47 protein-coding genes, 3 tRNA genes and 1 pseudogene (2 of these 51 only partly in view) are annotated in these 56,929 nt (G+C 67.4%); 24 read left to right on the forward strand and 27 right to left on the reverse strand.

The window, feature by feature from the left end:
* Nucleotides 1-123, reverse strand: the 5' end (the start) of a protein-coding gene (locus EGM71_RS06585) for a fimbrial biogenesis chaperone (protein ID WP_188488601.1). The gene continues 627 nt to the left of window position 1, outside the view; the window shows 123 of its 750 coding nt (coding positions 1-123); its start codon is at nt 121-123; the stop codon falls past the left edge of the window.
* Complete coding sequence (locus EGM71_RS06590) at nt 123-653, reverse strand: Csu type fimbrial protein (protein WP_188488603.1); 531 nt, start codon at nt 651-653, stop codon at nt 123-125. Before EGM71_RS06590 ends, EGM71_RS06585 begins: the two co-directional genes overlap by 1 nt.
* Nucleotides 654-883: 230 nt before the next feature.
* Here EGM71_RS06590 and map point away from each other — a divergent pair, with 230 nt between their 5' ends.
* Genes map through dapE form a run of 6 tightly spaced genes read left to right on the forward strand, consistent with a single transcriptional unit; the run spans nt 884 to nt 7,774 of the window.
* The gene (map, locus tag EGM71_RS06595; RefSeq protein WP_005412748.1) at nt 884-1,669 is read left to right on the forward strand and encodes a type I methionyl aminopeptidase; all 786 of its coding nucleotides are present in this window, start codon (nt 884-886) and stop codon (nt 1,667-1,669) included.
* 2 nt (nt 1,670-1,671) lie between these two features.
* Nucleotides 1,672-4,299 (forward strand): [protein-PII] uridylyltransferase, encoded by a 2,628-nt coding sequence (locus tag EGM71_RS06600; RefSeq protein WP_188488605.1) that lies wholly within the window; start codon nt 1,672-1,674, stop codon nt 4,297-4,299.
* Nucleotides 4,299-5,378: a 2,3,4,5-tetrahydropyridine-2,6-dicarboxylate N-succinyltransferase gene (gene dapD, locus EGM71_RS06605; RefSeq protein WP_188488607.1), complete on the forward strand. Its 1,080-nt coding sequence runs from the start codon at nt 4,299-4,301 to the stop codon at nt 5,376-5,378. Before EGM71_RS06600 ends, dapD begins: the two co-directional genes overlap by 1 nt.
* 2 nt (nt 5,379-5,380) lie before the next feature.
* Nucleotides 5,381-6,247 carry a hypothetical protein gene (locus tag EGM71_RS06610; RefSeq protein ID WP_188488609.1) on the forward strand — a complete coding sequence of 289 codons (867 nt, stop codon included), beginning with the start codon at nt 5,381-5,383 and terminating at the stop codon, nt 6,245-6,247.
* A gap of 31 nt (nt 6,248-6,278) precedes the next feature.
* On the forward strand, nt 6,279-6,650 hold the full coding sequence (locus EGM71_RS06615; RefSeq protein WP_188488611.1) for an arsenate reductase: 372 nt from the start codon (nt 6,279-6,281) through the stop codon (nt 6,648-6,650).
* A complete protein-coding gene (gene dapE / locus EGM71_RS06620; RefSeq protein ID WP_188488613.1) occupies nt 6,647-7,774 on the forward strand; it encodes a succinyl-diaminopimelate desuccinylase in 1,128 nt (375 codons plus the stop codon). Before EGM71_RS06615 ends, dapE begins: the two co-directional genes overlap by 4 nt.
* Nucleotides 7,775-7,846: 72 nt before the next feature.
* On the opposite strand, the gene EGM71_RS06625 is transcribed toward dapE, so the two are convergent.
* Nucleotides 7,847-8,725: a tetratricopeptide repeat protein gene (locus EGM71_RS06625; RefSeq protein WP_188488615.1), complete on the reverse strand. Its 879-nt coding sequence runs from the start codon at nt 8,723-8,725 to the stop codon at nt 7,847-7,849.
* 339 nt (nt 8,726-9,064) lie between these two features.
* On the opposite strand from EGM71_RS06625, the gene asnB reads away from it, so the two are divergent.
* On the forward strand, nt 9,065-10,756 hold the full coding sequence (gene asnB / locus EGM71_RS06630) for an asparagine synthase B (protein ID WP_188488617.1): 1,692 nt from the start codon (nt 9,065-9,067) through the stop codon (nt 10,754-10,756).
* A gap of 100 nt (nt 10,757-10,856) precedes the next feature.
* Entirely contained in the window at nt 10,857-12,245 is a 1,389-nt protein-coding gene (locus EGM71_RS06635; protein WP_188488619.1) for a cation:proton antiporter, read from the forward strand.
* Nucleotides 12,246-12,327: 82 nt separating this feature from the next.
* Here EGM71_RS06635 and EGM71_RS06640 read toward each other — a convergent pair whose 3' ends face one another.
* The gene (locus EGM71_RS06640; RefSeq protein WP_188488621.1) at nt 12,328-14,655 is read right to left on the reverse strand and encodes a penicillin acylase family protein; all 2,328 of its coding nucleotides are present in this window, start codon (nt 14,653-14,655) and stop codon (nt 12,328-12,330) included.
* 125 nt (nt 14,656-14,780) lie between these two features.
* Between EGM71_RS06640 and bfr the strand changes: the two genes are divergently transcribed.
* A complete protein-coding gene (bfr, locus tag EGM71_RS06645) occupies nt 14,781-15,269 on the forward strand; it encodes a bacterioferritin (protein ID WP_005415872.1) in 489 nt (162 codons plus the stop codon).
* Between the two features lie 379 nt (nt 15,270-15,648).
* On the opposite strand, the gene parC is transcribed toward bfr, so the two are convergent.
* Both parC and EGM71_RS06655 read right to left on the reverse strand, forming a co-directional pair.
* Complete coding sequence (gene parC, locus EGM71_RS06650; protein WP_188488623.1) at nt 15,649-17,892, reverse strand: DNA topoisomerase IV subunit A; 2,244 nt, start codon at nt 17,890-17,892, stop codon at nt 15,649-15,651.
* A 60-nt stretch (nt 17,893-17,952) separates the two neighbouring features.
* Nucleotides 17,953-18,834 carry a helix-turn-helix domain-containing protein gene (locus tag EGM71_RS06655; RefSeq protein WP_188488625.1) on the reverse strand — a complete coding sequence of 294 codons (882 nt, stop codon included), beginning with the start codon at nt 18,832-18,834 and terminating at the stop codon, nt 17,953-17,955.
* 172 nt (nt 18,835-19,006) lie between these two features.
* Between EGM71_RS06655 and emrR the strand changes: the two genes are divergently transcribed.
* Genes emrR through emrB form a run of 4 tightly spaced genes read left to right on the forward strand, consistent with a single transcriptional unit; the run spans nt 19,007 to nt 23,718 of the window.
* Nucleotides 19,007-19,450, forward strand: coding sequence for a multidrug efflux system transcriptional regulator EmrR (gene emrR / locus EGM71_RS06660; protein WP_005415875.1), 444 nt, complete (start codon nt 19,007-19,009; stop codon nt 19,448-19,450).
* Entirely contained in the window at nt 19,447-20,940 is a 1,494-nt protein-coding gene (emrC, locus tag EGM71_RS06665; RefSeq protein ID WP_188488627.1) for a multidrug efflux transporter outer membrane subunit EmrC, read from the forward strand. The genes emrR and emrC overlap by 4 nt, the downstream gene beginning before the upstream one ends.
* 11 nt (nt 20,941-20,951) lie before the next feature.
* Nucleotides 20,952-22,130 carry a multidrug efflux MFS transporter periplasmic adaptor subunit EmrA gene (emrA, locus tag EGM71_RS06670; RefSeq protein ID WP_188488629.1) on the forward strand — a complete coding sequence of 393 codons (1,179 nt, stop codon included), beginning with the start codon at nt 20,952-20,954 and terminating at the stop codon, nt 22,128-22,130.
* A 7-nt stretch (nt 22,131-22,137) separates the two neighbouring features.
* Complete coding sequence (gene emrB, locus EGM71_RS06675; protein WP_188488631.1) at nt 22,138-23,718, forward strand: multidrug efflux MFS transporter permease subunit EmrB; 1,581 nt, start codon at nt 22,138-22,140, stop codon at nt 23,716-23,718.
* A 307-nt stretch (nt 23,719-24,025) separates the two neighbouring features.
* Here the strand turns inward: emrB and EGM71_RS06680 are convergent.
* Both EGM71_RS06680 and EGM71_RS06685 read right to left on the reverse strand, forming a co-directional pair.
* Nucleotides 24,026-24,112, reverse strand: a tRNA-Leu gene (locus EGM71_RS06680).
* 50 nt (nt 24,113-24,162) lie between these two features.
* The gene (locus tag EGM71_RS06685) at nt 24,163-25,062 is read right to left on the reverse strand and encodes a LysR family transcriptional regulator (RefSeq protein ID WP_188488633.1); all 900 of its coding nucleotides are present in this window, start codon (nt 25,060-25,062) and stop codon (nt 24,163-24,165) included.
* A gap of 99 nt (nt 25,063-25,161) precedes the next feature.
* On the opposite strand from EGM71_RS06685, the gene EGM71_RS06690 reads away from it, so the two are divergent.
* On the forward strand, nt 25,162-25,908 hold the full coding sequence (locus EGM71_RS06690) for a sulfite exporter TauE/SafE family protein (protein ID WP_188488635.1): 747 nt from the start codon (nt 25,162-25,164) through the stop codon (nt 25,906-25,908).
* Between the two features lie 82 nt (nt 25,909-25,990).
* On the opposite strand, the gene EGM71_RS06695 is transcribed toward EGM71_RS06690, so the two are convergent.
* Together EGM71_RS06695 and EGM71_RS06700 are read right to left on the reverse strand one after the other, a co-directional pair.
* Nucleotides 25,991-26,077: transfer RNA gene (locus EGM71_RS06695), tRNA-Leu, on the reverse strand.
* Nucleotides 26,078-26,293: 216 nt separating this feature from the next.
* Nucleotides 26,294-26,378: transfer RNA gene (locus tag EGM71_RS06700), tRNA-Leu, on the reverse strand.
* Between the two features lie 128 nt (nt 26,379-26,506).
* Here EGM71_RS06700 and rnr point away from each other — a divergent pair.
* The 3 genes from rnr to rlmB all read left to right on the forward strand — a co-directional run bounded on the left by rnr (nt 26,507) and on the right by rlmB (nt 30,392).
* A complete protein-coding gene (gene rnr, locus EGM71_RS06705; protein WP_188488637.1) occupies nt 26,507-28,966 on the forward strand; it encodes a ribonuclease R in 2,460 nt (819 codons plus the stop codon).
* Nucleotides 28,967-29,060: 94 nt separating this feature from the next.
* A complete protein-coding gene (locus tag EGM71_RS06710; RefSeq protein WP_188488639.1) occupies nt 29,061-29,555 on the forward strand; it encodes a GFA family protein in 495 nt (164 codons plus the stop codon).
* A 93-nt stretch (nt 29,556-29,648) separates the two neighbouring features.
* Complete coding sequence (rlmB, locus tag EGM71_RS06715; protein ID WP_005408775.1) at nt 29,649-30,392, forward strand: 23S rRNA (guanosine(2251)-2'-O)-methyltransferase RlmB; 744 nt, start codon at nt 29,649-29,651, stop codon at nt 30,390-30,392.
* A gap of 76 nt (nt 30,393-30,468) precedes the next feature.
* Here the strand turns inward: rlmB and EGM71_RS06720 are convergent, their stop codons facing one another.
* The 3 genes from EGM71_RS06720 to EGM71_RS06730 are packed head-to-tail and all read right to left on the reverse strand — an operon-like array spanning nt 30,469 to nt 35,101.
* Nucleotides 30,469-31,908 (reverse strand): efflux transporter outer membrane subunit, encoded by a 1,440-nt coding sequence (locus EGM71_RS06720; RefSeq protein WP_188488641.1) that lies wholly within the window; start codon nt 31,906-31,908, stop codon nt 30,469-30,471.
* On the reverse strand, nt 31,905-33,863 hold the full coding sequence (locus EGM71_RS06725) for a MacB family efflux pump subunit (RefSeq protein ID WP_188488643.1): 1,959 nt from the start codon (nt 33,861-33,863) through the stop codon (nt 31,905-31,907). Before EGM71_RS06725 ends, EGM71_RS06720 begins: the two co-directional genes overlap by 4 nt.
* Nucleotides 33,860-35,101, reverse strand: a complete 1,242-nt coding sequence (locus EGM71_RS06730; RefSeq protein ID WP_188488645.1) for an efflux RND transporter periplasmic adaptor subunit — start codon at nt 35,099-35,101, stop codon at nt 33,860-33,862. Before EGM71_RS06730 ends, EGM71_RS06725 begins: the two co-directional genes overlap by 4 nt.
* 204 nt (nt 35,102-35,305) lie before the next feature.
* Between EGM71_RS06730 and EGM71_RS06735 the strand changes: the two genes are divergently transcribed.
* From EGM71_RS06735 to EGM71_RS06745, 3 genes are all read left to right on the forward strand, one after another.
* Nucleotides 35,306-36,034 (forward strand): response regulator, encoded by a 729-nt coding sequence (locus EGM71_RS06735; RefSeq protein WP_057498358.1) that lies wholly within the window; start codon nt 35,306-35,308, stop codon nt 36,032-36,034.
* A 6-nt stretch (nt 36,035-36,040) separates the two neighbouring features.
* Nucleotides 36,041-37,450 carry an ATP-binding protein gene (locus EGM71_RS06740; protein ID WP_188488647.1) on the forward strand — a complete coding sequence of 470 codons (1,410 nt, stop codon included), beginning with the start codon at nt 36,041-36,043 and terminating at the stop codon, nt 37,448-37,450.
* A 176-nt stretch (nt 37,451-37,626) separates the two neighbouring features.
* Nucleotides 37,627-40,653, forward strand: coding sequence for a ligand-binding sensor domain-containing diguanylate cyclase (locus EGM71_RS06745; RefSeq protein ID WP_188488649.1), 3,027 nt, complete (start codon nt 37,627-37,629; stop codon nt 40,651-40,653).
* 340 nt (nt 40,654-40,993) lie between these two features.
* On the opposite strand, the gene rnt is transcribed toward EGM71_RS06745, so the two are convergent.
* The 11 genes and pseudogenes from rnt to pstS (EGM71_RS06800) form a co-directional block, all read right to left on the reverse strand.
* Nucleotides 40,994-41,644, reverse strand: a complete 651-nt coding sequence (gene rnt, locus EGM71_RS06750; RefSeq protein WP_014036542.1) for a ribonuclease T — start codon at nt 41,642-41,644, stop codon at nt 40,994-40,996.
* Between the two features lie 138 nt (nt 41,645-41,782).
* Nucleotides 41,783-42,304, reverse strand: coding sequence for an HvfX family Cu-binding RiPP maturation protein (locus tag EGM71_RS06755; protein ID WP_188488651.1), 522 nt, complete (start codon nt 42,302-42,304; stop codon nt 41,783-41,785).
* A 25-nt stretch (nt 42,305-42,329) separates the two neighbouring features.
* Nucleotides 42,330-43,085: an HvfC family RiPP maturation protein gene (locus tag EGM71_RS06760; protein WP_188488653.1), complete on the reverse strand. Its 756-nt coding sequence runs from the start codon at nt 43,083-43,085 to the stop codon at nt 42,330-42,332.
* Nucleotides 43,078-43,953 carry an HvfB family MNIO-type RiPP peptide maturase gene (locus EGM71_RS06765; protein WP_188488655.1) on the reverse strand — a complete coding sequence of 292 codons (876 nt, stop codon included), beginning with the start codon at nt 43,951-43,953 and terminating at the stop codon, nt 43,078-43,080. The genes EGM71_RS06760 and EGM71_RS06765 overlap by 8 nt, the downstream gene beginning before the upstream one ends.
* Nucleotides 43,940-44,293, reverse strand: a complete 354-nt coding sequence (locus EGM71_RS06770) for a hypothetical protein (RefSeq protein ID WP_188488657.1) — start codon at nt 44,291-44,293, stop codon at nt 43,940-43,942. Before EGM71_RS06770 ends, EGM71_RS06765 begins: the two co-directional genes overlap by 14 nt.
* Nucleotides 44,294-44,530: 237 nt before the next feature.
* The gene (phoU, locus tag EGM71_RS06775) at nt 44,531-45,238 is read right to left on the reverse strand and encodes a phosphate signaling complex protein PhoU (RefSeq protein WP_014036547.1); all 708 of its coding nucleotides are present in this window, start codon (nt 45,236-45,238) and stop codon (nt 44,531-44,533) included.
* Between the two features lie 65 nt (nt 45,239-45,303).
* On the reverse strand, nt 45,304-46,134 hold the full coding sequence (gene pstB, locus EGM71_RS06780; RefSeq protein WP_005408788.1) for a phosphate ABC transporter ATP-binding protein PstB: 831 nt from the start codon (nt 46,132-46,134) through the stop codon (nt 45,304-45,306).
* Between the two features lie 19 nt (nt 46,135-46,153).
* Entirely contained in the window at nt 46,154-47,017 is an 864-nt protein-coding gene (pstA, locus tag EGM71_RS06785; protein WP_188488659.1) for a phosphate ABC transporter permease PstA, read from the reverse strand.
* Nucleotides 47,017-47,995: pseudogene (gene pstC, locus EGM71_RS06790) on the reverse strand (phosphate ABC transporter permease subunit PstC). Before pstC ends, pstA begins: the two are co-directional and overlap by 1 nt.
* 82 nt (nt 47,996-48,077) lie before the next feature.
* The gene (gene pstS / locus EGM71_RS06795; protein ID WP_188488661.1) at nt 48,078-49,172 is read right to left on the reverse strand and encodes a phosphate ABC transporter substrate-binding protein PstS; all 1,095 of its coding nucleotides are present in this window, start codon (nt 49,170-49,172) and stop codon (nt 48,078-48,080) included.
* Nucleotides 49,173-49,763: 591 nt separating this feature from the next.
* Nucleotides 49,764-50,780 (reverse strand): phosphate ABC transporter substrate-binding protein PstS, encoded by a 1,017-nt coding sequence (gene pstS, locus EGM71_RS06800; RefSeq protein ID WP_057504342.1) that lies wholly within the window; start codon nt 50,778-50,780, stop codon nt 49,764-49,766.
* 554 nt (nt 50,781-51,334) lie between these two features.
* Between pstS (EGM71_RS06800) and EGM71_RS06805 the strand changes: the two genes are divergently transcribed.
* A complete protein-coding gene (locus EGM71_RS06805; protein ID WP_014036551.1) occupies nt 51,335-52,567 on the forward strand; it encodes a porin in 1,233 nt (410 codons plus the stop codon).
* A 79-nt stretch (nt 52,568-52,646) separates the two neighbouring features.
* On the opposite strand, the gene nth is transcribed toward EGM71_RS06805, so the two are convergent.
* The 3 genes from nth to EGM71_RS06820 are packed head-to-tail and all read right to left on the reverse strand — an operon-like array spanning nt 52,647 to nt 54,479.
* Complete coding sequence (gene nth, locus EGM71_RS06810) at nt 52,647-53,339, reverse strand: endonuclease III (RefSeq protein WP_188488663.1); 693 nt, start codon at nt 53,337-53,339, stop codon at nt 52,647-52,649.
* On the reverse strand, nt 53,339-53,692 hold the full coding sequence (locus tag EGM71_RS06815) for a hypothetical protein (protein ID WP_188488665.1): 354 nt from the start codon (nt 53,690-53,692) through the stop codon (nt 53,339-53,341). Before EGM71_RS06815 ends, nth begins: the two co-directional genes overlap by 1 nt.
* Before the next feature lie 4 nt (nt 53,693-53,696).
* A complete protein-coding gene (locus EGM71_RS06820; RefSeq protein WP_188488667.1) occupies nt 53,697-54,479 on the reverse strand; it encodes an enoyl-CoA hydratase/isomerase family protein in 783 nt (260 codons plus the stop codon).
* Between the two features lie 167 nt (nt 54,480-54,646).
* Here EGM71_RS06820 and EGM71_RS06825 point away from each other — a divergent pair, with 167 nt between their 5' ends.
* The 3 genes from EGM71_RS06825 to EGM71_RS06835 all read left to right on the forward strand — a co-directional run.
* A complete protein-coding gene (locus EGM71_RS06825; protein ID WP_188488668.1) occupies nt 54,647-55,348 on the forward strand; it encodes an FKBP-type peptidyl-prolyl cis-trans isomerase N-terminal domain-containing protein in 702 nt (233 codons plus the stop codon).
* Nucleotides 55,349-55,491: 143 nt separating this feature from the next.
* Nucleotides 55,492-56,295 carry a CoA pyrophosphatase gene (locus EGM71_RS06830; RefSeq protein ID WP_188488670.1) on the forward strand — a complete coding sequence of 268 codons (804 nt, stop codon included), beginning with the start codon at nt 55,492-55,494 and terminating at the stop codon, nt 56,293-56,295.
* Nucleotides 56,292-56,929: the 5' portion of a sulfurtransferase gene (locus EGM71_RS06835; protein ID WP_188488672.1), read on the forward strand. Its footprint extends 265 nt past the window's final position; the window shows 638 of its 903 coding nt (coding positions 1-638); the start codon lies at nt 56,292-56,294; the stop codon falls past the right edge of the window. Before EGM71_RS06830 ends, EGM71_RS06835 begins: the two co-directional genes overlap by 4 nt.

A 56,929-nucleotide genomic window follows, 5' to 3' on the forward strand; every position in this document is an offset into this window, starting at 1 on the left:
GCTGGTCGGGGCGACCTGCAGGCTGGTGGCGCCGGCGGTGGCGGCGGCCAGCAGGTACAGGGCGAGCAGCGCCACGCCGGTGGCGCGCCACGGGCGGGGTCCGGCCATGCGGGCGTGCTCCATCAATAGGTGATCGTGGCGGTAACGGTATCCAGGTAGTTACCGGTGGCCGGGTTATTGGTGCTCAGGTTCAGGATCTGGCCGTAGACGATGTAGGGCACGGCCAGGCCGGTGCCGATGCCGGCCTGGGTATTGGTGCCGGACGTGGCGCCCCAGACCAGGGTATGCGCGGCGTCCTGGTAGAGCTGGTAGCCGACGTAGTTGTTGGCGGTCACCGCAGCATTGGTGTTCTTCATCCGCCGCGTGGTGACGTCATTGGCAGTGCTGGCATTGGCGCCCGCATTCAGCGAGATGGTGTAGGGCGTCAGTGCCGAGCACTGCGCGGTCACCGTGCCCTGGCCCAGCGTGGGCGTCGCGGTGGTCGAGGCGGCGGTGCCGAAGTCGACGTTGGTGGCGGCCGCCGCCGTGATGGTGCAGGCCTTGGTGACCACCAGGGTGACGTTGAAGGTGGTGGTGTCGGCGGCCAGCGCCGGGCTGGACAGCAGGAGCCCTGCCACGACCCAGGCTAGCGGGGATCGAACTGGGGATCGCATGGACAACCTCCCTGACCCGAAGGTCCGTTGAACAAGGCGAAGACGGCACGTTCGGCGCCGCTTTGACGACAGTGGGTCCAGCTTAGGAGGCGTAAGTGTCTGTAATCCGTGATAAATAGGCAGGCGAAAGAGTGGAGGCCATCACGCTTTCACTTTCCTTGCCGGAACCGTGCATGGCCCGGATCGCCAGTTGGGTGGCGTTCGTTCAGATTGCGGCCGGATCGGCGATAATGGGTGCCATGAGCGTGAATCTGAAAACCCCGCAGGAAATCGAGATGATGCGCATCGCCGGCCGCCTGGCCAGCGAAGTGCTCGACATCGTCACCCCCCACGTCAAGCCCGGTGTCACCACCGAGGAACTGGACCGCATCTGCCACGACCACATCGTGAACGTGCAGGGCGCCATTCCGGCCAACGTCGGCTACCGCGGCTTCCCGAAGACCGTGTGCACCTCGGTCAACAATGTCATCTGCCACGGCATCCCCAGCGAAGGGAAGGTGCTGAAGGATGGCGACATCATCAATATCGACGTCACCGTCATCAAGGACGGCTGGCACGGCGACACCAGCCGCATGTACTTCGTCGGCACCCCGTCGGTGATGGCCCGCCGCCTGGTGGAAACCACTTACGAAGCCATGTGGCGCGGCATCCGTGCGGTGCGTCCGGGCGCCACCCTGGGCGACATCGGCCATGCCATCCAGAGCTATGCCGAAGGCGAGCGTTTCAGCGTGGTGCGCGAGTACTGCGGCCACGGCATCGGCAAGGTCTACCACGACGAGCCGCAGGTGGTGCATTACGGCCGCCCGGGCCAGGGCCTGGTGCTGCAGCCCGGCATGACCTTCACCATCGAGCCGATGATCAACGAAGGCACCCGCTACAACAAGGTGCTGCCGGATGGCTGGACCGTGGTGACCAAGGACCGCAAGCTGTCGGCGCAGTGGGAGCACATGATCGCGGTCACCGAGACCGGCGTGGACGTGCTGACCCTGTCGCCAGGCGAGTCGCAGGTCTCCTGAAGATGCTGCCGGCGAGTTCGCTGCTGGACACGCCGGCCGCGTCGCTCAACGACCCGGATTGGGCTGCTGCCGCGCGCCAGGCGCTGCAGCAGGCCGACGCGCGCCTGTACCGCCGCTTCGACCAGGGCGACAACATCGAGCGCCTGCTGGCGCTGCGCGCGCGCGCTGCCGACCATCTGATCCGCCTGGCCTGGCAGCGCTGCCTGCCGGCCGACAGCGGGCTGTCGCTGTTCGCGGTTGGCGGCTATGGCCGCGGTGAACTGTTTCCGCGTTCGGACATCGACCTGCTGGTGTTCGGCGATCCGCCGGCACAGCTGGCCCATGAGGCGGCGCTGGCGCGCCTGTTCGCGCTGCTGTGGGACTGCGGATTGGCGGTCAGCCATGCGGTGCGTTCGGCCTTGCAGTGCCGCGAGGCGGCGACTGACCAGACCGTGCTGACCGCGCTGATCGAGGCACGCCCGATCCTGGCCGATGATGCGGCGCGCCGCGCGCTGCGCGAGGCCGTCGACGATCGGGAGCTGTGGCCGGCACGCACGTTCTTCCTGGCCAAGCTGGAAGAGCTGCGCAACCGTCACCAGCGCTTCGGCGATACCGCCGACAACCTGGAGCCGGACCTGAAGGATGGGCCCGGCGGCCTGCGCGATCTCAATACGCTGGGCTGGATGGCGCTGCGTGCCTTCGGCGTGCGCGACCTGGAGGCACTGGTCGGGCTCGGCCATCTGGGCGCTGACGAAGCGGCGGCCCTGAAGCGGGAACGTGCGGTACTGGCGCGGTTGCGCTTCGGCCTGCACCTGGTGGCGCGCCGCCCGGAAGAGCGCCTGCGTTTCGATTACCAGAAGACCCTGGCCGCGCGCCTGGGCTTCGAAGACGATGCCGAAAATCTCGGTGTCGAGAAGATGATGCAGGGCTTCTACCGCGCCGCATTGGTGGTGCGCCGGATCAGCGACCGCCTGCTGCAGCGCTTCGAGGAACAGTTCGATGGCGAGGCCCAGCCGGAACCGTTGACCGTGGGCTTTTCCCTGCGCCGCGGCTACCTGGCCGCCAACGAGGCCGACTGGCCGCGCGGCGACATCGGCCAGGTGTTCGCACTGTTTTCCAGCTGGGCCAACAATCCGCAGGTGCGCGGCCTGCATTCGCTGACCGCGCGCGCGCTGGCCGAAGCGCTGCCGTTGTTGCCGGCCTACGACCAGGCCGATGCCGATGCACGCGAGCAGTTCCTGGCCCTGCTGCGTGGCCAGCGTCCGGTCGATACGCTTTCGCGCATGGCGCGGCTGGGCGTGCTTGGCCAGTGGATTCCCGCGTTTGCCCAGGTCAGCGGGCGCATGCAGTTCGACCTGTTCCATGTCTATACGGTCGACCAGCACACGCTGATGGTCCTGCGCAACATCGGCCAGTTCGCCAGCAGCCGTGCCGACGAGCGCTTCTCGATCGCGCACGAAGTGTGGCCACGCCTGCGCAAGCCGGAACTGCTGCTGCTGGCCGGCCTGTTCCATGACATCGCCAAGGGCCGTGGCGGCGACCACTCGGAGCTGGGTGCGGTGGACGCGCGTGCGTTCTGCCAGGCACATGCGCTCAGTGGCACCGATACCGAGCTGGTGGCATGGCTGGTCGAACAGCACCTGCGCATGTCGGTGACCGCGCAGAAGCAGGACATCGCCGATCCGGTGGTGATCCATCGCTTCGCCACGCTGGTTGGCAGCCGCGATCGCCTTGACTACCTGTACCTGCTGACCTGTGCCGATATCGCCGGCACCAGCCCGAAACTGTGGAATGCCTGGAAGGACCGCCTGCTGGCCGACCTGTACTTCGCCACCCGGCGCGCACTGCGCGAGGGGCTGGAGCACCCGGTGCCGGCTGCCGAGCGCGTGGCCGAAGCGCGTGACAGCGTGCGCGCGCTGGTGCGCGAGCGGGGCTACGACGATGCCACCATCGACCGCCAGTTCGCGGTAATGCCTGATGAAGGCTTCATCCGCCTGCGCCCCGAGCAGCTGGCCTGGCAGGCTGCCGCGCTGGTGCCGGTGAAGCAGGGCCAGGCGCTGGTGAAGGTTCGCCGGATCAGCGTCGACGACCCGGCGCTGGAAGTATTCGTGCATTCGCCGGACCGCGACGGCCTGTTCGCGGCGATCGTGATGACGCTGGACCGCAAGGGCTACGGCATCCACCGCGCACGCGTGCTGGACGGTCCGGCCGACACCATCTTCGATACCTTCGAAGTGAACCCGGCCGACACGTTTGCCGATGGCAGCAGTGCCAACCTGGAAGCGGCGCTGCGCGAGGCACTCAGTGGTGACCTGTCGCGCCTGCGGCCGTCGCGCCGGGTGGTACCGCGGCAGCTGCGGCACTTCCGCTTCGCCCCGCGCATCGAGTTCCGCGATGAACCGGGCGCAACCCGTTTTGCCCTGGTCGCCCCCGACCGTCCCGGCCTGCTGGCCGATGTGGCGTTCGTGCTGCGCAACCAGGGCCTGCGCGTGCATGATGCGCGCATTGCCACGTTCGGCGAACGCGCCGAAGACACCTTCGTGATCAGTGACGAACACGACCTCCCCCTGACTGAACCTGCCCGGCAGCAGCTGCATGACGCGATGCTGGCCTGCCTGGACCCTGATCGAAACGCCGGAGACCCCGCCTGATGGCCACCAAGCCCGCCAAGAAGACCGCCGCGACCCCCAAGAGCGCAGCGGCCCGGAAACCTGCTGCCGCCGCACCGGCCGCGAAGAAGACCATTGCGCCGAAGAAGGCCGCTGCGGTGAAGGCCCCGGCGAAGAAAACGGCTGCGGTGAAGCGTGCTGTGAAGAAGCCGGCGCCGGCCAAGAGCGCCGAAGCCGTCCGCGCCGAAACCATCGCCCGCAAGTCGCTGCGCAAGCCGTCGGCACCGGGCGTGGAAGAGCTGAAGTTCGGCATCGAGAGTGCCTTCGAGCGCCGTGCGACGCTGACCCTGCACGAGCTGGAAGGTTCCACCCGTCCGCTGGTCAACCGCGTGATCGATGGCCTGGAAACCGGTGAATTCCGTGTCGCCGAGCCGGACGGCCAGGGTGGCTGGAAGGTCAACGAGTGGCTGAAGAAGGCGGTGCTGCTGTACTTCCGCGTCAACGACATGGCGGTGGTCGATGCGCGCCCCGCACCGTTCTGGGACAAGGTCGAATCGCGTTTCGCCGGCTATGACGAAGCGAAGTTCCGCCGTGGTGGCGTGCGCGTGGTACCGGGCGCGATCGCCCGCCGCGGTACCTACTTCGGCAAGGACGTGGTGCTGATGCCGAGCTTCACCAACATCGGCGCCTATGTCGGCGAAGGCACCATGGTCGACACCTGGGCCACCGTCGGTTCCTGCGCGCAGATCGGCCAGCACTGCCACCTGTCCGGCGGCGCCGGCATCGGCGGCGTGCTGGAGCCGCTGCAGGCCAGCCCGACCATCATCGAGGACCACTGCTTCATCGGTGCCCGTTCGGAAGTGGTGGAAGGCGTGGTGGTCGGCCACCACAGCGTGATCGGCATGGGCGTGTTCCTCAGCCAGAGCACCCGCATCTACAACCGTGCCACCGGCGAGATCAGCTACGGCTACATCCCGCCGTACAGCGTGGTGGTGTCCGGCTCGCTGCCGAGCAAGGACGGTACCCATTCGCTGTACTGCGCGGTGATCGTCAAGCAGGTCGATGCCCGCACCCGCAGCAAGACCAGCGTCAACGACCTGCTGCGCGGCCTGGCTGACTGAAGATGACTGCGCCGGAGGATCTGGTGCAGTCCGCGATCTACCGGCATCCGTCCGACACCCTGTTCGGGCGGATGCTGCCGCGCCTGCTGCACGCCCCGTACTGGACCCGGCTGCGCCGCGCACTGTCCCGGCGCTGGCCGATGCCGGCGCTGGTCAGTGATGTGCGAGACGTGGTCTACGTGAGCTGGTGGGTCGACGTGCGCCATGCACCAACGCCGCCACCGGGCCATCATTACGTTGTCCATGCCGGACGCACGCCTTTCACCATCCTCAGCTACCGGCACGGCCACTTCGGGCCGGCGCTGGCGGGACCGCTGCGTTCCTTGATGCCGTCCCCAAGGCAGAGCAACTGGCGCTGGTACCTGCGTCGTGACGATGACCCGGCCGGGACGCCGGTGGTGCTGTTCGATCGCAACGTGATGGACCAGCAGGCCTTCGTCGCCGGCGCGCGCGCTTTCAGCGATGCCATGCAGCCACACCTGTCCGCGCGCTTCGAGCACGTGGTGCGCGCCGATGGCGGTGGATACACGCTGATCGAAGGCGGGCAGGGCAGTGCGCCTGCGCTGCACCTGCAGTGGCAGGCCGCTGCAGGCTGGGACGATGTCGGATGGGCGGCGGCCTTCGGCGGCCATCAGGCCCTGCTGCGCTTCCTGACCTGCCAGGACGAGGCCATTGCCCGCACCTGTGACCGGCACTGGGCCAGCACCCGCATCGCACTACCGGTCGCGGTCGACAGCCTGCAGCCCCTGCGCCTGTTCGGTGACCTGCATTGCCCGCGCCCGCAGGCGATGGGCGTGGCGTTGCACGAGGGGCTGGCCTTCCGGCTGCCAAGGGTGCCGTTCCGGGTCGTGTCCGAGCGCCTGTTGTGAGATTCTGGCCCTCTGTTTTCCAGCATCACAGATGGCCATGAGCACCACTGTCTACGGTTTGAAGAACTGCGATACCTGCAAGAAGGCGACCAAGTGGCTGGACCGCTTCGGTGTGCCGTACACCTTCATCGATTACCGCGACAACAAACCCAGCCCGGAAATGCTGCTGGCGTGGGCAGCGCAGCTGGGTGGCCTGGCCGCGATGGTGAACAAGTCCTCCACCACCTGGCGGCAGCTGCCGGACAACCGCAAGGCCGCGGACTCCGAGGCCGAATGGAAGCTGCTGCTGCGCGAGTACCCGCAGCTGATCAAGCGCCCGCTGGTGGTCACCGCCGACGGCACGGTCAACCAGGGTTTCAGTGACAACGGCTTCAAGGCCCGCTTCGGCGTGGGTGACGCATGAGCGCGGTCCTCGACCTGACCTGCGAGCTGATCGCACGACCCTCGGTGACGCCCGATGATGCCGGTTGCCAGGCGCTGCTGGCGGCACGCCTGAAGCAGGCCGGGTTCCAGTGCGATCACCTGCGGCTGGGCGAGGTCGACAACCTGTGGGCGACCCACGGCCAGGGCGCGCCGGTACTGGTGCTGCTGGGCCATACCGACGTGGTGCCGACGGGCCCGCGCGAGGCCTGGACCAGCGACCCGTTCATGCCGCAGATCCGTGACGGCGTGCTGTATGGCCGTGGCACCGCCGACATGAAGGGCAGCGTGGCGGCGTTCGTGGTGGCGGCCGAGCAGTTCGTCGCCGCGCATCCCGATCACCCCGGCACGCTGGCGGTGCTGCTGACCAGCGACGAGGAGGGCGATGCCATCGATGGCGTGCGCCACGTTGCACGGCTGTTCGCCGAGCGCGGCCAACGCATCGACTGGTGCATCACCGGCGAGCCGTCGTCGACCGCGACGCTGGGTGACCTGCTGCGCGTGGGTCGTCGTGGCAGCCTGTCGGCCAAGCTGCGCGTGCAGGGCGTACAAGGCCACGTGGCGTATCCGGAGAAGGCACGCAACCCGATCCACCAGGCGGCGCCGGCCCTGGCCGAGCTGAGTGCGCGGCGCTGGGATGACGGCTACGAAAGTTTCCCGCCGACCAGCCTGCAGATCTCCAACATCCATGCCGGTACCGGTGCCAACAACGTGATTCCCGGCGAGCTCGAGGTGGATTTCAACATCCGCTACAACCCGCACTGGGATGCGCCGAAGCTGGAAGCGGAGATCACTTCGCTGATGGACCGGCATGGCCTGCAGTACACGCTGAAGTGGCATCGCAGCGGCGAGCCGTTCTACACCCCGGAGGGCACGCTGCGCGCCACCGCGCGTGCGGTGCTGGCCGAGCACATCGGCCGTGCACCGGAGGAAAGCACCGGTGGCGGCACGTCCGATGCACGCTTCATCGCGCCATTGGGCGCGCAGTGCATCGAAGTGGGGCCGGTCAACGCCAGCATCCACCAGGTGGACGAGAACGTGCGCGTGGACGATCTGGAGGCATTGCCGGGGCTGTACCAGCGGCTGGTGGAACGGCTGCTGGTGTGAACCCCGCGGTGGAGATGCCTCGGTCCTGCTGAGGTGGGTGCCGACCGTTGGTCGGCACACCTCCCGGCCGCTCTATTCCGAAAAGATGAAGAACGGCGGCTCGACCGCTTTTTTCCAGTAACTCGGCGCCGCCATGTAGAAGCGCTGCGCCTCGGCCCGCGCGAACCAGCGCACGGCTGCGTCGGTGTCCTTGTCCACGCCCGGTGCACCGCGGCCCAGCAGCAGTCCGGCGAAGTACTGGCCGAACACATTGCCCTTCTCGCCGGCACGCTGGTACAGCTGCAGCGCACGCGCAGGATCGCGCGGCAGTCCCATGCCTGCCTCCAGCAGCGCGCCCAGGTCCACCTGGGCTTCGGCATCGCCGCGCTCGGCGCGACGCTGGATCTGCGCAACCCGCGGATGCACGGTGTCATCCTGTGCGGCCACCGCATCCGGCAGTCGCGACGACGAACTCGGGTAGCGCTTGTAGATCATTCCGCGCAGGTCCCAGCGCAGCGCCTGTTCCGCGTCGCCACGCTGACGATAGGCCTTGGCGAGTTCGTAGAACGCATAGGGATTGCCGTGGTAGGCCGCCGCCAGATAGGCGCGTTCGCCACGTCGCCAGGATGCGCGCAGCACCGGTGCCGGGTTGATGTGGGGGCTGTCGGCATACCGCAGCGTGCCGGAGGTCCAGATCCGGCCCAATGCTTCTTCCGCCCTGGTGTTGTGGAAGGTCCAGGGTGTGACCGCGGCGGCACGCTCGTAGTAGGCGATGGCGCGCGGGTCGTTGAAGCGCTCGAAGGTTTGCGCGGTATCAAAGGCACCCTCGAAGCTGCCGTCGGTGCCGCGTTGCTCCAGGCTCTGCAGCTGAGCCGGCGGCAGGGGCGAGGGCGGGGGCAGGGTCTGGCAGGCGGCCAGGCCCAGGCAGAACAGGGCGGCCAGCGCCGCGTTGCGTCCAATGCGGTGTTGCATTTCCATTACACGTTCTACGGCGGGCCATTATGCGCTCCGGGGAGTGGTTGCCAACGCAACGGTTGCGCCGTGCCGGAAACCGGGGTAGGGTCGATGCCATGTCGATCCGCCTGGCCACCGCCGTCAATAACAACAACCGCAATAATCTGCGCGCGAATAATCGTGCGCGGCCGATGCGGGACTGCGCCCTGGGTAGATAGACAGCAACACACGCCCGGACACCAGAAAACCCGCATCGGCCGATGCGGGTTTTTTTGTGCCCGGGCGCAGCCCTACCCGGGCCTGGATGGCCGGTCGAACACCTTCCCACCCGTGAAATCCCCCAACAGGAGCTCCCCCATGTGTTCGATCTTCGGAATCTTCGGCCTGCAGGCCGGTGACGATCTTCCGGCCCTGCGCCGCCATGCGCTGGAACTGTCGCAGCGCCAGCGCCACCGTGGCCCCGACTGGAGCGGCGTATACCTCGACGAAGGTGCGCTGCTGGTTCACGAGCGGCTGGCCATCGTCGACCCGGCCGGTGGTTCGCAGCCGCTGCTGTCGGCCGATGGCCAGCTGGCGCTGGCGGTGAACGGCGAGATCTACAACCACCAGGCATTGAAGGCGGCGCTGACCACCGCCTACGACTTCCAGACCGGCTCGGACTGCGAGGTGATCAACGCGCTGTACCGCCAGGGCGCTTCGCCGGCGCAGTGGCTGGAACAGCTCAATGGCATCTTCGCGTTCGCGCTGTGGGACCGCGACAGCGGCCGCGTTCTGGTGGCGCGCGATCCGGTCGGCGTGGTGCCGCTGTACTGGGGTCACGATGCCCAGGGGCGTCTGCGCGTGGCCTCGGAAATGAAGGCGCTGGTCGATACCTGTGCCGATGTCGCGCAGTTCCCGCCGGGCCATTATTTCGACAGTGCCCGTGGTGAGCTGGTGCGCTACTACCAGCAACCGTGGCGCGACTATGCCGACGTGCGGGGCCGCCAGGCGGATCTGGCCGAGCTGCGCCAGGCCTTCGAACATGCGGTGGAACGCCAGCTGATGAGTGATGTGCCGTACGGCGTGCTGCTGTCCGGTGGCCTGGACTCGTCACTGGTGGCGGCGGTGGCCGCGCGTTACGCACGTCGCCGTATCGAGGATGGCGGCCAGACCGAAGCCTGGTGGCCGCGGCTGCACTCGTTCGCGATCGGCTTGAATGGCTCGCCCGATCTGGCCGCCGCTGCCATCGCCGCCGAAGCGCTGGGCACCGTGCATCACGGCTTCGAGTACACCTTCGAGGAAGGCCTCGATGCGCTGCCGGAAGTGATCCGCCACATCGAGACCTACGACGTCACCACCATCCGCGCATCGACGCCGATGTTCCTGCTGGCACGGCGGATCAAGGCCATGGGGGTGAAGATGGTGCTGTCCGGCGAGGGCAGCGACGAGATCTTTGGTGGCTACCTGTATTTCCACAAGGCACCGGATGCGCGTGAGTTCCACGACGAGCTGGTACGCAAGCTCGACGCCCTGCACAACTACGACTGCCTACGTGCGAACAAGTCGATGATGGCCTGGGGCGTGGAGCCGCGCGTGCCGTTCCTCGACCGTGAGTTCCTCGATGTGGCGATGCGCTTCGATGCCGCGCACAAGATGGTCGGCGCAGGTTTTGGCGGCCGCCGCATCGAGAAGGCAGTGCTGCGCGAGGCGTTCGATGGCTACCTGCCGGACAGCATCCTGTGGCGGCAGAAGGAACAGTTCAGCGATGGCGTTGGCTACGGCTGGATCGATGGATTGAAGGCGCATGCCGAGGCGCAGGTGAGCGACCGCGTCCTGGCCGCGGCCGACAAGCGCTTCCCGCACAACCCGCCGCAGACCAAGGAGGCGTACTACTACCGCCACCTGTTCGAGCAGTTCTTCCCGAGCCGTGCGGCTGCCGAGACCGTGCCGGGCGGCAAGTCGATCGCCTGTTCGTCGCCGGCGGCCATTGCCTGGGACGCCAGCTTCGCCGCAGCTGCAGATCCGTCGGGTCGCGCGATCGCCGGCGTGCACGCGCAGGCCCTGGCCTAAGCCCCAAAAAGGGGACGGAGGGGATTAAGTCGTTTGCGCCACATACGACTTAATCCCCTCCGTCCCCTTTTTGTATCATCGCCCCCCTGCACATTGGGGAATGTTCATGGACGTACAGACCGGGGGCCAGGCGCCGCCGATCAAGTGGGGCTGGCGCTACCTGGCCTGGGCCGGGGTGCCGTTGCTGGCTGGCGTGCTGCTGGCGCGGTATGCCGGGCCGGCGGCGCCCGAGGCGGTTGCCCGTGCCACGGCTGCTGCCGAAGGCAGCTGGGTACAGCATCTGGCGTCACCGCTGGGCCTGTTCCTGCTGCAGCTGCTGGTGCTGCTGCTGGTGGCCAAGGGCGCGGGGGCGCTGCTCAAGCGCTTCGGGCAACCGGCGGTGATCGGCGAGATGGCCGCTGGCCTGATGATGGGGCCGCTGGTGCTCGGCAGCCTGTTGCCACAGCTGCACAGCATCCTGTTCCCGGCGAGTTCGCTGGGGCCGCTGGGCATGCTCAGCCAGCTGGGCGTACTGATGTTCCTGCTGGTGGCCGGTGCCGAGCTGGACCTGGCGGCGCTGCGTGGCCGCCGGCGTTTCGCCTTCACGGTCAGCCATGCCGGCATTGCAGTGCCATTCGTGCTCGGCGTCGCGTTGGCGATCTGGCTGTATCCGCAGCACGGGCCACAGGGTGTGGGCTTCACCGCATTCGCACTTTTCGTGGGTATCTCGATGAGCATCACGGCCTTCCCCGTGCTGCTGCGCATCCTGGCCGATCGCGGGATCACACAGACGCCACTGGGGCAGACCGCGATCGCCTGCGCTGCCTTGGGCGATGCCACCGCGTGGTGCCTGCTGGCGCTGATCGTGGCCGCCGCCCAGGCCAGCGGCTGGTTGCCGGCCAGCCTCAACCTGGTGTGCGTGGTCGCGTTCGTGGCATTGATGCTGGCGTTGGTGAAGCCGTGGTTCGCGCGCCAGCAGATTGCGCCGGGCCGTGAGGGGCGCTGGCTGCTCGGCATCCTGCTGCTGTCGCTGGGCAGTGCGCTGGTCACCGAGATGCTGGGCATCCACGCGCTGTTCGGTGCGTTCGCTGCGGGCGTAGCGGTATCGTCCAACGCGCAGCTGCGCGACCTGCTGATGGCCCGCGTCGAACCCTTCGCGGTAACCCTGCTGCTGCCGCTGTTCTTCGCCATGACCGGGCTGCGCATGCGCGCCGATACGCTGCAGGCCAGCGACATCGTGTTGTGCGGTGTGGTGATCGTGGTAGCCACGACGGGCAAGCTGCTGGGCACCTTCAGTGCCGCGCGCAGTGCCGGCATGCCCACGCGCGAGGCGTGGCGGCTGGGCGCACTGATGAACACCCGTGGCCTGATGGAGCTGATCGTGCTCAACCTGGGGCACGAGCTGGGCCTGCTCGGCGACCGCCTGTTCGCGGTGCTGGTGATCATGGCACTGGTGACCACGGCGATGACCGGGCCGCTGCTGAACCTGATCGAGCGGCGCAGGGGCTGAGTGCTGGACGGTAGTGCCGGCCGCTGGCCGGCATCCAGGCAAGTGTGTCCAGCATCATGAGGTTGCCGGCCAGCGGCCGGCACTACCGGGCCGGCACCAGCGTCATCGTGTGCTGCGCCTTGCCAGGCAGGAACGGCGTCGGCCGCCCATGCACCCAGTCTTCGTGGCCGGCGCCCCAGTACGGCGACAGCGGGTGCCCGCTCTGGCCGCCGGGCATGTGCACGATGCCGTCGGCCTCGTGGCCGGGCGAGACCACCATGCGTTCGGAGGCACCGAAGTTGGGCGTCTGCACGCGTGGCATGTCACGGTCGCCGGGCAGGCGGTCGGCCGGCATGCACAGCCAGCGTTTGGCGATGTCCGGCAGCGCCCGTGCGATGGGGTGGCAGATCGCCGCAGCGTTGCGTTCGCCCCAGGTGCGCTTGGCCAGCGGTCCCTGCTTGGCCAGCTCACTCTCGGTACGGCGTGCCGCGTCGATCAGCAGCGCATCCCAGCTGTCGAAGGCCGGTGGCAGCAGATTGGCCGGACGCTGCTGCAGCATCGGCCAGGCCACGCCTTCCAGCTGCGCCAGGCGTGGGTCCAGGTAGTCATCGCCCAGTTGCGCGTTGGCCGGTGCCAGCAGTGCATCGGACAACGTCTCCATCACCTGCGTACGGAACTCGCGCACCACCCGGTAGCTGACCGAACCGGCCGAGGCACGGCCGCCCCATTGATGGCTGGCTTCCTTCAAACGCTTCAGGGCAGGATCGTCACTGCGTTCGATGACGTCGTGCAGCAGGGCCCACCAGCGCTGCAGGAACACCGCGCGGTCGTCGAGCTGGATCGCCAGCAGGTCGTGCTCGTCGAAGCGCTCCTGGATCGCCAGCAGGTCGCGGATCTGCCGCGCGCGGGCACCGAGGTCATACCCACCGTTGCCGACGCTGGCCAGTGCCTCGCCGTCGAGGACGCGGCCGTTGGCGGTCCACAGGCGATGGTTGGGTGGGTCGATCAATGCCGGCGAGGCATCGCTGCGGATCGGCCAGGGGGCGCAGTCCTGGTTGCTGGCGGCGGTGAAGCCGGCCGGTGCACAGCCCGGACCGCGATCCGGGCGGGCGCCGATCAGGCGCCAGGCGATGCGTCCGCTGCGGTCGCCGACCACCAGGTTCTGTGCGGGGATGCCGGCGTGGTCAGCGAACTGCAGGGCACCTTCCAGATCACCGGCACGAGCCAGGTCACCGAAGTCCAGGCGTACCGCGCCGGGCAGGTGGGCGACCCAGCGCAGCGCATCACCACTGCCATCGGCATGGGTATGCAGGATCGGCCCCCAGGCGGTTTCGCGTACCGGGAACGGCACGTCGGCCTGGCCGGCCACGGCGATGCGTTCTTCGTGCACGGTCACGGCGGCGTTGGCCGGGTCCGTGCGGTAGTCCGCCGTGTCGATGTAGCTGTTGGTGAAGCCCCAGGCGACGTGCCCGTTGCTGCCGACGATCACGGCCGGCAGGCCCGGCAGCGAGAAGCCGGTGACATCGACCTGGCCACCGGCAGCCTCCGGGTCCGGGTAGCGCAGGCGCACGCGGAACCACAGGCCGGGTGCACGCAGGCCCAGGTGCATGTCGTCGGCAACGATGGCGCGGCCGTCGGCGGTGAGTGCACCGGCCACCGCGAAGTTGTTGCTGCCGATGACGTCGGCCTCTTCCTGCTCGGTGCCCGACTTTCCCTTCAGGGTGCGCAGGTCCAGCTGGCTGGCGTCGGGCAGGGTGGCATTGCCGGTGGGTTCGCCGAACAGGGGTGCATCCCATTCGGTGCCGTCGTGGGCGATCAATGCGTACAGCGCCGGCGGCACCACCGCGCGGATGCGGCTCAGTGCAAGCTCGGTCTGGTTGCCGGGGTCCTGCAGGTCGGCGTACATGGCCAGCCCGGTCAGCACGCTGTCGCTGGCCTGCCACGGTTGCGGCGATTGCCGCAGCAGCAGGTAGGCCCATGGCCGCACGGAGAGATCGGACAGGCCTTGGTTGACGCCGTCCACGTAGGCACGCACGGCATCGCCGTTGTCGCCCAATGCAGCGTCCAGCTGCGCTTCGGTGCGTGCACGCAGGCGGTGCACGCGCATGCGCTTGTCGGCGTCGATGGCCTTCGGCCCGAACAGCGCCGACAGTTCGCCGGCGGCGCTACGGCGCATCAGGTCCATCTCGAAATAGCGTTCCTGCGCATGCACGCGGCCGAGTGCGCGCATCGCGTCGGCCTGGCTGCCGGCAGTGATGGTGACCACGCCCAGCGCATCGCGCTCGATGGTGACCGGCTTGGCCAGGCCGGGCAGTGCATGTTCGCCATCCAGGTCGGCCAGGCTGCCGCGCAGCAGCAGCCACAGGACCAGTACGGTGACCAGCACGATGGCGATCAATACGCCCAGCACCCAACGCCATGTACGTCGCATCGCACGTCCTTTCCGAACTCGTGGGCCGATTGTAGCCGCAGGCGCAACTGCGACTGATTCCGATTAGATCACCGTATTTTGAAATGCGGCACCCTATGTCACATCGATTCACAGGAGCCCCCCCCATGAAAGGCAACCCGGACGTCATCGCCTGCCTGAAGGAACTGCTGCGCGGCGAGCTTGCAGCCCGCGACCAGTACTTCATCCATTCCCGCCGCTACGAGGACCAGGGCCTGTTCGCGCTGTACGAACGCCTGAACCACGAGATGGAAGAGGAAACCCAGCACGCTGATGCGCTGCTGCGCCGGATCCTGTTCCTCGGCGGCGACCCGGACATGCGCCCGCATGCCACCGAGCCGGGCAAGACCGTGGAAGAGATGCTGCAGAAGGATCTCGACACTGAATACGCGGTTCGGAACAATCTCGCCGCCGGCATGAAGCTGTGCGAGGAGAAGGGCGACTACGTGAGCCGCGACATCCTGTTGGCGCAGCTGAAGGACACCGAGGAAGACCACGCCTGGTGGCTGGAGCAGCAGCTGGGCCTGATCAAGCGCATCGGCCTGGAGCTGTACCAGCTGAGCAAGATCGACGGCAGCGGCGCCCCGGCGCACTGAGCCAGCGCCGCGCTTCGGTAGAGCCGACCGCTGGTCGGCTGCGCTGCAAAAAGCAGCCGACCAGCGGTCGGTTCTACCAGGCGCACAAAGCAATGTCGCCCGCCAGCACCGGAGCACCGCCAGCCAGCCTTCGCCAGCCAGCTGCTCCATCGCCCGCCAGCCGACAACGAAAAAGCCGGGGAATTCCCCGGCTTTTTCGTGTCCGGGGTCGGATCCGTTTTCAACGAAAACGGCTCTGACCCCGTTGGGATCGAAAACGCCAACCGAGGTTGGCGTCTATCGGGGCAAGGCGTGTCAACCAAGGTTGACACCCACCTCAACCAAGGTTGACACCCACCTCAATCAAGGTTGACACCCGCCAGGGGCAGGGCCCCATGCCTCATTCCACCGACAACCCTTCCACCTTCTGCCAGCCGCGCGGCAGCAGGTGGCCACGGGTGGCGCGGGCGCCCAGGTAGGCTTCCAGTTCGTTGAACTTCAGGCCCATGGTGCGCTGGCCACTGCGCACCTGCAGGGTCTGGCCTGGGCTGATCGCAACCACCGCGACCACGCGTTCGGTGGCGAGCTTGGCCTTCGGGATCTCGATGATCTTGTTGCCCTTGCCCTTGTCCAGTTCCGGCAGGTCGTTGGCGGCGATCGCCAGCAGGTTGCCGGAGCTGGTCACTGCCACGATGCGATCGGTGGCGACGTTGGCGACCACCGACGGGGTCAGCACCGACGAGCCGGCCGACAGGTTCAGCATCGCCTTGCCGGCCTTGTTGCGGCCGATCAGGTTCTCGAAGCGGGTGACGAAGCCGTAGCCGTGGGTGGAGGCCAGCACGAAGCGGGTCTCCGGCTCGGCGCTGGCCAGGGTCACGAAGCTGGTGCCCGGCGCCGGCGAGAAGCGGCCGGTCAGCGGTTCACCGTTGCCGCGTGCGGAGGGCAGGGTATGCACCGGCGTCGAGTAGGCGCGGCCCTCGCTGTCGAGGAACGCGACCTGCTGCGTGCTGCGCGCACGCACCGCGCCCTGCAGGGCGTCGCCGTCACGGTAGGACAGGGCGGACGCATCGACGTCGTGGCCCTTGGCGGCACGGATCCAGCCCTTCTCCGACAGCACCACGGTCATCGGCTCGCTCGGCACCAGCTCGGTCTCGTCGATGGCCTGCGCGGCCTGGCGCTGCACCAGCGGCGAGCGGCGTGCGTCGCCGAACTTCTTGGCGTCGGCGGTCAGCTCGTCGCGGATCAGCTTCTTCAGCTTGGCCTTGCTGTCGAGGATGCCGAGGATCTTCTCGCGCTCCTTGGCCAGCTCGTCCTGCTCGCCACGGATCTTCATCTCTTCCAGGCGGGCCAGCTGCTTCAGCTTGGTTTCCAGGATGTACTCGGCCTGGTCTTCGGACAGGCCGAAGCGCGCGATCAGCGCCGCCTTCGGTTCGTCCTCGGTCCGGATGATGTGGATCACCTCGTCCAGGTTGAGGAAGGCGACCAGCAGGCCTTCCAGCAGGTGCAGGCGGCGCTCGACCTTCTGCAGGCGGTGCTGCAGGCGGCGGGTGACGGTGTTGCTGCGGAAGGTCAGCCATTCGCTGAGCAGCATCTTCAGGTTCTTCACCTGCGGACGGCCGTCCAGCCCGATCACGTTGAGGTTGACGCGGTAGCTGCGTTCCATGTCCGTCGTGGCGAACAGATGGCCCATCAGCTGGTCGGCGTCGACGCGGTTGGAACGCGGCACCAGCACCACGCGCACCGGGTTGGCGTGGTCGGATTCATCGCGGATGTCCTCCAGCCACGGCAGCTTCTTGGCGCGCATCTGCGCGGCGATCTGCTCGATCACCTTCGACGGCGACACCTGGAACGGCAGCGCGGTGACCACGATGTTGTGCGCTTCCTTGGTGAAGGTCGCACGCGCACGCACGCTGCCGTTGCCGGTCTCGTAGATGTTGCGCAGGTCATTGGCCGCGGTGATGATCTCGGCGCTGGACGGGTAGTCCGGGCCCTGCACGTGCTCGCACAGGTCGCGCACGCTGGCATCGGGGTTGTCCAGCAGGTGCAGCAGTGCACTCACGATCTCGTTGAGATTGTGCGGCGGCACGTCGGTGGCCATGCCCACGGCGATGCCGGTGGTGCCGTTGAGCAGCAGGTGCGGAAGCCGCGCCGGCATCCAGGTCGGCTCCTGCAGGGTGCCGTCGAAGTTCGGTGCCCAGTCGGTGGTGCCCTGGCCCAGTTCGCCCAGCAGCACTTCGGCGATCGGGGTCAGCTTGGATTCGGTGTAACGCATCGCCGCGAACGACTTCGGGTCGTCGCTGGAGCCGAAGTTGCCCTGGCCCTCGATCAGCGGGTAGCGGTACGAGAACGGCTGCGCCATCAGCACCAGCGCCTCGTAGCACGCGCTGTCGCCGTGCGGGTGGTACTTACCGATGACGTCACCGACGGTGCGCGCGGACTTCTTCGGCTTGGACGCGGCATTCAGGCCCAGCTCGCTCATCGAATAGATGATGCGGCGCTGCACCGGCTTCAGTCCGTCACCGATGAACGGCAGGGCGCGGTCCAGGACCACGTACATCGAATAGTCGAGGTAGGCGCGTTCGGCGTACTCGCGCAGCGGCAGTTGTTCGAATCCGTGGAACACGGGGCGGGCAAGTTCGGTCATGCGGCGTTGTTACCTGTTGTCGGGAGGCGGCGACGGCGGTCGCCGCTCGCAATCCTGTGATTATCCGGATGCGGCGGGGGATGCCAAGCCGCGCGCAGGGTCCAACCCGGTTTCCAGGCCGTGTCCGGCCCGTGCCAGGTAGCGCCCCGGTGGCAGCCCGAAGTGGCGGCGGAACACGGTGACGAAGGCGCTGGCGCTGCTGAAGCCCAGTGCGTGGGCGATATCGGCCACGCTGCGGCCGTCGGTCAGCTGGCGCAGGGCTTCGGACAGGCGGGCCTGCTGCCGCCACTGGGCGAAGCTGAGCGTGGTCTCGTCGCGGAAGTGGCGGGTCAGGCTGCGCGGCGACAGCCCGGCCCAGTGCGCCCATTCGGCCAGGCTGCGCTCGTCGGACGGGTCGGCCAGCAGCTGCGAGGCGATCTTCAGCAGGCGCCGGTCGTGCGGCATCGGCAGGTGCATGCGCTGGCGCGGCGCGGTGCGGATCTCGTCCAGCAGCACGTCGATGATGTGCTGGCGCTCGGGTGTGGTCTCATAACCCAGCGGCCATTCGCAGATGCGGTCGGCCAGCGCCTGCGCCAGCTTGGGCAGGCCCAGCACGCAGGGGTCGGCGGGCAGGGTGGCGCAGGCCGGTGCCGCCAACGCCATGCCCCAGCCACGCAGCGGGCCGTCGAGGGTGACCGTATGCGGTTCCAGCGGCGGCATCCAGCCGGCCGAGCCCGGCGCCAGCGACCAGGTGCCATGCGAGGTGCGGGTGGTCAGCAGGCCGCGTTCGACGCAGATCAGCTGGGCACGCTGATGGTGGTGCCAGTCGACCTCACGGGCCAGGCCCTGCTGGCTGTCGAAGCGGAAGGCAATGACCGGCGGGCCGTCATTGCGCTCGAACCAGTCCAGTGCGTCATCCCCGAGCAGGCGCTTGGGAACCTGAATTTCTGCCTTGTTCATCATATCCACTGGCTGAAATGTGTCATCCATTGGCTGGATTGTACTACCGGGCCACCTGACCAGATCATTAAGGTAGGCGCCTTCACTGATCGAGCCCGCTGCTGCAACACAGCATTCGATGCCAGATCGAATATTTCCATTGAGAAATATTTTTTTTGGAAGAGAATGCTCCCCCATGATCTGTCCCGCAACCACTCCCCCCAGCTTCGGCCTGCTGCTGCGCCAGGTGCGCGACGGCCTGGTCCGCCAACTCGACGCGTCCATGGCTGAAGAAGATCTGGGTATCGGCTTCACCCACTACATCGGGTTGAAGGTGCTTTCCAACATGGCGCCGTGCACCGCCAACGAGCTGGCCCAGGCCATCGACCAGGTGCCCAGCGCGGTGACCCGGCTGCTGGACAAGCTGGAGGCGCTGGGTTGCGTCCGCCGCGAGCCGCATGCGCAGGACCGGCGGGCACTGCAGATCGTACTGACCGATGAAGGCCGCGCGCTGTGGGCGCGGTTGAAGCTGCGCGGCGACGCGGTGATGGATTACGCCCTACGCGATCTTTCCGCCGATGAGCGCACGCTGCTGCTGTCCCTCCTTACCCGAATCCGCGATTCACTGACGACCCCATGAACCCGATCCCGCATTCCACTCTCCGCCGGTCCGGGCGCGCGCTGCTGGTGTCAGCGCTGGCCCTGGCCCTGGCTGCCTGCGCCAGCAGTCGTGGCCTCAACCCGCAGGGCCACGTGCTTGACGTGGACAGCCTGCACAGCGAACGCACCCTGGCCGACACCGACCTGAGCGCCACCGGCTTCCCGGCGCAGGACTGGTGGAAGGCGCTGGGCGATGCGCAGCTGGACGCGCTGGTTGCCGAGGGCCTGGCTGGCCACCCGAGCCTGGACGCCGCCGATGCGCGCCTGCGCCAGGCCCAGGCCCAGGTTGGCACCGCACGTGCCGATGAACTGCCCAGCCTGTCGGTATCCGGTGGCTACACCGGCCTGCGCCTGCCCGAGTCGATGGTCGGCAGCGAGATGGGCGGCCGTTATGGCGGCAGCAGCCAGGTCGCCTTCGACTTCAGCTACGGCGTGGACCTGTGGGGCGGCAAGCGCGCCGCCTGGGAAGCGGCCGTGGACGGTGCGCATGCCGCCACCGTCGAGGCACAGGCCGCACGCCTGAACCTGTCCACCGGCATCACCCAGGCCTATGCCGACCTCGCCTATGCGTGGCAGCTCAATGATGTGGCCGAGGAAGAACTGGCGCGCTCGCAGAAGTCGCTGGAACTGACCCGCCAGCGCCGCAGCGCCGGCATCGACAGCGACCTGCAGGTGCGCCAGGCCGAGGCCCGGGTGCCGGCCGCGCAGCAGCAGGTGCAGGCCGCACAGCAGCGTATCGACGCGGCCCGCACCGCACTGGCCGCACTGGTCGGCAAGGGCCCGGACCGTGGCCTGTCGATCCAGCGTCCGCAGCCGCTGAACCCGGTGGCGCTGCAGCTGCCGGGCGTGCTGCCCAGTGAACTGCTGGGCCGTCGCCCCGACATCGTTGCCGCACGCTGGCGCGTTGAAGCGGCGGACAAGCAGATCAAGGTTGCGAAGACCAAGTTCTACCCGAGCTTCAACCTGACCGCGCTGGCCGGCGTGGTCGCCCCGAACGTGGGTGACCTGTTGAAGAGTAGCTCCACCTTCGCCTACATCGGCCCGGCGCTGAGCCTGCCGATCTTCGAAGGCGGCAAGCTGCGCGCCAACCTGGCCAACACCGATGCGCAGTACGACCTGGCGGTGGCCAACTACAACCAGACCGTGCTCGACGCACTGCGCGACGTTGCCGACCAGGTCAACGCGGTGCGCTCGCTGGCACAGCAGGCGCACTCGCAGCAGCAGGCAGTGGACACCGCACGCTCGGCCTTCGACCTGGCCCAGCAGCGCTACCGCGCCGGCATCGGCAGCTACCTGGACGTGCTGACCGCGCAGTCCACCCTGCTGCAGTCGCAGCAGCAGCTGGCCGGCCTGCAGTCGCAGCAGGTGCAGAACTCGGTACGCCTGAGCAAGGCGCTGGGCGGTGGTTTCCAGCCCGCTGATGCCGACCGCGCACCGATCGCCTCCCATTCCGATTCCTCGCATTCCTGAAGCCCTTCGCCATGAGCCAGACCCAAGACCCCGCGGCCCCGGCCGCCTCCAACCGCCGCGGCAACCTGCTGCGCGGCCTGTTCGTGATCGTCGTGCTGCTGCTTGCCGCACTGGCGTTGTGGTACTTCATGTTCGGCCGTTGGTTCGAAGAGACCGACGATGCCTACGTGCAGGGCAACCAGGTGCAGATCACCCCGCTGGTGACCGGTACCGTGGTCGCCATCAACGCCGATGACGGCATGCGCGTGGAGCGCGGCCAGCTGCTGGTGCAGCTGGACCCGTCCGATACCTCGGTGGCGCTGCAACAGGCCGAGGCCAACCTGGCCAAGACCGTGCGCCAGACCCGTGGCCTGTACCGCAGCGTGGAAGGCGCGCAGGCGGACTTGAACGCCCGCCAGGTGACCCTGAAGCGCGTGCGCGACGACTTCGCCCGCCGCAAGGACCTGGCCGCCACCGGCGCCATCTCCAACGAAGAACTGGCCCATGCCCGTGACGAGCTGGCTGCTGCCGAAGCGGCCGTGGCCGGTTCGCGCGAAACCGTCGAGCGCAACCGCGCGCTGGTCGACGACACCGTGATCGCCACCCAGCCGGACGTGCAGGCGGCCGCCGCGCAGCTGCGCCAGGCCTTCCTCAACAACGCCCGCGCTGGCATCGTTGCGCCGGTCACCGGCTACGTCGCCCGTCGTTCGGTGCAGGTCGGCCAGCGCGTGCAGCCGGGCAATGCCCTGATGGCCGTGGTGCCGACCGAGCAGATGTGGGTCGAGGCCAACTTCAAGGAAACCCAGCTGCGCCACATGCGCCTGGGCCAGGAAGTGGAGCTGAAGTCGGACCTGTACGCCGGTGACGTGAAGTACAAGGGCCGCATCCAGAGTCTGGGCCTGGGCACCGGCTCGGCGTTCTCGCTGCTGCCGGCGCAGAACGCCAGCGGCAACTGGATCAAGATCGTGCAGCGCGTGCCGGTGCGCATCGCCATCGATGCCAAGCAGCTGGCCGAACACCCGCTGCGCATCGGCCTGTCGATGAAGGCCGAAGTGAGCCTGCGCGACCAGAAGGGTGAAGTGCTGCCGAGCACCCCGGCCAAGGGCACGGTGTTCGACACCGACGTGTATGCCAAGCAGCTGCATGATGCCGATGAGGTGATCCACACGATCATCCAGGGCAACCTGCCGCAGCAGGCGAAGGTGGGCTGAGGTCGCCATGTCCGCACAAGCTCCAGCCGCGCCCGGCGCACCGGCGGCGCCGGGTGCGGCCTCCGGGTTCCTGCCACCCAGCGTCGCCCTGTGCACCGTGGGCCTGGCGATGGCGTCGTTCATGCAGGTGCTCGACACCACCATCGCCAACGTCTCGCTGCCAACCATCGCCGGTAATCTCGGCGCCAGTTCGCAGCAGGCGACCTGGGTCATCACCTCGTTCGCGGTCAGCACGGCCATCGCGCTGCCGCTGACCGGCTGGCTCAGCCGCCGCTTCGGCGAACGCAAGCTGTTCGTCTGGGCCACGCTGGCCTTCGTCATCACCTCGCTGCTGTGCGGCCTGGCGCAGAGCATGGGCATGCTGGTGCTGTCGCGTGCACTGCAGGGTTTCGTCGCCGGGCCGATGTACCCGATCACGCAGTCGCTGCTGGTCTCGATCTATCCCCGCGAGAAGCGAGGGCAGGCGCTGGCGCTGTTGGCGATGATCACGGTGGTGGCGCCGATCTGCGGCCCGATCCTCGGTGGCTGGATCACCGATAACTACAGTTGGGAATGGATCTTCCTGATCAACGTGCCATTGGGCATCTTCGCCGCGCTGGTGGTGGGCAACCAGTTGAAGGGGCGCCCGGAACAGATCGAGAAGCCGAAGATGGACTACGTCGGCCTGGTCACCCTGGTGATCGGTGTCGGCGCCCTGCAGCTGGTGCTCGACCTGGGCAACGACGAGGACTGGTTCTCGTCGATGAAGATCGTGGTACTGGCCTGCGTGGCCGTGGTGACGCTGACGGTGTTCCTGATCTGGGAGTTGACCGACAAGGATCCGATCGTCGACCTGAAGCTGTTCCGTCATCGCAACTTCCGCGCCGGCACGCTGGCGATGGTGGTGGCCTACGCGGCGTTCTTCAGCGTGGCGCTGCTGATCCCGCAGTGGTTGCAGCGTGACATGGGCTATACCGCGATCTGGGCGGGCCTGGCGACCGCGCCGATCGGCATCCTGCCGGTGATCATGACGCCATTCGTGGGCAAGTACGCATCGCGCTTCGACATGCGCATGCTGGCCACGGTGGCCTTCATCGTGCTGTCGATGACCAGCTTCCTGCGTTCGAACTTCAACCTGCAGGTGGACTACATGCACGTGGCCGGCGTGCAGCTGATCATGGGCATCGGTGTCGCGCTGTTCTTCATGCCGGTGCTGCAGATCCTGCTGTCGGACCTGGACGGGCGCGAGATCGCGGCGGGCTCCGGCCTGGCCACGTTCCTGCGTACGCTGGGCGGCAGCTTCGCGGCATCGTTGACGACGTGGCTGTGGGCGCGGCGTACCCAGGTGCACCATGCCGACCTGACCGAGCACATCTCGGCCTATCAGCCGGGCATGCAGGACCAGGTCACGGCGATGGGGCAGGGCGACCTGCAGCACGGTGCAGCGGTGCTCAACAACATGATCAACCACCAGGCGTCGCAGATGGGTTTCAACGACATCTTCTTCCTGCTGGGCTGGATCTTCCTGGCGATCATCACCTTCCTGTGGCTGGCCAAGCCGCCGTTTGGTGCGGGTGCGGGTGCCGCCTCGGCCGGTGGTGGCCACTGATCGATCTGCCACCTGGTAGCGCCGGGCAACGCCCGGCGGCTTCTCCGCCAAATGCATCCACGCATGGCGTGGATCTACTGGAATGCAGGAGCCCCGCCGAAAGGCGGGGTTTCTGTTTGTGGCCTCGTCGCGATGCATGCACGCGTTGCTTGGCGATGCCCGAACACCGGATACGAAAAAACCCGCTTGCGCGGGTTCTTCGTCCGGTAGATCCACGCCATGCGTGGATGGGGCATGCAATCGCGCAACGCCCGAACGCCGGACATGAAAAAACCCGCTTTCGCGGGTTTGATCATTTGCTGAGTCATGGTGCCCAGGAGAGGACTCGAACCTCCACGAAGTTGCCCCCGCTAGCACCTGAAGCTAGTGCGTCTACCAATTCCGCCACCTGGGCGACTCAGGAGACGAATTATGGGGAACGACAGAGGATGTGTCAACAACATTTCACACTTTTTTCTGCGGCTGCACGCCCAGGTGATGCAGCAGGCTGCGCATCGCCGGTGACAGTTGCGTCCACTCGGCAAAACACGCGCACAGGCGACGTTGTGCCCACGCATCGGAGAGCGCTATGCCGATCGTGTGCGTGCTGCGCCGATGCTGGCGCGCGATGGTCCGCGGCACGATGCCGACACCGATTCCGTGGCCGATCATGATGCACACGCCTTCGAAGGTCTTCATGCGGATGCGCACATCCAGGCGGCGCCCGATGTCGCGGGCCTGGTCTTCGATGTAGGTCTGCAACGCATTGCCATCGGCGAGGGCGACGAAGGTCTCGCCGGCAACATCGGCGAAGGCCAGCGTGCGCCGTGTGGCGAAGCGGTGGTCGGCCGGCAGCAGCATCACCAGTGGATCTTCGGCCACCACATGTTGCTGCAGGCCGGCAGCATCGACCGCGTCGCTGATGATGCCGGCCTCGGCCTGGCCGGCGCTGATCGCGCGTACGACTTCGGGGCTGGTGCGCTCGAGCAGTTCGACATGCAGGCGCGGGCGTTCGGCCAGCCACGGGGCGAGCCGCGCGGGCAGGTAGTTGGTCAGCGCGGCCGTGTTGGCATACAGGTGCAGGGTGCCGCGCGCCCCATGCGCGAACGCCTGCAGTTCGCCGCGTAGTTGCGCCTGCTGCTGCAGGATCAGGCGTGCATGGTGGGCGAGGGCAGCGCCGGCTTCGGTCAGGCTGACGCCACGTGGATGCCGGTTCAACAACGGCGTGCCGGCATCCGCTTCGATCATGCGCAGGCGTTCGCTGGCAGAACCCAGGGCCAGGTTCGCCTGCGCTGCGCCGGCCGTGATGCTGCCCGCCTCGGCAATCGCCAGGAACAGCCGCAGGTCGGCAATATCCATCCGCATGTGATGCCCTCATCGCAACGCCCGGGCCTTCGGGTCAGCCGAAGGGTGGGCCGGGAAGACCGCATTGTGCGCCGAGCGACGGCCCGATCCAATGAAGGCATGAATGAATCGATGTACTTCTACGGGCTGCTGGTGCTGGTGTTCGTACTGGCCGGCGTGGTCAAGGGGGTGACCGGCATGGGGTTGCCGACGGTGGCGATGGGCCTGCTGGGCAGCACGCTGTCGCCGGTGGCGGCAGCGTCGATGCTGTTCATTCCGACCTTCGTCACCAATGCATGGCAGCTGTTGTCCGGGCCAGCGCTGGGCCACATCGTGCGGCGGCTGTGGCCAATGATGCTGGCCGTGGTGGTGGTGACGCTGGGTTCGGCCGCGTTGCTGGTGCGGGTCGATCGCACCTGGTCGCGCGTTGCGCTGGGGGTGGCATTGGTGGTCTATGCCGCCTATGCGTTGCTTGCGCCGGTGTTCCGCGTGCCGCAGCGGCGCGAGCGCTGGTTGGGGCCGCTGGTGGGCGCGTTGTCCGGCGTGGTGACCGGGGCCACCGGCGTGTTCGTGATGCCGGCCGTGCCGTACCTGCAGTCGTTGGGGCTGCAGCGCGAGGAGCTGGTGCAGGCGCTCGGGCTGGCGTTCACCGTGTCGACGATTGCACTGACCTCGGGCCTGGTGCTGCATGGTGCGTTCGGCATCCAGCAACTGGGCCTGAGTGCGCTGGCGGTGGTGCCGGCGCTGCTGGGCATGTGGCTGGGGCAGGTGATCCGGCAGCGGATCAGTGCGCGTGTGTTCCGCGCCTGTTTCCTCGGATTCCTGCTGCTGCTTGGGCTGGAGCTGGTACTGCGGCCGTTGTTCTGATGGTGTTCGCGGCTGGCTCTACAAACGCCCAAATCACAGGCAAGAAAAAACCCGCTTGCGCGGGTTGTTTTCTTTCTCGACATGGTGCCCAGGAGAGGACTCGAACCTCCACGAAGTTGCCCCCGCTAGCACCTGAAGCTAGTGCGTCTACCAATTCCGCCACCTGGGCGTCGAGGAGCGAGATTATGGGGTGTTGTTATGAAGGTGTCAACACTTTTTGCAGATCCGGGAGGCGGATCCCGTTTCGCGTGCGGAACGGGCACTGGCCCCTCTCATTCGCTTGGGGTCAGAGCCCTTTCCCGTGGAAAGGGATCCGACCCAGGGCCGACCCCATCGCCGGATCGCAGGCAAAAAAAATCCCCGCCGAAGCGAGGAGTTTTTTCGTTGGTGCCCAGGAGAGGACTCGAACCTCCACGGTTTTACCCGCTAGTACCTGAAACTAGTGCGTCTACCAATTCCGCCACCTGGGCGTTCCAGAGGCGCAATTGTGAAGATGAATCCGCAGGCTGTCAACGATTTCCAACAAATATTTCACGCGGCGCTTCCAGGGCCTCCACTGACCCGCTCTGCACGCTGTCAGCGGCTACCATGTAGGGCGATGACTACCAAAAAACCAAGCAAGGGCGGGAGCAAGTCCCGCAGCCAGGCCCCGAACAAGGGCGCCAAGGCGGGCGCAGCCCGCACCACCAAGCCGGGCAAGCCGTTGCCGGGCTGGTTCCCCGAATTGAATGAAGGTGGCACCGCGCCGCGTGGCCGCAAGGTCCGCGGTACGGACGCGCCGGGCCCGGCCCCGGGCCGCAAGCTGCCGCCGACCGGCAAGGTGATCGACGATCCCTATGCCGCCCGCGAAGCCGAGAAGTACGAGCAGCCCATCGCCAGCCGCGAGGCCATCCTGGCCCTGCTGGAGCGTTGCGAAGGGCCGCAGACTGCCGAGGAACTGGGCGCACGCCTGGGCCTGACTGCACCGGACCGGGCCGAGGCGCTGTCGCGCCGGCTTGGCGCCATGGTCCGTGACGGCCAGCTGGTGCAGAACCGCCGCGGTGGCTTCGCCCCGATCCAGACGTTGAACCTGGTCACCGGCGTGGTGATCGCCAACCCGGAAGGGTTCGGCTTCCTGCGCCCGGTCGAGGGCGGTGACGACCTGTTTCTGCCGCCCTATGAGATGCGCAAGGTGATGCACGGCGACAAGGTGCTCGCCCGTGTGACCGGTATCGATCACCGTGGCCGCCGCGAAGGCAGCATCGCCCGCGTGCTCGAACGCGGCATGACCCGCCTGATCGGCCGTTTCAGCATCGAGATGGGCATCAACTACGTGGTGCCCGACGACAAGCGCGTGCAGCGCAACGTGCAGGTGCCGCCGGACCAGACCGGTGGCGCGCGCGATGGCCAGCTGGTGGTCTGCGAACTGACCCAGGCGCCGGACAGCCGCCGTCCGCCGATCGGCCGCATCATCGCCGTGCTCGGCGACAAGCTGACCGCCTCGCTGGTGGTTGAGACCGCCATCCACGGCCACGAGCTGCCGTTCGAGTTTCCACAGGAAGTGCTGGACGAAGCCGCATCGGTGCCGCTGGTGGTCGAGCCGGCGATGATCGGCGGCCGCGTCGACCTGCGCAGCACGCCGTTGGTCACCATCGATGGAGAGGATGCCAAGGACTTCGACGACGCGGTGTACTGCGAGCCGAATGCCGATGGTTTCCGCCTGGTGGTGGCGATTGCCGATGTCTCGAACTACGTCCGCCCCGGCACGCCGCTGGACGAAGAGGCGCAGAAGCGTGCCACCTCGGTGTACTTCCCGGGCTTCGTGGTGCCGATGCTGCCGGAGACGCTGTCCAACGGCATCTGTTCGCTGATGCCGAAGGTCGACCGCATGTGCTTCGTCTGCGACATGCAGATCGACCGCGACGGACTGGTCACGCATTCGCGCTTCTACGAGGCGGTGATGAACTCGCACGCGCGCCTGACCTACACCCAGGTGTGGAAGGCGGTGGGCGAGGACGATGCCGATACCCAGGCCTGGATGGGCGACCTGCTGCCGCAGGTGCAACGCCTGCACCAGTTGTACAAGGTGCTGTCCAAGGCGCGTGCCAAGCGTGGCGCCATCGAGTTCGAAAGCAGCGAAGTGCGCTTCGTGCTGGACAACCGCGGTGAAGTCACCCAGGCCGGCATGCTGGTGCGCAACGACGCGCACAAGCTGATCGAGGAGTGCATGATCGCGGCCAACGTCGAGGCGGCCAAGTACCTGCTGTCGCACCATGTGCCGGCGCCGTACCGCATCCACGAGAAGCCGCCGGAAACCAAGTACGCCGACCTGCTGGAATTCCTCAAGGAGTTCAAGCTGAGCCTGCCGCCGTGGTCGAAGGTGCGCCCGGGCGACTACACCAAGCTGCTGAAGAAGATCCGCGACCGCCCCGATGCCACGCTGCTGGAATCGGTGCTGCTGCGCAGCCAGAGCCTGGCCATCTACAGCCCGGAGAACCACGGCCACTTCGGCCTGGCGCTGGAGGCGTACGCGCACTTCACTTCGCCGATCCGCCGTTACCCCGACCTGCTGGTGCACCGCGCGATCAAGCACGCGTTGTCCGGCAAGCCGCTGGACAAGTTCACCTACAACGCGCGCGAAATGGCTGCGCTGGCGCTGCAGTGTTCCGAGCGTGAGCGTCGTGCCGACGAGGCCGAGCGCGAGGTCGACGAGCGCTACCGCGCGGCGTGGATGGAAAAGCACGTGGGCGGCCAGTTCGACGGCGTGATCAGCGGCGTGACCAGCTTTGGCCTGTTCGTCGAGCTTGACGAGTCGAAGGTGCAGGGCCTGGTCCACGTGACCCAGCTGCCGCAGGACTATTACAAGTTCGACGCCACCCGCAAGACGCTGACCGGTGAGCGCCGCGGCAGCAGCTACCGGCTGGGCGATCGCGTGCGCATCCTGGTGCTGAAGGCCAGCATGGAAGAACGCAAGATCGACTTCCGCCTGGTCGAGCACAAGGGCGAGGACGAAGGCGACGGCCTGCCGCCGCTGCCGGAGCGTGGCAAGCCGGCCAAGCGGAAGAAAGAGAAATATTGATGACCGTGGTAGTGCCGGCCGCTGGCCGGCATCCATGGCACCCTCGGCACCGGCAGGTTGCCGGCCAGCGGCCGGCACGACCAGGAGACATCGCATGCAGGGTCAACCCGAATACAGCGGCGGTTGCCAGTGCGGGGCGATCCGCTTCCAGGCGCGCGGCGCGCTGACCGACAGCTCGATCTGCCATTGCCGGATGTGCCAGAAAGCCTTTGGTGCCTATTACGCGCCATTGGTGTCGGTGCGCGGCGTTCAGTTCAGCTGGACCCGCGGCCAGCCGCGCTATTTCCAGTCCTCCAACGTGGTGCGCCGGGGCTTCTGCGCCGATTGTGGTACGCCGTTGACCTATGAGGCGCCCGATGGCGTGGCGGTTGCCGCCGGCGCCTTCGATGAGCCCGAGCGCCTGCCGCCGACCCGGCAGTACGGCATGGAGCGCAAGCTGCCCTTCGTGGACGATCTGGGGCAGCTGCCGGGGAGCCGAACCGAGGAAGACATCGCGGCGCTGGATTTCCTGGCCACGATCGTGTCCCACCAGCACCCCGACCACGACACCCCGCACTGGCCGCCGCGCAGCCGTTCAGCCGAAGGATGAACGGCAGGTAGCGCCGGGCCATGCCGGGCGGGCGCGAAGCGCGGTCGCCGCTGATGCTCTACCATAGCCACCCCCTTTCCGGTCCCCGCCCGCATGAGCAAGAACAGCCAGTGGATCGTCGGCGTCAACGCCGTCGCCTCCTCCATCGAGAACGACGCCGAGAACGTCCGCGAAGTGCTGGTCGAGGCCGGTGCGAAGAACCCGCGCCTGACCGAGATCGAGGAAAACGCCCGCCGCAAGGGCATCGACGTGCGCAAGGTGAACAGCCAGGCGCTGGACGGTGTCGGCGGTTCGGTGCGCCACCAGGGCGTGGCCGCGCGCTATGCCGCCGCCCGCACCTACAGCGAGAACGAGCTGGAAGGCCTGGTCACTGCGGCAGAGGGCAAGGCCCTGCTGCTGGTGCTGGATGAGGTGCAGGACCCGCACAACCTGGGTGCCTGCCTGCGTTCGGCTGCTGCGGCCGGTGCGACTGCAGTGATCATCCCCAAGGACAAGTCGGCCACGGTCAATGCCACCGTGCGCAAGACCTCGGCCGGTGCCGCCGATCTCATCCCGGTGGTGGCGGTGACCAACCTGTCGCGCTGCCTGAAGGACCTGCAGAAGCAGGGCGTGTGGATCTATGGCCTGGCCGGCGAAGCCACCGCGTCGCTGTACCAGCTGGACCTGAAGGGCAATATCGCACTGGTGCTGGGCGGCGAAGCCGATGGCCTGCGCCGCTTGACCCGCGAGAACTGCGATGGCCTGGTCAAGATCCCGATGCCGGGCGAGATCGAGAGCCTGAATGTCTCCGTCGCTGCCGGCGTCAGTCTGTTTGAGGCCGTACGCCAGCGCGGTTGATTGGCAGCAGCGGCTGTGTCGACCAAGGTCGACACCCACCAGGTAGTCGCCAACCTTGGTTGGCGCTCTTGCCGCCTCACCCCGCGCTGCCACCCAGTGCCTTGAACAGGGTCACGTCGTTGTTCAGCTGGCCCTGGCGCACGCGCGCCAGCGACAGCTCGGCATCACGCCGGGTCTGCTGCGCTTCCAGCCAGGTGCGCAGATCGGTGGCACCCACGCGGTAACGCACTTCCTGCGCGCGCTCCACTTCCACTGCTTCGTCGTACGAGGCCTGCGAGGCCGCCACCTGGCGCACCAGCTGCTCGCGCGCCGACAGCGCGTTGTCCACTTCCGAGAGCGCGGTGTACAGCGTCTTGCGGAAGTTGGTGGCGGCGATCTGGTAGGCAGTGCCGGCGATATCGGTGTCCAGCTGCGCGCGCTGCAGGTTGAGGAACGGCAGCGACAGGCCGGCGCCCAGCGTGGCCACCGGGTTGCGCAGCACATCGCCCAGCGAGGTCGCGCTGGAACCGAGGCTGCCCGTGAGGCTCAGCGCCGGGTAGTACTGGGTGGCGGTGACCTTGATGGTCTTCAGGCTGTTGCGCAGGCGAAGTTCGGCCGCGCGCAGGTCGGGACGGCGGCCGAGCAGGTCGGTCGGCAGGCCTTCGCTGATGCCCGGGCTGCGTGCGCCCAGCAGGTCCTGCGGTTCGTCCTGTTGTGGCCAGGGTGTGCCGTCCAGCAGCACGGTCAGTGCATTGCGTACCTCCACCCGCTGCTGCTCCAGTGCACTCTGCGAGGATCGCTGCGACTGCAGGTTCTGCAGCGCCTGGCGCACTTCCAGGCGCGATACCGCGCCGGCGTCGAAGCGCGCCTGCACCAGTTCGCGGGTGCGTTCCAGGCGCTCCAGGTTGGCCTGGCCGGTGGCAATCGACTGGTTGAGGTAGGCCAGGTTCCAGTACTGGGTGATGGTGTCGCTGATCACCAGCAGGGCGGTGTTCTGTCGGTCTTCCTCGCTGGCTTCGGCTTCCCAGCGGGCGATGTCGCGCTGGGTGCGCAGGCGGCCCCACAGGTCCACTTCCCAGCCCAGCGAGACGCCGGTGGAATAGCTGCGGCGCCAGTCGTCGGCCTGGTCGGTGGCGCGGTTGGCATTGCCGCTGACGCCGGATGATGAAGGCTGCGGCCACAGCGCGTTGCTGGCCAGGCCGGCCTGCAGGCGCGAACGCTGCACGGCCAGGCCGGCAGCGGCCAGATCGCTGTTCGCGGCCAGCGCCTGCGCCACCAGGCGGTCCAGGCGTTCATCGCCGAAACCGGTCCACCAGGTGTCCTGGCGGATGTCGCGGCCCGGTGTATCCAGGCTGCTGCGCGGGTCGTCGGCCGGCGCGTTGAGGGTGGCATCGCCGCGCCCATACTGGGCCGCCACGTCGGGGTCGCTCACCGGATAACGGCCGACCGACGCGCAGCCGGACAGGGCGAGCAGAACGGCACCGGCCAGCAGCAGGCGCGAGGAGGCAGGGAAGGGCTGTCGGGTCATCATCTTCATTCGCGGGCCAGGGCCTCCACCGGGTCGAGCTGCGCGGCGTTGCGCGCGGGCAGGAAGCCGAACGCCACGCCGATCAGGGTCGAGCAGGCGAAGGCGGCGACGATCGAGGCGGTGGAGAACAGCACCTGGAAGTCGCTGGCGAAGCGGCCGATCATCGAGCCCAGCAGCAGAGCCAGGCCAATGCCGAGCACGCCGCCGAGCAGGCACACCAGCACCGCTTCGATCAGGAACTGCTGGCGGATATCACTCTGCCGTGCACCCACCGCCATGCGCACCCCGATCTCGCGGGTGCGCTCGGTTACCGATACCAGCATGATGTTCATCACGCCGATACCACCGACCAGCAGTGCGATGGCGGCGATGGCGCCGATCAGCAGGGTCATCGTGCGCGTGGTCTGCTCGATGGTCTGGCGGATCTCGGCGCTGTTGCTGAGGAAGAAGTCCTCGGTGCCGTGGCGCAGGGTCAACAGGCGGGTGATCGCTTCCTGCGCGGCATCCATCGGGGTGTCGTCGCCCACGCGCACGGTGATGCTGGACACGTGGCTCTGGCCGAGCATGCGCGACATCACCGTGGTGTACGGCACCCACACGCTGAGGCTGGTGCTGCCACCGAAGCCGAAGCTCTGGCGCTTGGCCACGCCGACCACGCGTGCCGGCACGTTGCCGAGCAGGATCACCTGGCCGACCGGATCGATATCGGGGAAGAACTGGGTCTGGGTGTTCTCGTCGATCACCGCCACCTGGCCCAGCCCCTTCACCGCATCGGCATCGAAGAAGCTGCCGCTGAGCAGGGTCACGCCCTTGACCCGGAAGAACTGCTCGCCGACGCCACTGACCTGGGCGGTGGACGACTGGTTGCGGTAACGCGCGGTGACCGAGGTCGAAACGCTGGGGGTGGCGCTGTCCACGTAGCTCTGCTTTGCCAGTGCATCGGCATCGCTGGCCTTGAGTGTCTGCACCCGTGCCGAGCGCATGTCGCCGAAACCGCGGCCGGGATAGACGTCGATCGTATTGGTGCCGAGTGCGCTGATGTTCTGCAGGATCTGCTGCTGCGAGCCATTGCCCAGCGCCACCACCGAGACCACCGAGGCGATGCCGATGATGATGCCGAGCATGGTCAGGAAGGTGCGCAGCCGATGTGCGTTCATCGCCAGCAGGGCCATGCGGAATGCCTCGGTGAAGCGGTCACGGGCCGCCCGCCAGCTGTTGCCGCGGGCCACGCCGGTGCTGGCCTCGCGCTGTGCACGGTAGGTCGGCGCATTCGGGTTGGCGCGGTCGGCGATGATCTCGCCGTCGCGGATCTCGATGATGCGCTGCGCGTGCTCGGCCACGCTCATGTCGTGGGTGACGATGATGATGGTGTGGCCTTCGGCATGCAGCTCACCGAGGATCGCCATCACTTCCTCGCCGGATTTCGTGTCGAGCGCACCGGTCGGTTCGTCGGCCAGGATCACCTCGCCGCCGTTCATCAGGGCACGTGCGATCGACACGCGCTGCTGCTGGCCACCGGACAGCTGGCCCGGCTTGTGATGCATGCGGTCGCTCAGGCCCAGCCGCTGCAGCAGTTGCTCGGCACGCGCGTTGCGCACCGGGCCGGGGCTGCCCGCATACACCGCCGGCACTTCCACGTTGCCGCGCGCATCCAGGTCACCCAGCAGGTGGTAGCGCTGGAAGATGAAGCCGAAATGCTCACGGCGCAGTTCGGCCAGTTCGTCCGGTTCCATCTTCCCGGTTTCGCGGCCGGCCACCTGGTAGCTGCCACGGGTAGGACGATCGAGGCAGCCGAGGATGTTCATCAGCGTCGATTTGCCCGAGCCGGACTGGCCGACGATGGCCACCATCTCACCGGCGTGGATGTCGAGATTGACGTCGCGCAGCACGGCGATCACATCATCGCCGGCCGGGAATTCACGTCGCAGGTCGCGCAGGCGCAGCAGCGGCGCCGTCGTGCTCATCGGCGCCCCATACCCGGGCCGCCGACCCGCATCTGCATGCCGCCGCGGTTGCCGCCGCCGGCGCTGGCACCGGCCGCACCGGCTTCGCCGACCACTACGCGCTCGCCTTCCTTCAGGCCGGACAGGATCTCGGCCGAGGCGCCGTTGTTGATGCCCACAGTGACCTTGCGCGGCTGCGGCTGGCCCTTGTCGTCCAGCACCCGCACCATGCGCTCGTCGCCCCGGCGCTTCGGCCCCAGTGCCACCGCCGGCACCATCAGCACGCCCTTGGCCTGCTTGAGCAGCACCGAGACCTGCGCGGTCATGTCGATGCGCAGCGTGCCGTCCGGGTTCTCCACGTCGAACAGCGCGTTGTAGTAGACCGCGCTGCTGGAGCTGGAACTGGAGGAGCTGCTGGAACTGGACGAGTTTTCATTGGCGATCGAGGCAGGCGCCGGATTGATCTGGCGCAGCGTGGCGTGGTACTTGCGGTCGGGGTCACCCAGGGTGGTGAAGTACACCGGCATGCCGGCCTTGATCTTGACCACGTCGGCCTCGGAGATCTCGGCATTGACGGTGACCACATCCAGCCGCGCCAGCATGACGATGGTCGGTGCGGTCTGGTTGGCGTTCACCGTGCGACCCTCCTCGGCCACCACCGCCACCACGGTGCCATCCATCGGCGCGGTGATGCGGGTGTAGGCCAGGTTGGCGCGGGCCGTGCCCAACTCGGTTTCGCGGCCCTTGATCTGCGCCTCGTAGGACTGCAGCTGGGCACGGGCGGTCTTCAGCTGCGCCTCGGCGGCATCGTATTCCTGGCGCGAGGTGGCCTCGGCGGCCAGCATCTGCTGCTGGCGCGCGAATTCCAGTTCGGCCTGGCGCAGGGTGGCCTGCTGCACGGCGCGCTGGGCGGTGACCTGGTCCAGCGAGGCCTGCGCGTTGAGCACCTGGTTCTGCTGGGTAGTGGCGTCGATCTCGGCGATCAGGTCGCCTTCCTTCACGGTGTCGCCCAGCTGCACCTTCAGCGACTTGATCTGGCCCGAGGCCTGCGCACCGACGCTGACCAGCTTGTAGGCGTCGATCACGCCGGTGGCATCCACCGTCTGCTCGATGTCACCGCGGCTGACCGGCGAGGTGGCCACCGCCGGGGCGGCGGGCTTGCGCAGCAGCCACCAGGCGGTCGCGGCGATGATCAGGGCAAGCAGGGCGATCAGTATCAGGCGACTCCGGCGAGTCGCGGGCAGCAGGCGGAACGTCACGTCGTGGCTTCACTCTCGGGGCCGCGCGGGCGGCGTTGGTGGGCATTGTGAAGACCGGGCAATGGACGGCTCAATCCTCGGGGTATGTCTGTATGTAACACTGTCGGTGAATACGCGTAACCACAGGTATCCCGACCGTGGGTGGATACACTGGTACGCATTGCCCCGGATGCGGTTCAGCTGCCGACACGGGATGATCGCGAAATGGAGACTGAAAACCCGATGCATCGACTGCTGATCGTCGACGACGACAACGACATCCGCACGCTGCTGGCCGAGCAGCTCGGCCGTGCCGGCTACCAGGTGAGCACCGCGGCCGATGGCACCGCCATGCGCCAGCTGCTGGACCGCGAGCACGTGGACCTGATCGTGCTGGACCTCAACCTGCCGCGCGAGGATGGCCTGACCCTGTGCCGTGACCTGCGTGCGCGTTCGAATACGCCGGTGATCATGCTGACCGCACGCGCCGAGCCGATCGACCGCGTGCTGGGCCTGGAAATGGGCGCCGACGACTACCTGGCCAAGCCGTTCGAGCCACGCGAGCTGCTGGCACGCATCCGCAACGTGCTGCGCCGGACCGAGGCGCTGCCCGCCAATCTGGAGCCGCTGGCGGTACGCCGCGCGCGCTTCTCGCGTTGGGTATTCGACCTTGAGCATCGCCACCTGGTCGATCCGGATGACCGCGTGGTGGTGCTGTCCGGCGCCGAATTCCGTCTGCTGCGGGTGTTCATCGCCCACGCCAACAAGGTTCTGTCGCGCGAGCAGCTGGTCGCGCTCAGCAGCGGCCGCAATTACGAGGCACAGGATCGCGCGATCGACCTGCAGGTCAGCCGCCTGCGCAACAAGCTGGGCGACGATGGTGGCCCCGATGGACTGATCAAGACCGTACGCAACGAGGGCTACGTGCTGGCCTCGTCGGTCAACCTGGAATAAGACGCGATGAAGCGCCTGCGCCATTTCCTGTCCTCGATGGTCGGGCGGTTGTTCGTGATCCTGCTGCTGGGCATGGCGGTGGCTGCGATCGGTGCGACCATGCTGGCCACCTCAAAGCGCCAGCAGGAGTTCGAGCGGCAGAACCTGAACCGCATCGCCGACCGCCTGCAGGGCTACGTCAACCTGCTGGACGGCAATCCGGAGCTGCGCGATCGCCTGCTGGCAATCGGCGGGCCGAGCGTGCGTGCGCTGCAGCCGGGCGCACGCCTGGGACGTGCCGACACGGCGCTGATGGAAGTGCTGGAAGACCGCCCCGGGCCGGTGTCGCGCGCGCACGTGCACTTCGCTTCATTCCGCTCCTGCATTCCCAAGCTGCAGGACCTGCTGCCGCCGCCGCCGCCGGGCCACCGGCGGCCGCCGCGCGAACGCGACCCGGCGTTCATTCCGCCCAAATGCCGCGCAGTGGACGTGACCCTCAACGACGGCACGCTGCTGAAGCTGGCGCTGGACTCGCCGGCAGTGGCGCACAACGGCATCCTCGCCGTGGACCCGTGGTTCCTGACCCTGCTGGTGCTGGCGATCGCCGTGCTGGCCTACATCGTCGCGCGCATGGCCAGCGCGCCGCTGCAGGAACTGGCCGCAGCCGCCGAAGACCTGGGCGATGACCTGCAGCGCGACCCGTTGCCACTGCGCGGGCCGCGCGAAGTGCAGCGCGCCGCTGAAGCCTTCAACGCCATGCAGCACCGCCTGCAGCGGCACCTGGCCGAACGCACGCAGATGCTGGCGGCGATCACCCACGACCTGCAGACGCCGCTGACCCGGCTGCGCCTGCGCCTGGAGAATGTCAGCGACGAGGCCCTGCGTGAGCGCCTGATCGGCGACCTGGCGGCGATGCAGGCGCTGGTGCGCGAAGGCCTGGAACTTGCGCGCAGTGCCGAGAGCGCCGAGCAGCGCGCCGCACTCGACCTGGATTCGCTGCTGGAGAGCATCGTCGAGGACACCGCCGAAGGCGGCGCCGATGTGGTCTTCGAAGGTGGCAGTGGTTCGGTGCTGATGCTGCGTCCGCTGGCCATGCACCGCCTGTTCTCCAACCTGGTGGACAACGCGGTGATGTACGCGCAGCGGGCGCGGGTGCGGGTCGAGCGCAGCGGCGGTGCGATCACCGTAGTGGTGGCCGATGACGGTCCGGGCCTGGCCGAAGAGCAGCTGGAGGCGGTGTTCGATCCGTTCGTGCGGGTGGAAACCTCGCGTTCGCGCCAGACCGGCGGGGCCGGCCTGGGCCTGACCATCGCCCGCGCCCTCGCCGAGAAGGACGGGGCCCGGCTGTGGCTGCGCAACCGGGCCGAAGGTGGCCTGGAGGCCGTGGTGCAGTGGCCGGCCAGTGCGCAGGTGGTGGCGCCCGGCCGCGCCGGCTGAGCCGGCGGGCTGCGAACGGTGACGCCGGGGCAGGGGTTTGGCCTATCATCTGCGCATCTCCCCAGTCTCCCCCCGATGAGCCAGCCCGTTCCCGCCGGCATGCCATTGCACGCTGCCCGGCTGTTCCCGCACGCTGCCGCATCCTGCAGCCGCACCTGGCCGCCGCCGCTGCGGTGATGGGCGGGCAGGGGGACGAGAGGCGCTGGGTGGAGCGCCGCGCATCGGGATTCAGGCGGGCACTGCGGCAGGGCCTGTTGTGGCTGCTGCTGGCCCTCGCACTGCCGTTGGCTGCACAGGAAGGCGCGCCCCCGCTGCGCGACTACGCCATCGATGTATGGACCTCGCGAAACGGCCTGCCGCACAACTCGCTGCGCGATATCGCGCAGACACCGGAAGGCCATCTCTGGTTCGCCACCTGGGAAGGGCTGGTGCGCTACAACGGCCTGGATTTCACCGTGTTCGACCGCAGCACGCGCCCGGGCCTGCGCGACAACGGCATCGGCGCACTGTTCGTCGACCGCCAGGGCGGGCTGTGGATCAGCGATTCGCGCGGCAACGTCAGCCACCGTGGCAGTGATGGCCAATGGCGGGTCTGGGAGCACCAGGCCGATACGCCGCAGGTGCTGATCCAGTCCATGCAGATGGACAGCCAGGGGCGGCTGTGGCTGCTGTACGAAGGCAAAGGCATCGGCTACCTGACGCCGGACAGCGGCATCGTCTACCAGGCGCCGGCGGCGGACCTGCCGATGGCGATGAGCTTCACCAAGCTGGTGGTCGATGCGCAGGACCGGGTCTGGGTCGGCACGCTCGACGGGCTGGTGCTGCGCGACAACGACGGCGTGCTCAAGCGCGCGCCCGCCGCATGGGGGCTGGGCGCCGGCAGCGGCCTGTCGTGGCCGTACCGGGCACCGGACGGCGCGCTCTGGATCGTCGCCGGCGAGCGCCTGTACCGGGTGGAGGACGACCAGCTGGTGCTGGTGCACCGCCTGCCGGGCCAGCTGCACATGACCTCGATGCTGCAGGATCGTCATGGTGACCTGTGGCTGGGCACCGAGAACCAGGGCCTGCTGCGCATCTCCTCACATGGCCTGGAGCGGCTGCCAGCCGGCCTGAACCTGCCGGGTGGACGCGTGGTCAGCCTGCGCGAGGATGCCGAAGGCAGCATCTGGGTGGGTGCCAACGGTGGCCTGTACCGCCTGCGCGAAACACTGTTCAGCAGCTACACCGAGCGCGATGGGCTCAGTGGCGACTACGTGCGCACGGTGTTCGAAGATCGCGACCGCCAGCTGTGGGTCGGCAGTGCCAGTGGCCTTGACCTGCAGACTGCCGATGGCCGTTTCCGCGCGATGCCGCTGCACAACCGTGGCGGCAAGGCACCCTCGGTCCTCAGCCTGGCGCAGGGGCCGGACGGCGATCTATGGGTGGGAACGTTCGGCGACGGCGTTTACCGGCTGGGCCGCGACGGCCGCCTGCGCCACAACTATGCGGCGGACGACGGCATGCCGGGTGGCAACATCCGTGCGATCAGCGTTGATCCGCAGGGCGTTGTCTGGGCCGGTACGCAGAAGGGCGTGGTGCGCATCGACGGCGACCGGGTGCAGGTCTCGAACGTGCCGGGCATGCCCGGTGGCCTGATCACCGCGCTCGAGCATGACCACCAGGGCAACCTGTGGATCGGCACCATCGAAGGCATCCGCGTGCTGCGTGGCGACCACGTGCAGTCGATCGACCTGGCGCCGCTGGGCGGGGGCCGCAGTGTGTTCGGTTTCCACCAGCTGGGCGATGCGATGTGGATCAGCAGCGACCGCGGCCTGTACCGCTGGCGCAACGGCAGGCTGGCACGGGTCGGCCTGGAGCAGGGCATGCCGGTGGATGCCGTGTTCCAGCTGGTGCCGGACCGTCTCGGCAATGTGTGGATCAGCAGCAACCGCGGCGTGCTGCGCACCGACATGGCCACCCTCAATGCGGTGGCCGATGGCCGCGCGCCGCGGGTGGTGGTGGAGCGATACAACGAGATCGACGGCATGGCCAATGCGCAGGCCAACGGCAGCTCCGGCCCATCGGCGATCCTGCGCCAGGACGGCACGTTCTGGGTGGTCACTGCCGGTGGCCTCAGCACGGTCGACCCGCAGCGCCTGCAGCGCTTCCGCGAACGGCCATCGCCGCCGGCCGCGATCGAGAGCGTGCAGGTGGATGGCGCGCCGGTGCATTGGGAGGGACCGGATCGCAACCACATTCCCGGTGGCCGCCGGTTGGCGGTGAGCTACGTCGGCCTGAGCTACCTGATGTCCGACCGGATCCGCTACCGCACGCGGCTGGATGGGCTGGATGCCGGCTGGGTCGAGCGCGGCCCGCAGCGCAGTGTCGAGTTCGTCGGCCTGCCGCCGGGCGACTACACCCTGCATGTGGCGGCCGCCCACCCCAGTGGCAGCTGGGGCCAACAGGAGGCGGTGTGGAGCTTCACCGTGGAGCCGTTCTGGTGGCAGCGCCGCAGCGTGCAGGTGTTGGCCGGGCTGTTGCTGCTGGCCGGACTGGTAGCGTTGTACCGGCTGCTGCTGCAGCAGCTGAAGGCCAGCAACCTGCGCCTGGCACGGCGGGTGGACGAAGCAACCTTCGACCTGCAGGCCAAGACCGTGCACCTGCAGGCGCTGAACCAGGAAAAGACCGAACTGGCCGAGCGTCTGGCGCGCCAGGCCGAAGCCTTCGAGCGGCAGGCCCGCGAGGATGCCCTGACCGGCCTGGCCAACCGCCGCGGCTTCGACGAAACGCTTGCGCGTGATTTCGCCCGTTCGCAGCGCAGTGGTCATCCGCTGTGCCTGGTGGTGCTGGACATCGACCACTTCAAGGACGTCAACGACCGCCACAGCCACAGCATCGGCGATGCCGTGCTGGTGCAGGTGGCGACGTTGATCGCGGCGGCCAGCCGCGACTCCGACCTGCCGGCGCGCACCGGCGGCGAAGAGTTCGCGCTGCTGCTCAACGACACCCGCCTGGAGGAAGCCGCGCAGCTGTGCGCGCGCCTGCGTGGTCTATTCCATGACCATCCCGACTGGGCCGGCGTGGCGGGTCTGCGCGTGACCTTCAGCGCAGGCCTGGTCGAACTGGATGCCGACGACCGCACCCCGGCGCTGCTGTACCAGCGCGCAGACCGCGCGTTGTACCGCGCCAAGAGCGACGGCCGCGACCGTACGAGCATCGGTTGATCGCATCCACGCATGGCGTGGATCTACGGGTATTGCCCTACCAACCGGCGGTGCCGACCAACGGTCGGCAGCTACCAGAGAACTGACCCACCACCGAGGGCGGCGACAGCACCCATCGAGCGCAGCGATCCGCTGTTGCTCCCGCTTTTCTGATCTTTCCGTGGCGCTCGCCGGAAATTGTCCGTGGCCGGGCGGGTGGGCTGCGCAGGGGCGTGAGCCGCATGGATGCGGCGACCGAGCTTACAGGGATGTACTTGCAGCGTCCCCTGCGCAGTCCACCCGCCCGGCCCTGCCAGGAATCGCTGTCAGCCCGCCACGAGGGGCTCCGCCGTTGGCCGCTTCACCGCGGCCAGGCGTTGGCGATGGTGCAGAACAGCCGCGCGGTCTGCTCGGTGTCATACACCGCGCTGTGTGCTTCGTTGGCATCCCAGCCCAGGCCGGCGGCCGTCGCTGCACGCGCCAGCACGGTCTGCCCATAGGCGATACCAGCCAGGGTGACCGTGTCGAACACGCTGAAGGGATGGAACGGGTTGCGCTTGTGGCCGGTGCGGGCCACTGCGGCGTTGACGAAGCCGAGGTCGAAATGGGCGTTGTGGCCGACCAGGATCGCGCGCTGGCAGCCGTACTTCTTCATCGCCGCACGCACCGGAGTGAAGATGTGGTCCAGCGCTGCTTTTTCTTCCTTGGCCAGCCGGAACGGGTGGTCGAGGATGATGCCGGTCACTTCCAGCGACTTCGGGTCGATCTCCAGGCCCTCGGCCGGGACCACGTGGGCACTGGCGGTCTGGCCGGGGTAGAGCAGGCCGTTCTCGTCCATCTCGATCGGCACCGCAGCGATTTCCAGCAGCGCGTTGCGCTGGCTGTCGAAGCCGCCGGTTTCCACATCCACCACCACCGGCAGGAAGCCGCGGAAGCGTTGTGACATCGCGCGCTGCGCCTGGGGTACTGCGGAATCGGGAGCGGCGGCAGGTGCGGGGGTGGGGTCAGTCATGCGTGAATTCTAGCAGAGCGACCCTGAGCGCCTCGCCAGCCCTCGGTGCACGGGTGGAGCGTGTCGACCCAGGTGCCCAGGATCCCGGTAGGTGCCAACCTTGGTTGGCACACGGTGCACGGCGACCAGCGGCGGCGTCTACCGAACCGAAGGCTGCGCCACCATGCCCGACGCGGACCACCGCGCCAGCCACGCATCCACGCTCAGCCTGCCGGCACCGGTGAACAGCAGCGGCAGCAGCATCGCCATGAACAGCACCGGCAGCTTGAAGTTGCCAAAGCCCTGGTCACTGATGGCATACCCCATGGCGAGGTCGCCCAGCGAATGCCATTCCATCGGCCAATGCACTGCATAGGTGGCCACCACGGTCAGCACCAGCAGGCTGGCGGCGGCAAAACGGGTGCCGAAGCCGACCAGCAGACAGGCCGCACCGACCAGTTCGAACCAGGTCGCGAGCTGCCAGTTCAGGTCGACCGGCAGCTGGTCGAACGGAAACGGGAAGGCGTCCTGCAGGTCGGCAAACCAGTTCTGGCCGCGCAGCTTTTCGCGGCCGGATTCGAAGAATTCCCAGGCCAGCAGCAGGCGCAGGCCGAGCGGGGCCAACCAGGGGGCGAGACGGTCCAGCTGGCCGCGCGCGGCGGCCAGGAGCGGAAGGTTCATCGGTGGATCTCCGGAGGAAGGGGCGTCAGGGCGGGGATGCGAGCGGGCCGATCACGCCGGCCTGCAGGAACTGCTGCAGCAGCGCGGCACCGGGTTCGGCCAGTGCATCCTCGGCCAGCCCATGTGCAGTAGCCAGCTGCTGCAGGTAGAGATGCCCTTGCTGGCCAGGCTGTTCACCGATGCTGGCCAGCAGGTACACCGCCAGTGGGCTGAGCGCGGCGAATCGCACTTCACCGTCGGCTTCGCGGCGAACCAGCAGGCCGGTGGGTTCGGGCGGTGGCTGGGTCGGTGCATCCTCTGCACCGAGACGGTGCACCGGCCATTGGTACAGCAGCGGCCACGCCAGCGGCGAGCGCTGCAGCGGCACCCGCAGCGGATCGATATCGCCAGGGGCAGGAAGTGGCTCGGCCTGCAGCTGGTACAGCGCGGTTTCCACCCACTCGTAGTGGGCCAGTTCGGCCAGCGCCGGATGCGGCAGCTGCGGCTGCCCTTGCAGCCACTGCACGAACTCGGCGGCCAGTTCGGTGAACAGCGGTGTCTGGCAGCGATGGGTGGCGAAGTAGTGGCGTACCAGCATGCTCCAGGCCGGTTCGCCAAGCAGGCGCACGCAGACCGGGAAGCCATTGCTCAACAGGCCGAGGAGGTTGTTGAACAGCAGGTGCTGGTACACCGCCACCCGGCGTGGATCCAGGCCGGCCGGCGCAGGTACCGCCTGCGGGTCGCGCAGGTGCGCGGTGAACGCGTGTTGCTGCGCGCGCAGGGTGTCGGCGCAATCAGCCATGTGCAGCCCCGGCGTGCGCGGCCTGCAGGCGGCGGATGGTCTGCAGTTCGCCCTGCAATTCCGCATAGGGCGGGAAATTGAAATCGCGTTCGAGCAGGGTGGGGCGCGGGCCGATGCGTGCGTAGGTGCGTGCCAGCAGTTCCCAGACCGGATCGATCACCGCGCTGCCATGGGTATCGATCTTCAGGTCGGGTGCCTCGTCCAGGTGCCCGGCCACGTGCAGGCAGACGATGCGCTGTGCAGGCAGGCCGGCGATGAATGCATCGGCATCGTAGCCGTGGTTGCAGGCGTTGACGTAGACGTTGTTGACGTCCAGCAGCAGGTCGCAGTCGGCTTCGGCGAGCACTGCATTGGTGAACGCCAGTTCGTCCATCGCCGGTTCCGGCGCCAGGTAGTAGGACACGTTTTCCACCGCGATACGGCGGCCGAGCAGGTCCTGCACGCGGCTGATGCGCTCCGCGGTATGGCGCACTGCTTCTTCGGTGAAGGGAATCGGCAGCAGGTCGTACAGGTGGCCGTCGTCGCTGCAGTAGCTCAGGTGCTCGCTGTACAGCGGCACGCGGTGCTTCTCGAGGAACCGGCCGACCTGCTCCAGCAGCTGGGTATCCAGCGGCGCACTGCCGCCCAGCGACAGCGACAGGCCGTGGCAGCTCAGTGGATGGCGATGCGCGAGTTCGGCCAGCGCATCACCGGCAGGCCCGCCGACATGGATCCAGTTCTCCGGCGCGCATTCGAGGAAGTCGAAGTCGCCTGCCGGGGCGTCACGCAGGTCCTGCAGCAGCGCCCGGCGCAGGCCCAACCCGGCGGCCGCCGCACGAAGCGGCGACCGCGGGTGGACGAGGCTGGCGCGGACGTCAGTGCTTGCCACCGCACTTGCCTTCGCCGCACTTGCCTTCCGCCGACTTCTTGTCGCCGGTCTTGGCCTTGGCACCCGCTGCGCCGGCAGCCTTGCCCTTGTCGGCACCGCACTTGCCTTCGCCGCTCTTGCCGTCGGCACCACACTTGCCTTCGGCGTGCTTGGTTGCGTCAGCGGCCATCTTGGTATCGGCAGCCTTGGCATCGGTGCTGGCCTTGGCCGCCTGGCCGGCGACCAGGTAGCCCTGGGCGAGGTCGCTCATGCTCAGGGCCGAGGCACTGGCGGTCATGCCCAGGCCGGCGGCCAGGGCGGTAGCGGTCAGCAGGGACAGGGTCTTGTTGGAACTGCTCATCGGTCTTACTCCTGGGTGGTGGGCAGGTGCCCGGGGTGAATCGATGGTGCAGCGATCCTACTCAACGAATCCTCGCCAAGAACTCAAATTTTCGTGAGGTTTGTTACAGAAGCATCCGGAAGGTCTGCACCGGGCAAGCCCGGCGCCCACAATGCGGGTGGAAGACGCCAAAAAAGAAGGCCGCTGTCACCAGGACAGCGGCCACCTTGGAGTCGACTCCGGTGTTGCAGTGCAGCGTCAGGGCTGCCCGGTGCTGGAGGTCTCGTCGCGCTTTTCACGCGGCGGCAGCGGCTGCTCGCCGTGCACCAGGAACCACACGTTCTCGGCGATGTTGGTGGCGTGGTCGCCCACGCGCTCCAGGTTCTTGGCCATGAACAGCAGGTGCGTGCACGGGGTGATGTTGCGCGGGTCTTCCATCATGTAGGTCAGCAGCTCGCGGAACAGCGCGGTGTACTGCGCGTCCAGGCGGGCGTCGTCCTCGCGCAGTTCCAGCGCGGCATCGGCATCGTTGTCGCGGTAGGCGGCGATGGCGCGACGCACCTGCTGCGCGGCCAGGCGACCCAGCGCACGCAGGCCCTGGATCTGCGGCAGCGGCGGCACCTTGCCCAGTGCGATCGAACGCTTGGCGACGTTGGCCGCATAGTCGCCGATGCGTTCGATGTCGGCCGGGATGCGCAGGCCCGCCAGGATCTCGCGCAGGTCGCGCGCCATCGGGCCACGCAGCGCCAGGCGCATCACGTCGTGGCTGATCTGCTGCTCAAGCGCATCGATCGCTTCGTCGTTGGCGATGATGCGATGGGCGGCGTTCTCGTCGCGCTTCTCGATCACGTCCATCGCGGCTTCGAGCTGGGCGACGGCCATCTCGCCCATGCGCACGATTTCGGCCACCAGGCGCTGCTGCTCTTCGTCGTAGCTCTTGACGATGTGGTCGTTGGGAAGATTCATGGTCTGCAATCCGGGTAGAGCCAGGCCATGCCTGGCTGGAACATGTGGCGAAGGAACAGCGTCGATCAGCCGAAGCGACCGGTGATGTAGTCCTCGGTCTGCCGCTGCGACGGCTGCGAGAAGATCACTTCGGTGCGGTCGTGCTCGATCAGGTCGCCCAGGTACATGAAGGCGGTGTAGTCGGACACGCGCGCAGCCTGCTGCATGTTGTGGGTGACGATCACGATCGTGTACTCGTGCTTGAGCTCTTCCACCAGCTGCTCGATGCGGCTGGTCGAGATCGGGTCCAGCGCCGAGGTCGGCTCGTCCAGCAGCAGCACCGACGGGCGCAGGGCCACGGCACGGGCGATGCACAGGCGCTGCTGCTGGCCACCGGACAGGCCCAGTGCGCTCTGCCCCAGCTTGTCCTTCACTTCATCCCACAGCGCGCCCTGACGCAGCGCCTGCTCGACGCGGTCGGCCATGTCGGCCTTGCTCAGCTTCTCGTGGTGGCGGATGCCGTAGGCCACGTTCTCGAAGATGGTCATCGGGAACGGCACCGGCTTCTGGAACACCATGCCGACCTTGCTGCGCAGGCGGTTCATCGGGTACTTCGGCGACAGGATGTTCTCGCCGTCCAGCAGCACTTCACCGCGCGCTTCCAGCTTCGGGTACAGCGCGTAGATGCGGTTGAAGATGCGCAGCAGGGTCGACTTGCCGCAACCGGAGGGACCGATCAGCGCGGTCACGCGCTTTTCCGGGATCTCCAGGTTGATGCCCTTCAGGGCGTGGAACTTGTCGTAGTAGAAGTCCAGTCCACGCGCAGCCAGCTTCACCGGCGACGGCGTGTGCAGGCTCTCGTGCGAGGACGGCACGGCGATGCGCTGCATCGGCACGGCGTTGGAAAGGTCGTTCATGGCGTTATCCACGGAAAGGTCAGTCATGGGAGATACGGTTGCGCAGCAGGATGCCGCGGGCGGCAAGGCTGACCAGCAACACGAAGACAGTCAGCACCAGGGCGCCGGCCCAGGCCAGCGTCTGCCAGGATTCATACGGGCTGCCGGCGAACTGGTTCATCACCACCGGCACCGAGGCCATCGGCTGGAAGATGTTGTTGTTCCAGTACTGGTTGCCGAAGGCGGTGAACAGCAGCGGTGCGGTCTCGCCGGAGATGCGGGCCAGCGCCAGCAGGATGCCGGTGATGATGCCGGCCGAGGCACTGCGGTACAGCACCTGCACGATCACCTTCCACTGCGGGATACCCAGCGACAGGGCCGCTTCGCGCATCTGCGAGGGCACCAGGCGCAGCATCTCGTCGGTGGTGCGCACCACCACCGGCAGCACGATGAAGGCCAGCGAGAGGGCACCGGCGAACGCCGAGAAGTTGCCGCCGGTCTGCATCACGTACAGGGTGTAGACGAACAGGCCAAGCACGATGGACGGGGCCGACAGCAGGATGTCGTTGACGAAGCGGACCACGGTGCCGGCCTTGCGGGCGTTGCCGTACTCAGCCAGCCAGGTGCCGGCCAGCACGCCCAGCGGGGTGCCGATGCCGATCGCCAGCGCACACATCACGGCGCTGCCGAAGAAGGCGTTGGCGAGGCCGCCTTCCTGCATCGGCGGCGGCGTCATCTTGGTGAACAGATCCAGGTTGATGCCGGCCAGGCCCTTGGAGGCCAGGGTGAACAGGATCCAGCCCAGGAAGAACAGGCCGAACAGCGCGGTGGCACAGGACAGCGCGATGGCGATGACGTTGCCGATGCGGCGGCGCAGGTACAGGGAGTCAGCGGTGCTGGACATCAGTTGCCCTCCTTGCGGGACAGGCGCATCAGCATCAGGCGGGCGATGGCGAGCACCACGAAGGTGACGATGAAGAGGACGAAGCCGAGCAGCAGCAGGGCCGAACGGTAGGTTTCAGTGGCTTCGCCGAAATCGTTGGCAATCAACGCGGCGATGGTGGTGCCCGGTTCCAGCAGCGACGGCGACAGGCGCACGCTGTTGCCGATCACGAAGGCCACCGCCATCGTCTCGCCCAGGGCGCGGCCGAGGCCGAGGAAGACGCCGCCGATCACTGCCGAGCGGGTGTAGGGCAGGACGATGTCCCAGCTCACTTCCCACTTGGTGGAGCCCAGCGCGTAGGCCGATTCCTTCAAGCGGGTCGGCACGGTCAGGAATACTTCGCGCATCACCGAGGAGATGAACGGAATGACCATGATGGCCAGTACGAAACCGGCGGTGAGCATGCCGATGCCCAGCGGCGGGGCCCTGGAACATCGGGCCGATGATCGGCCATTCGCCCAGGGGTTCGTTGAGGAACGGGGGGACGTACTCGGTCATCACCGGCACCAGCACGAACAGGCCCCACATGCCGTAGATGATCGAGGGAATGCCGGCCAGCAGTTCGATGGCGGTACCGACCGGGCCACGCAGCCAGCGCGGTGCGACTTCGGTGAGGAAGAAGGCGATGCCGAAGCTGACCGGCACGGCGATGACCATCGCGATGGCGGCGGTGACCAGCGTGCCGTAGATCGGGGCGAGGGCACCAAACTTGTTCTCGACCGGATTCCAGTCGGCGGAGAAGAAGAAGCTCAGGCCCTGCATCTGCAGGGCATGGCGGCCGCCCCACAGCATCGACAGCGCGGCACAGGCCAGGGCGATCAGGACGAAGATGACGGTGCCGACCAGCACCCATCGGAACAGTTTGTCGTTGCGGGCATCACGCGCATCACGCGCATCACGCGTGGACGGGGCGGCTACAGGCTGGGCGATGGCATTCATGGGGACGGCAGGGCCAGGAAGGGGCGGGGCGGCACGGCGTGGAAGAGACGGTGCCCGCGCGGGGCGGGCACCGTCATGTCCGTCACTTCAGGTCGGTCGCCCAGTAGGCTTCGATCTGCTTGACCAGTTCGGCCGGCAGCGGCACGTAGTGCAGCTCGTTGGCCTGGGCCTGGCCGTTCTCGAAGGCCCACTTGAAGAAGGCCAGGGTGTCCTGGTTGCGCTTGGCGTCCTTCGGCTTCTTCTGCATCAGCATGAAGTTGGTGGCGGTGATCGGCCACGCCTGCTCGCCCGGTGCGTTGGTGATGACCAGGTTGAAGTCCTTGGCGCTGGCCCAGTCGGCGCTGGCGGCCGCGGCGGCGAAGGTTTCCGCGCTCGGCTCGACCCAGTTGCCGGCCGCGTTCTGCATGGCGGTGTACGGCATGCCGTTCTGCAGCGCGTAGGCCAGTTCGACGTAGCCGATCGAGCCCTTGATCTGCTTCACGTACGAAGCAACGCCTTCATTACCCTTGCCACCGACGCCGTCCGGCCACTGCACCGAGGTGCCTTCGCCGACCTTGGTCTTCCACTCCGGGCTGACCTTGGACAGGTAGTTGGAGAAGTTGAAGGTGGTGCCCGAACCGTCCGAACGGTGGACCAGGGTGATCTTGCCGTCCGGCAGCTTCACGCCCGGGTTGGCGGCGACGATGGCCGGGTCGTTCCAGGTCTTGACCTTGCCCAGGAAGATGTCGGCCAGCAGGGCGCCGCTCAGGCGCAGCTTGCCGCCTTCCAGGCCTTCGATGTTGACCACCGGCACCACGCCGCCGATCGCGGACGGGAACTGCGCCAGGCCGGCCTGGGCCAGCTCTTCGCTGCTCAGCGGCTTGTCGGAGGAACCGAAGTCGACGGTGCCGGCCTTGATCTGGGCAATGCCGCCACCAGAGCCGATCGACTGGTAGTTGATCTTGGCGCCGGTGCTGGCGTTGTAGTCAGCCGACCACTTGGAGACCAGCGGGAAGATGAAGGACGCGCCCGCGCCGGACACTTCGGCGGTCACCTTGGCACCGGCACCGGCGGCGGCCGGGGCAGCGGCACCGTCGGCAGCCGGCTGCTGTGCGGCCTGCTTGTCGCCACCGCAGGCCGACAGGCCCAGGGCGATGGCCAGGGAAAGGGCGGCAAGGCCGGCCGAGTGCAGTTTCATGGTCACTCCATAGCGGGGAAGAGCCGACGTTGTCGGCGGATGCGGCTATGAAATGATGTTTTTGTTACAGCCGTATTACGACCATGACAGAGGTGTCCTGGATCACGTTCTGACAAGGGTTTCACGGGGTTGGCCTCCATCCCGCCGAGCCCGGGATGCCCCGGATCTGCGCACCGATATGACGGCCGGGGCTCTACAAACGCTCTTGCCTTTGCTTCTGCCTTCCATGACCCCACCGCGCCCCCGATGAACTGTCCAGAGTCGGCGCAGGGCCCAGCCCGGGACCGTTCGCGCCATGGATGGCGCGATCGAGCCCCCATGGGTGAGGGCGCTTTGCCTGCGAGGCACTGCCTCGCAAGCGCCCGAACGCACAGCCGCCAGCGGCTGGGCCGGACCGCGGAGCGGGGTTTACGGCGTGTCCCGGGCTGGGCCCTGCGCCGACTCCGGGCAGTAGATTGGATGCGCAGCGCTCTTCACGACCAATCCCGAAAAAACAAGAAGAGCGCGAGATCTCGAGGATCTCGCGCCCGGGTGGGATCGGCGGGGGAGAGAGGACCCGCCGATCCCGTTCCTGCGGGGGAACGCGCTTGCTTACTTCAGGTTCTGCGACCAGTAGGTCTCGATCTGGCGGACCAGGCTGTCCGGCAGCGGCACGTAGTCCAGCTGGCGGGCCTGGGCGTCGCCGCTCTTGTAGACCCAGCGGAAGAACTCCTGGGTGGCCTTGCCGTTGGCAGCATTCTTCGGCTTCTTGTGCACCAGGATGAAGTTGGTGGCGGTGATCGGCCAGGACTCGGCGCCCGGGGCGTTGGTCATCACCAGGTAGAAGTCCTTGGCGCTGGCCCAGTCGGCGCTGGCGGCAGCAGCGGCGAACGAGGCGTCGCTCGGCTGCACGAACTTGCCGGCGGCGTTCTTCATCGCGGTGTACGACAGCTTGTTCTGCAGTGCGTAGGACAGTTCGACGTAGCCGATGCCGCCCTTGATCTGCTTCACGTAGGCAGCAACGCCTTCGTTGCCCTTGCCGCCGATGCCGGCCGGCCACTGGACCGAGGTGCCTTCACCGACCGAGGTCTTCCATTCCGGGCTGACCTTGGACAGGTAGTTGACGAAGTTGAAGGTGGTGCCCGAACCATCCGAGCGGTGCACGACGGTGATCTTGGCGCTCGGCAGGGTCACGCCCGGGTTCAGCGCGGCGATGGCCGGGTCGTTCCAGGTCTTGATCTTGCCCAGGAAGATGTTGGCCAGCACGGTGCCGTCCAGCTTCAGTGCGCCCGGGGCGATACCGGCCACGTTGACCACCGGCACCACGCCGCCGATCACCGACGGGAACTGCGCCAGGCCCGAAGCCGCCAGTTCTTCCGGCTTCAGCGGGGCGTCGGAGGAGCCGAAATCAACGGTCTTGGCCTTGATCTGCGCAATGCCGCCGCCGGAACCGATCGACTGGTAGTTGACCTTGTTGCTGGTGGCAGCGTTGTAGTCGGCCGACCACTTCGACATCACCGGGTAGATGAACGAGGCGCCCGCGCCGGTGATTTCAGCGGCGTTGGCGGCGAACACGGACGACGCTGCGAAGACGGCAACGGCAACGCGCGACTTGAAGGCGTGGATCACGGGGTGGCTCCTGGGTTGATTGGGATGCGGGGTTACCCGCCCGGCGCACATTCCATAACGGTTCGATGACAGCGCAGGGACCGTTGTATGACGCAACCGTTACAGCGCCGCCCGGCGCCCGCGCAGCGCGGGCTGTGAAGGTTTCGCGCAGCGGCTGGGGCGGTCATGCGGGCACAAGGGAGCTGCGCCGGCATCGGTTGCGGTCACCTTCTATAGATGGCCGACGAGGTGACCGCTGCCTTCCTTCGCGCGGTCTGCGCCTGGCATCGCGCAGGGATGCCGCGTCATCCGTGCGAAACCAAAGGGCGCGGACGAGGACGGTGTGGTGGCCTGCCGGGGTGTCGGCGCCGATACGCCGCGCCATATGCCGCAAGGGATCGACAAGCATGTGGCTGCAAATGAGTCGTACGCATGACCGCACGAAGAAATCTGTGGTTGGTGCTCAATCTGTCATTCGGCTGTCATGGTTTTAACGGAACGTTCGCAAAACGCTTGACCGGCCTGCCGGCGTGGCGTTCTGCCCAAGCCATTCCAACCCTCTGGAGAAATCCAAAATGCGTTCCCATTTGCTCGCCGCCGCGGTCGTTGCAAGCCTCGGTCTGGTTTCCGCCGACGCCTTCGCAGCCCCCGCCAGCTCGGGCGTGTCCCAGGCACAGTTGCAGCAGCTGCAGGCACAGATCGCTGCGCTGCAGGCCCAGGTCCAGCAGTTGCAGAACGATTCGCAGGCGCTGCAGGCGCAGTCCGACGCGCAGTCCGAAGTGAACATCACCCAGGCCCAGGCCCTGGAAGGTGCGCAGAAGACCCAGACCAGCGTCGACAAGCTGGCCAAGCTGGTCAATGACAACAAGATTGGCGGTCGCATGTTCTTCGACCTGACCAACATCGACAAGACCAGCAACGGCAAGGACACCGCCGCCAGCGGCACCGGTCTGGACGTCAAGCGCTTCTACCTGACCGTCGACCACAAGTTCAACGACATCTGGTCGGCGAACCTGACCACCGACTTCCAGTACAGCTCGGCCATCGGCAACACCGAACTGTTCGTCAAGAAGGCCTACGTGCAGGGCAGCTTCGACCCGGCCTTCAACCTGCGCGTCGGTGCCGCCGACATGCCGTGGATCCCGTACGTCGAGAAGTTCTACGGCATGCGTTATGTCGAGAACACCCTGACCGACCGCCTGAAGTACGGCAACTCGTCCGACTGGGGCCTGCATGGCTTCGGCAACCTGGGCAACAACTTCAACTACGCCGTGTCGGTCGTGTCCGGCGCCGGCTACAAGAACCCGACCCGCAGCAAGGGCATGGACGTGGAAGGCCGCGTGGCCTACACCCCGAACGAAAACTTCGTGGTGGCCGTCGGCGGCTACAGCGGCAAGCTGGGCAAGGAAACCGACATCCAGAGCGCCGAGAACACCTACACCCGCGCCAACGCGATGGTCGCCTACGCCGACAGCAACTTCCGCGTCGGTGGCGAGTACTTCCAGGCCAAGAACCTCAACAACGTGCTGACTGTTGCCACCGACAAGACCAGCGGCTGGTCGGTGTGGGGCAGCGTGCGCGTCACCGACGGCGGCATCAATGTGTTCGGTCGTTACGATGACACCGACGTCAGCAAGACCCTGGACCCGACCCTGAGCGACAAGTACTGGAACGTCGGCGTCGAGTTCCCGGTCATGAAGAACCTCAAGCTGTCGACCGTGTACAAGTACACGCACCTGGCCAACGCCGGCGACAAGAAGAACGACAAGACCAAGGAATTCGGCGTCTGGGGCGATCTGTCGTTCTGATCACCTGAAGCACAGTGTCTTAAAGGGAGACGGCGGGCCTTGTGCCCGCCGTCTTCGTTTCGTCACAACACGTTCCGCGTCACGCCTCGGCCGTGGTCTTTTCCTTGAACCGGCACAGGTCGGCGATCACGCAGCCCGGGCAATCCGGCTTGCGCGCCTTGCACACGTAGCGGCCATGCAGGATCAGCCAATGGTGCGCGTCGAGCAGGAACTCGGCCGGAATCACCTTCACCAGCGTATCTTCCACCTCGCGCACGTTCTTGCCCGGGGCCAGGCCGGTACGGTTGGAGACGCGGAAGATGTGCGTGTCCACCGCCATCACCGGCTCGCCGAACGCGGTGTTGAGCACCACGTTGGCGGTCTTGCGGCCGACACCGGGCAGCGCTTCCAGCGCTTCGCGGTCGCGCGGCACTTCGCCGCCGTACTTCTGCAGCAGGATCGCGCAGGTGGCGATCACGTTCTTTGCCTTGGCGTTGAACAGCCCGATGGTGGCGATGTACTGCTTCAGGCCATCCTCGCCGAGCGCAAGGATCTTCGCCGGGGTGTTGGCGACCGGGAACAGGCGACGCGTGGCCTTGTTGACGCCGACGTCGGTGGCCTGCGCGGACAGCGCCACGGCCACCAGCAGCTCGAACGGCGAGCTGTACTCCAGTTCGGTCTTCGGATGCGGATTGAGTTCGCGCAGGCGGGTGAACATCTCCACCACGTCGGCGCGCGGCATGCGGCCGCCGCGTCGCGCCGGTGCGCGGGTGGTCTTCCTTGCGGTGGCCATTACTGTTCCTTGCCGGTGGCGCGGGCCTTGGCCCGGGCGAGAATCGCGGCCGCCGCAGCGGGCAGGGCGGGCTTCACGTCCGGCGCCGGGGCCGGGGTGCGACGTGCATCGCGCTCGGCCTCGCGGCGGGCCAGGCGCACCGCGCGGGCGCGATAGCGTTCGCGTGCGGCCCAGGCCGCCTGCAGCTGCTGCTGGGCCTGGCACAGGCGTTGCGGAAGGTCCGGGTGGTCGGGCAGCAACCGGTCATCGCCGGCATGGACGACGTAGTCCATCAGGCCGGCCTGCAGTGCGCCATCGAGATCGTCTGCCTGGACCCGGGCGAACAGCTGCGCGGGGTTGGGTCGGGATGCCATGGCGTCAGCGGTTCTGGAACGCCGGCGGGCGGCGCTGCAGGAACGCGCTGGTGCCTTCGCGCATGTCTTCGGTGGCGAACAGCAGGCCGAACTGCGCGCTTTCATACTCCAACCCGGCTTCCAGGCTGCATTCGCCGCCCACGTGCACCGCATCGAGCAGCCCACGCAGGGCCAGCGGAGCCGAGCGCGCCAGCTGGCGGGCGATGTCCTGCACGCGGTTGTCCAGCGCGTCGGCGGGCACGACTTCGTTGACGATGCCCAGTTCCAGCGCACGCGCGGCATTGATCGGGGCGCCCAGCAGGCACAGCTCCAGGGTAGCGGCACGGCCGCACAGGCGCAGCAGGCGCTGGCTGCCGCCGAAGCCGGGAATCAGGCCGAGGTTGATTTCCGGCTGGCCAACCTTGGCGGTATCCGCGGCGATGCGCAGGTGGCACGCCATCGCCAGTTCCAGGCCGCCGCCCAGCGCAAATCCGTTCACACGCGCGATGACCGGCTTGGGCATGCGTTCGATCTGGCGCATCAGGGCCTGGCCCAGCAGCGAGAAATCACGTCCCTGAACGGCGCTGAGTGTGTTCATCTCGGCGATGTCTGCACCGGCCACGAAGGCCTTCGGGCCCGCCCCGGTCAGCACCACCACGCGCACCTCCGGATCGGCAGCGGCGTCCTTGAAGGCATCGGCCAGGGCCTGCAGGGTCGCGGCGTTGAGGGCGTTGAGCTTGTCCGGGCGCTGGACGGTCACGGTGCGGATGGCGCCGTCGTCGGCGACAGCGATCAGGGCATCGGCCACGGGAAAACTCCTGGAACGTTAAAAAAAAGTGATATTGAACTCTGCAAACGCAGACGGGTCATAGCCTGCATCGTGAGTAGCGGTTACACGTTGCGCCCGTTATCCTAACCCGTCGCCTCAGGGCGGCGCAGAACGTCCCTGAGTTACCACCCCTGGAGAACTGTTTGATGAAGTTGCGTTCTATCGCGGTCGCCGTCGCGGCCCTGGCCCTGACGGGCAATGCCTTCGCCCAGGACATCGCGTCCGAGAAGGGCAAGCTGAGTTATTACTTCGGTTACGACTACGGCAACAACCTGGCGGAGCTGACCGGTCGCGGTGAGCAGCTGGACATCAACTCGGTGGTGAAGGGCCTGCAGGATGCCTACGCCAAGAAGCAGCCGGCGATCACCGCCGAGCAGCTGAAGCCGGCCGTTGAAGCGTTCCAGAAGCGCGAGCAGGGCCGTGCCCAGGCTGCCAAGGCCGAGTACGAAAAGGCTGCTGCCGAAAACAAGACCAAGAGCGATCAGTTCATCGCGGCGAACAAGGCCAAGGCCGGCGTGCAGTCCCTGCCGAGCGGCGTCCAGTACCGCGTGATCGAAGCCGGCAAGGGTGCCAAGCCGACCCAGGCCAGCACCGTGGCGCTGGAAGTGGCCGGTCCGTTCCCGTACGGCCAGCGCCCGACCGAAGCCCGCCCGGCCCAGCAGATCCCGTCGATCAAGGTCAGCGAAGTCGAAATGAAGGCCATGCGCGAGACCCTGCTGCAGATGCCGGCAGGCTCGAAGTGGGAAGTCACCCTGCCGCCGGACCAGGCCTACGGTGCCGACCCGCGCACCCCGTTCCCGCCGAACGTGGCTGTGCAGTTCGAGATCAAGCTGGTCAGCGTCAAGTAAATCAAAGCAGCAAACGAAACGCGCCGGTGATCCCACCGGCGCGTTTTTGTTTGCGCAGCTGCGACCCCAGGCGCCACGCCATGCGCACCGCATCATCCCGCGCAAATTCAGCCCGATCGCGCTACTGTTGCCGGGTGCAAACAATGGAAGAATCGGCGCGTGTTGTCGCAAGTCCCTGCATCGGAGTGTGCACGCTGGATCCGGACCGGCAATGCACCGGCTGCGGGCGGCATATCGATGAGATCGCGCGGTGGTCGTCGATGAGCAACGAGGAACGCAGCCGCATCCTGCATCGCGTGCAGCCACTGCGGCAACAACTGCAGCACTCCCTGCGCGGCTCGCTGGCCGACCACGAACGACTGATGCGCGCGCTGCACCCCTTGGCCGAACCGCCGGCCGGCGATGGCTGGAACCGCAGCGAGCTGATCGACCTGCTGCCGCCCGGGCCTCCGGTGGAAGCGGCGGTGCTGGCGGGCATCGTGCCGCGCGCCAACGGTGCACAGGTGATCCTCACCCGTCGCACCGAAACCCTGCGCACCCATGGTGGCCAGGTCGGATTCCCCGGCGGCCGCACCGAACCCGACGACCGCGATGCGCTGGCGGCCGCACTGCGCGAGAGCCAGGAAGAAATCGCATTGGCGCCCGGCCAGGTGCAGGCGCTGGGGTATCTCGATCCCTTTGTCACCATTACCGGCTACCGGGTCACGCCGGTGGTGGCCGTGGTCGATCCGGATTTCGTGCCGGTGCCGCAGCCCAGTGAAGTGGCCGAGGTTTTCGAGGTGCCGCTGGAGTATCTGATGGCGCCCGACAGCCTGCGCCAGGTCGAAATCAATCATCGCGGCCGGGTCCGCCACGTCCTTGAGTATGGCTGGCCGGGCCAGCGCATCTGGGGCGCGACCGCCGCCATTCTCTACAACCTGCGTCGCCGCCTGGAGCAAGTGCAATGAAGCCGATTGATCCGCCGTGGACCACCCTGGTCGATGTCGCCACGCTTGCTGCTTCGCTGGGCGAAAGCGTGCGCGTCGTTGATGCGCGTGCTACCGCCAGCACCGCCGTGCGCGTGGTCGATGCGCGTGCATCACTGGCCGACCCGCAGGCTGCGGACGGCCAGTACCTGGCAGGGCATATCCCGACTGCGGTGCACGCCGATCTCAACCGTGATCTGTCCGACCTGGGCCGTGCCGGCCATGGTCGTCATCCACTGCCGGACAGCGATGCCTTTGCCGGGAAACTGGGCCAATGGGGCATCGGTCCCGACACCCAGGTGGTGGTCTACGACGGCAGCGACGGCAGCATGGCCGCCTCGCGACTGTGGTGGCTGCTGCGCCTGATCGGGCACACCCGGGTGGCCGTGCTCGACGGCGGCATCGCAGCCTGGCAGGCCGCCGGTCATCCCTTGGCGGCCGGGCAGGGCATGGTCGCGTCGCTGCCGGCCTACCCGGGCCGTTTCGATACCACCCAGATCGCCAATGCCGAAGAGATCAGCGCGCGGCTGAAGCATGCGCCGGGTTGGCTGGTCGACGCGCGCGCGGGTGAACGCTTCCGCGGTGAGGTCGAACCGCTGGACCCGGTCGCCGGCCA

It is taken from the genome of Stenotrophomonas maltophilia, from assembly GCF_006970445.1.
Classification (GTDB): domain Bacteria; phylum Pseudomonadota; class Gammaproteobacteria; order Xanthomonadales; family Xanthomonadaceae; genus Stenotrophomonas; species Stenotrophomonas maltophilia_AU.

Excerpts from the sequence above, each read along its gene's own strand:
- emrB (WP_188488631.1), top strand. The coding sequence starts at position 22,138 with ATGTCCGCACAAGCTCCAGCCGCGCCCGGCGCACCGGCGGCGCCGGGT.
- EGM71_RS06825 (WP_188488668.1), top strand. The coding sequence starts at position 54,647 with ATGAAGTTGCGTTCTATCGCGGTCGCCGTCGCGGCCCTGGCCCTGACG.
- EGM71_RS06655 (WP_188488625.1), bottom strand. The coding sequence starts at position 18,834 with ATGATGAACAAGGCAGAAATTCAGGTTCCCAAGCGCCTGCTCGGGGAT.
- EGM71_RS06725 (WP_188488643.1), bottom strand. The coding sequence starts at position 33,863 with ATGAGCACGACGGCGCCGCTGCTGCGCCTGCGCGACCTGCGACGTGAA.
- EGM71_RS06615 (WP_188488611.1), top strand. The coding sequence starts at position 6,279 with ATGGCCATGAGCACCACTGTCTACGGTTTGAAGAACTGCGATACCTGC.
- EGM71_RS06600 (WP_188488605.1), top strand. The coding sequence starts at position 1,672 with ATGCTGCCGGCGAGTTCGCTGCTGGACACGCCGGCCGCGTCGCTCAAC.
- pstB (WP_005408788.1), bottom strand. The coding sequence starts at position 46,134 with ATGAACGACCTTTCCAACGCCGTGCCGATGCAGCGCATCGCCGTGCCG.
- rnt (WP_014036542.1), bottom strand. The coding sequence starts at position 41,644 with ATGACTGACCCCACCCCCGCACCTGCCGCCGCTCCCGATTCCGCAGTA.
- EGM71_RS06710 (WP_188488639.1), top strand. The coding sequence starts at position 29,061 with ATGCAGGGTCAACCCGAATACAGCGGCGGTTGCCAGTGCGGGGCGATC.
- rnr (WP_188488637.1), top strand. The coding sequence starts at position 26,507 with ATGACTACCAAAAAACCAAGCAAGGGCGGGAGCAAGTCCCGCAGCCAG.
- EGM71_RS06805 (WP_014036551.1), top strand. The coding sequence starts at position 51,335 with ATGCGTTCCCATTTGCTCGCCGCCGCGGTCGTTGCAAGCCTCGGTCTG.
- EGM71_RS06770 (WP_188488657.1), bottom strand. The coding sequence starts at position 44,293 with ATGAGCAGTTCCAACAAGACCCTGTCCCTGCTGACCGCTACCGCCCTG.
- asnB (WP_188488617.1), top strand. The coding sequence starts at position 9,065 with ATGTGTTCGATCTTCGGAATCTTCGGCCTGCAGGCCGGTGACGATCTT.
- EGM71_RS06720 (WP_188488641.1), bottom strand. The coding sequence starts at position 31,908 with ATGAAGATGATGACCCGACAGCCCTTCCCTGCCTCCTCGCGCCTGCTG.
- pstA (WP_188488659.1), bottom strand. The coding sequence starts at position 47,017 with ATGTCCAGCACCGCTGACTCCCTGTACCTGCGCCGCCGCATCGGCAAC.
- pstS (WP_188488661.1), bottom strand. The coding sequence starts at position 49,172 with ATGAAACTGCACTCGGCCGGCCTTGCCGCCCTTTCCCTGGCCATCGCC.
- parC (WP_188488623.1), bottom strand. The coding sequence starts at position 17,892 with ATGACCGAACTTGCCCGCCCCGTGTTCCACGGATTCGAACAACTGCCG.
- EGM71_RS06610 (WP_188488609.1), top strand. The coding sequence starts at position 5,381 with ATGACTGCGCCGGAGGATCTGGTGCAGTCCGCGATCTACCGGCATCCG.
- emrC (WP_188488627.1), top strand. The coding sequence starts at position 19,447 with ATGAACCCGATCCCGCATTCCACTCTCCGCCGGTCCGGGCGCGCGCTG.
- EGM71_RS06640 (WP_188488621.1), bottom strand. The coding sequence starts at position 14,655 with ATGCGACGTACATGGCGTTGGGTGCTGGGCGTATTGATCGCCATCGTG.
- EGM71_RS06590 (WP_188488603.1), bottom strand. The coding sequence starts at position 653 with ATGCGATCCCCAGTTCGATCCCCGCTAGCCTGGGTCGTGGCAGGGCTC.
- dapE (WP_188488613.1), top strand. The coding sequence starts at position 6,647 with ATGAGCGCGGTCCTCGACCTGACCTGCGAGCTGATCGCACGACCCTCG.
- EGM71_RS06755 (WP_188488651.1), bottom strand. The coding sequence starts at position 42,304 with ATGAACCTTCCGCTCCTGGCCGCCGCGCGCGGCCAGCTGGACCGTCTC.
- EGM71_RS06760 (WP_188488653.1), bottom strand. The coding sequence starts at position 43,085 with ATGGCTGATTGCGCCGACACCCTGCGCGCGCAGCAACACGCGTTCACC.
- EGM71_RS06625 (WP_188488615.1), bottom strand. The coding sequence starts at position 8,725 with ATGCAACACCGCATTGGACGCAACGCGGCGCTGGCCGCCCTGTTCTGC.
- EGM71_RS06690 (WP_188488635.1), top strand. The coding sequence starts at position 25,162 with ATGAATGAATCGATGTACTTCTACGGGCTGCTGGTGCTGGTGTTCGTA.
- dapD (WP_188488607.1), top strand. The coding sequence starts at position 4,299 with ATGGCCACCAAGCCCGCCAAGAAGACCGCCGCGACCCCCAAGAGCGCA.
- emrA (WP_188488629.1), top strand. The coding sequence starts at position 20,952 with ATGAGCCAGACCCAAGACCCCGCGGCCCCGGCCGCCTCCAACCGCCGC.
- emrR (WP_005415875.1), top strand. The coding sequence starts at position 19,007 with ATGATCTGTCCCGCAACCACTCCCCCCAGCTTCGGCCTGCTGCTGCGC.
- rlmB (WP_005408775.1), top strand. The coding sequence starts at position 29,649 with ATGAGCAAGAACAGCCAGTGGATCGTCGGCGTCAACGCCGTCGCCTCC.
- EGM71_RS06815 (WP_188488665.1), bottom strand. The coding sequence starts at position 53,692 with ATGGCATCCCGACCCAACCCCGCGCAGCTGTTCGCCCGGGTCCAGGCA.
- EGM71_RS06830 (WP_188488670.1), top strand. The coding sequence starts at position 55,492 with ATGGAAGAATCGGCGCGTGTTGTCGCAAGTCCCTGCATCGGAGTGTGC.
- EGM71_RS06745 (WP_188488649.1), top strand. The coding sequence starts at position 37,627 with ATGGGCGGGCAGGGGGACGAGAGGCGCTGGGTGGAGCGCCGCGCATCG.
- EGM71_RS06740 (WP_188488647.1), top strand. The coding sequence starts at position 36,041 with ATGAAGCGCCTGCGCCATTTCCTGTCCTCGATGGTCGGGCGGTTGTTC.
- EGM71_RS06685 (WP_188488633.1), bottom strand. The coding sequence starts at position 25,062 with ATGCGGATGGATATTGCCGACCTGCGGCTGTTCCTGGCGATTGCCGAG.
- EGM71_RS06635 (WP_188488619.1), top strand. The coding sequence starts at position 10,857 with ATGTTCATGGACGTACAGACCGGGGGCCAGGCGCCGCCGATCAAGTGG.
- nth (WP_188488663.1), bottom strand. The coding sequence starts at position 53,339 with ATGGCCACCGCAAGGAAGACCACCCGCGCACCGGCGCGACGCGGCGGC.
- map (WP_005412748.1), top strand. The coding sequence starts at position 884 with ATGGGTGCCATGAGCGTGAATCTGAAAACCCCGCAGGAAATCGAGATG.
- EGM71_RS06735 (WP_057498358.1), top strand. The coding sequence starts at position 35,306 with ATGGAGACTGAAAACCCGATGCATCGACTGCTGATCGTCGACGACGAC.
- bfr (WP_005415872.1), top strand. The coding sequence starts at position 14,781 with ATGAAAGGCAACCCGGACGTCATCGCCTGCCTGAAGGAACTGCTGCGC.
- phoU (WP_014036547.1), bottom strand. The coding sequence starts at position 45,238 with ATGAATCTTCCCAACGACCACATCGTCAAGAGCTACGACGAAGAGCAG.